At 45.6% G+C, this 57,671-nt stretch carries 54 protein-coding genes (2 of these 54 cut by a window edge); 10 read left to right on the forward strand and 44 right to left on the reverse strand.

Annotation, left to right across the window (positions count from 1 at the left end; all coding sequences use genetic code 11):
* The 9 genes from ONE56_RS08990 to fabB all read right to left on the reverse strand — a co-directional run.
* Nucleotides 1-338: the 5' portion of a CvpA family protein gene (locus ONE56_RS08990; protein WP_041154927.1), read on the reverse strand. It extends 154 nt beyond the left edge of the window; only the first 338 of its 492 coding nucleotides appear in the window; the start codon lies at nt 336-338; its stop codon lies off the left edge, out of view.
* A 61-nt stretch (nt 339-399) separates the two neighbouring features.
* Nucleotides 400-1,005, reverse strand: a complete 606-nt coding sequence (locus tag ONE56_RS08995; RefSeq protein WP_041154928.1) for an SPOR domain-containing protein — start codon at nt 1,003-1,005, stop codon at nt 400-402.
* Between the two features lie 14 nt (nt 1,006-1,019).
* The gene (folC, locus tag ONE56_RS09000) at nt 1,020-2,282 is read right to left on the reverse strand and encodes a bifunctional tetrahydrofolate synthase/dihydrofolate synthase (RefSeq protein ID WP_041154929.1); all 1,263 of its coding nucleotides are present in this window, start codon (nt 2,280-2,282) and stop codon (nt 1,020-1,022) included.
* A 44-nt stretch (nt 2,283-2,326) separates the two neighbouring features.
* A complete protein-coding gene (gene accD, locus ONE56_RS09005) occupies nt 2,327-3,253 on the reverse strand; it encodes an acetyl-CoA carboxylase, carboxyltransferase subunit beta (RefSeq protein ID WP_041154930.1) in 927 nt (308 codons plus the stop codon).
* A gap of 208 nt (nt 3,254-3,461) precedes the next feature.
* Nucleotides 3,462-4,256 carry a tRNA pseudouridine(38-40) synthase TruA gene (gene truA, locus ONE56_RS09010; protein WP_423839696.1) on the reverse strand — a complete coding sequence of 265 codons (795 nt, stop codon included), beginning with the start codon at nt 4,254-4,256 and terminating at the stop codon, nt 3,462-3,464.
* A 72-nt stretch (nt 4,257-4,328) separates the two neighbouring features.
* Nucleotides 4,329-8,735 carry a FimV/HubP family polar landmark protein gene (locus tag ONE56_RS09015; RefSeq protein WP_423839697.1) on the reverse strand — a complete coding sequence of 1,469 codons (4,407 nt, stop codon included), beginning with the start codon at nt 8,733-8,735 and terminating at the stop codon, nt 4,329-4,331.
* 219 nt (nt 8,736-8,954) lie between these two features.
* The gene (locus ONE56_RS09020) at nt 8,955-9,968 is read right to left on the reverse strand and encodes an aspartate-semialdehyde dehydrogenase (RefSeq protein WP_331437356.1); all 1,014 of its coding nucleotides are present in this window, start codon (nt 9,966-9,968) and stop codon (nt 8,955-8,957) included.
* Nucleotides 9,965-11,098: a 4-phosphoerythronate dehydrogenase gene (locus ONE56_RS09025; protein WP_423839698.1), complete on the reverse strand. Its 1,134-nt coding sequence runs from the start codon at nt 11,096-11,098 to the stop codon at nt 9,965-9,967. Before ONE56_RS09025 ends, ONE56_RS09020 begins: the two co-directional genes overlap by 4 nt.
* 257 nt (nt 11,099-11,355) lie before the next feature.
* Nucleotides 11,356-12,567, reverse strand: a complete 1,212-nt coding sequence (fabB, locus tag ONE56_RS09030) for a beta-ketoacyl-ACP synthase I (protein ID WP_041155693.1) — start codon at nt 12,565-12,567, stop codon at nt 11,356-11,358.
* 127 nt (nt 12,568-12,694) lie between these two features.
* Here fabB and mnmC point away from each other — a divergent pair, with 127 nt between their 5' ends.
* Nucleotides 12,695-14,713, forward strand: a complete 2,019-nt coding sequence (gene mnmC, locus ONE56_RS09035) for a bifunctional tRNA (5-methylaminomethyl-2-thiouridine)(34)-methyltransferase MnmD/FAD-dependent 5-carboxymethylaminomethyl-2-thiouridine(34) oxidoreductase MnmC (protein ID WP_423839699.1) — start codon at nt 12,695-12,697, stop codon at nt 14,711-14,713.
* A gap of 138 nt (nt 14,714-14,851) precedes the next feature.
* Here the strand turns inward: mnmC and ONE56_RS09040 are convergent, their stop codons facing one another.
* The 3 genes from ONE56_RS09040 to ONE56_RS09050 all read right to left on the reverse strand — a co-directional run bounded on the left by ONE56_RS09040 (nt 14,852) and on the right by ONE56_RS09050 (nt 16,295).
* Nucleotides 14,852-15,376, reverse strand: coding sequence for an NADPH-dependent FMN reductase (locus ONE56_RS09040; RefSeq protein WP_423839700.1), 525 nt, complete (start codon nt 15,374-15,376; stop codon nt 14,852-14,854).
* A 110-nt stretch (nt 15,377-15,486) separates the two neighbouring features.
* A complete protein-coding gene (locus tag ONE56_RS09045; protein WP_041155691.1) occupies nt 15,487-15,750 on the reverse strand; it encodes a YfcL family protein in 264 nt (87 codons plus the stop codon).
* 14 nt (nt 15,751-15,764) lie between these two features.
* Complete coding sequence (locus ONE56_RS09050; protein ID WP_423839701.1) at nt 15,765-16,295, reverse strand: elongation factor P hydroxylase; 531 nt, start codon at nt 16,293-16,295, stop codon at nt 15,765-15,767.
* A 255-nt stretch (nt 16,296-16,550) separates the two neighbouring features.
* Between ONE56_RS09050 and ONE56_RS09055 the strand changes: the two genes are divergently transcribed.
* On the forward strand, nt 16,551-17,174 hold the full coding sequence (locus tag ONE56_RS09055; RefSeq protein WP_423839702.1) for a trimeric intracellular cation channel family protein: 624 nt from the start codon (nt 16,551-16,553) through the stop codon (nt 17,172-17,174).
* Between the two features lie 84 nt (nt 17,175-17,258).
* Here ONE56_RS09055 and aroC read toward each other — a convergent pair whose 3' ends face one another.
* Nucleotides 17,259-18,344 carry a chorismate synthase gene (aroC, locus tag ONE56_RS09060; protein WP_041155689.1) on the reverse strand — a complete coding sequence of 362 codons (1,086 nt, stop codon included), beginning with the start codon at nt 18,342-18,344 and terminating at the stop codon, nt 17,259-17,261.
* A 189-nt stretch (nt 18,345-18,533) separates the two neighbouring features.
* Nucleotides 18,534-19,466, reverse strand: coding sequence for a 50S ribosomal protein L3 N(5)-glutamine methyltransferase (gene prmB / locus ONE56_RS09065; protein ID WP_423839703.1), 933 nt, complete (start codon nt 19,464-19,466; stop codon nt 18,534-18,536).
* 62 nt (nt 19,467-19,528) lie between these two features.
* Between prmB and smrB the strand changes: the two genes are divergently transcribed.
* Nucleotides 19,529-20,059: an endonuclease SmrB gene (gene smrB, locus ONE56_RS09070; RefSeq protein ID WP_041155687.1), complete on the forward strand. Its 531-nt coding sequence runs from the start codon at nt 19,529-19,531 to the stop codon at nt 20,057-20,059.
* 124 nt (nt 20,060-20,183) lie between these two features.
* On the opposite strand, the gene sixA is transcribed toward smrB, so the two are convergent.
* Nucleotides 20,184-20,648 carry a phosphohistidine phosphatase SixA gene (sixA, locus tag ONE56_RS09075; RefSeq protein WP_041155686.1) on the reverse strand — a complete coding sequence of 155 codons (465 nt, stop codon included), beginning with the start codon at nt 20,646-20,648 and terminating at the stop codon, nt 20,184-20,186.
* A 374-nt stretch (nt 20,649-21,022) separates the two neighbouring features.
* Here sixA and ONE56_RS09080 point away from each other — a divergent pair, with 374 nt between their 5' ends.
* Together ONE56_RS09080 and ONE56_RS09085 are read left to right on the forward strand one after the other, a co-directional pair.
* Entirely contained in the window at nt 21,023-23,806 is a 2,784-nt protein-coding gene (locus ONE56_RS09080) for an insulinase family protein (RefSeq protein ID WP_423839704.1), read from the forward strand.
* 114 nt (nt 23,807-23,920) lie between these two features.
* Nucleotides 23,921-24,172: a CG2 omega domain protein gene (locus tag ONE56_RS09085; RefSeq protein WP_423839705.1), complete on the forward strand. Its 252-nt coding sequence runs from the start codon at nt 23,921-23,923 to the stop codon at nt 24,170-24,172.
* A gap of 56 nt (nt 24,173-24,228) precedes the next feature.
* On the opposite strand, the gene fadJ is transcribed toward ONE56_RS09085, so the two are convergent.
* Both fadJ and fadI read right to left on the reverse strand, forming a co-directional pair.
* A complete protein-coding gene (gene fadJ, locus ONE56_RS09090; protein ID WP_423839706.1) occupies nt 24,229-26,337 on the reverse strand; it encodes a fatty acid oxidation complex subunit alpha FadJ in 2,109 nt (702 codons plus the stop codon).
* Entirely contained in the window at nt 26,337-27,644 is a 1,308-nt protein-coding gene (fadI, locus tag ONE56_RS09095) for an acetyl-CoA C-acyltransferase FadI (protein ID WP_331437348.1), read from the reverse strand. The genes fadJ and fadI overlap by 1 nt, the downstream gene beginning before the upstream one ends.
* A 543-nt stretch (nt 27,645-28,187) precedes the next feature.
* Here fadI and ONE56_RS09100 point away from each other — a divergent pair.
* The 4 genes from ONE56_RS09100 (at nt 28,188) to ONE56_RS09115 (ending at nt 32,627) form a co-directional block, all read left to right on the forward strand.
* The gene (locus ONE56_RS09100) at nt 28,188-28,763 is read left to right on the forward strand and encodes a sigma-70 family RNA polymerase sigma factor (protein ID WP_331437432.1); all 576 of its coding nucleotides are present in this window, start codon (nt 28,188-28,190) and stop codon (nt 28,761-28,763) included.
* The gene (locus tag ONE56_RS09105; RefSeq protein WP_423839707.1) at nt 28,756-29,487 is read left to right on the forward strand and encodes a DUF3379 domain-containing protein; all 732 of its coding nucleotides are present in this window, start codon (nt 28,756-28,758) and stop codon (nt 29,485-29,487) included. Before ONE56_RS09100 ends, ONE56_RS09105 begins: the two co-directional genes overlap by 8 nt.
* Before the next feature lie 275 nt (nt 29,488-29,762).
* Complete coding sequence (locus tag ONE56_RS09110) at nt 29,763-31,007, forward strand: outer membrane protein transport protein (RefSeq protein ID WP_423839708.1); 1,245 nt, start codon at nt 29,763-29,765, stop codon at nt 31,005-31,007.
* Nucleotides 31,008-31,316: 309 nt separating this feature from the next.
* A complete protein-coding gene (locus ONE56_RS09115) occupies nt 31,317-32,627 on the forward strand; it encodes an outer membrane protein transport protein (protein ID WP_423839709.1) in 1,311 nt (436 codons plus the stop codon).
* 123 nt (nt 32,628-32,750) lie between these two features.
* Here the strand turns inward: ONE56_RS09115 and ONE56_RS09120 are convergent, their stop codons facing one another.
* The 22 genes from ONE56_RS09120 to flhA all read right to left on the reverse strand — a co-directional run bounded on the left by ONE56_RS09120 (nt 32,751) and on the right by flhA (nt 54,177).
* Nucleotides 32,751-33,527, reverse strand: coding sequence for an MlaA family lipoprotein (locus tag ONE56_RS09120; protein ID WP_041155678.1), 777 nt, complete (start codon nt 33,525-33,527; stop codon nt 32,751-32,753).
* 265 nt (nt 33,528-33,792) lie between these two features.
* Entirely contained in the window at nt 33,793-35,010 is a 1,218-nt protein-coding gene (gene ccmI, locus ONE56_RS09125) for a c-type cytochrome biogenesis protein CcmI (protein WP_423839710.1), read from the reverse strand.
* Complete coding sequence (locus tag ONE56_RS09130; RefSeq protein ID WP_331437343.1) at nt 35,010-35,495, reverse strand: cytochrome c-type biogenesis protein; 486 nt, start codon at nt 35,493-35,495, stop codon at nt 35,010-35,012. Before ONE56_RS09130 ends, ccmI begins: the two co-directional genes overlap by 1 nt.
* On the reverse strand, nt 35,492-36,046 hold the full coding sequence (locus ONE56_RS09135) for a DsbE family thiol:disulfide interchange protein (RefSeq protein WP_331437342.1): 555 nt from the start codon (nt 36,044-36,046) through the stop codon (nt 35,492-35,494). Before ONE56_RS09135 ends, ONE56_RS09130 begins: the two co-directional genes overlap by 4 nt.
* A 1-nt stretch (nt 36,047) precedes the next feature.
* On the reverse strand, nt 36,048-38,024 hold the full coding sequence (locus ONE56_RS09140) for a heme lyase CcmF/NrfE family subunit (RefSeq protein ID WP_041155674.1): 1,977 nt from the start codon (nt 38,022-38,024) through the stop codon (nt 36,048-36,050).
* Nucleotides 38,021-38,506 carry a cytochrome c maturation protein CcmE gene (ccmE, locus tag ONE56_RS09145; protein WP_423839711.1) on the reverse strand — a complete coding sequence of 162 codons (486 nt, stop codon included), beginning with the start codon at nt 38,504-38,506 and terminating at the stop codon, nt 38,021-38,023. Before ccmE ends, ONE56_RS09140 begins: the two co-directional genes overlap by 4 nt.
* Complete coding sequence (ccmD, locus tag ONE56_RS09150; protein WP_041155672.1) at nt 38,503-38,709, reverse strand: heme exporter protein CcmD; 207 nt, start codon at nt 38,707-38,709, stop codon at nt 38,503-38,505. The genes ccmE and ccmD overlap by 4 nt, the downstream gene beginning before the upstream one ends.
* 11 nt (nt 38,710-38,720) lie before the next feature.
* Nucleotides 38,721-39,464: a heme ABC transporter permease gene (locus ONE56_RS09155; protein ID WP_423839712.1), complete on the reverse strand. Its 744-nt coding sequence runs from the start codon at nt 39,462-39,464 to the stop codon at nt 38,721-38,723.
* 107 nt (nt 39,465-39,571) lie between these two features.
* Nucleotides 39,572-40,240, reverse strand: a complete 669-nt coding sequence (gene ccmB, locus ONE56_RS09160; RefSeq protein WP_041155670.1) for a heme exporter protein CcmB — start codon at nt 40,238-40,240, stop codon at nt 39,572-39,574.
* Nucleotide 40,241: 1 nt separating this feature from the next.
* On the reverse strand, nt 40,242-40,859 hold the full coding sequence (gene ccmA, locus ONE56_RS09165; protein ID WP_423839713.1) for a cytochrome c biogenesis heme-transporting ATPase CcmA: 618 nt from the start codon (nt 40,857-40,859) through the stop codon (nt 40,242-40,244).
* Nucleotides 40,860-41,120: 261 nt separating this feature from the next.
* Nucleotides 41,121-41,612, reverse strand: a complete 492-nt coding sequence (locus ONE56_RS09170) for a DUF2802 domain-containing protein (protein WP_331437339.1) — start codon at nt 41,610-41,612, stop codon at nt 41,121-41,123.
* A 14-nt stretch (nt 41,613-41,626) separates the two neighbouring features.
* On the reverse strand, nt 41,627-42,121 hold the full coding sequence (locus ONE56_RS09175) for a chemotaxis protein CheW (protein WP_041155667.1): 495 nt from the start codon (nt 42,119-42,121) through the stop codon (nt 41,627-41,629).
* A 35-nt stretch (nt 42,122-42,156) separates the two neighbouring features.
* Nucleotides 42,157-43,206 carry a chemotaxis protein CheW gene (locus ONE56_RS09180; protein WP_423839714.1) on the reverse strand — a complete coding sequence of 350 codons (1,050 nt, stop codon included), beginning with the start codon at nt 43,204-43,206 and terminating at the stop codon, nt 42,157-42,159.
* Nucleotides 43,196-43,975: a ParA family protein gene (locus tag ONE56_RS09185; protein ID WP_041155665.1), complete on the reverse strand. Its 780-nt coding sequence runs from the start codon at nt 43,973-43,975 to the stop codon at nt 43,196-43,198. The genes ONE56_RS09180 and ONE56_RS09185 overlap by 11 nt, the downstream gene beginning before the upstream one ends.
* A gap of 8 nt (nt 43,976-43,983) precedes the next feature.
* Nucleotides 43,984-45,102, reverse strand: coding sequence for a protein-glutamate methylesterase/protein-glutamine glutaminase (locus tag ONE56_RS09190; protein ID WP_423839715.1), 1,119 nt, complete (start codon nt 45,100-45,102; stop codon nt 43,984-43,986).
* Between the two features lie 92 nt (nt 45,103-45,194).
* Complete coding sequence (locus tag ONE56_RS09195) at nt 45,195-47,438, reverse strand: chemotaxis protein CheW (RefSeq protein WP_423839716.1); 2,244 nt, start codon at nt 47,436-47,438, stop codon at nt 45,195-45,197.
* A 9-nt stretch (nt 47,439-47,447) separates the two neighbouring features.
* Nucleotides 47,448-48,191 (reverse strand): protein phosphatase CheZ, encoded by a 744-nt coding sequence (locus tag ONE56_RS09200; RefSeq protein WP_331437334.1) that lies wholly within the window; start codon nt 48,189-48,191, stop codon nt 47,448-47,450.
* Between the two features lie 255 nt (nt 48,192-48,446).
* A complete protein-coding gene (gene cheY, locus ONE56_RS09205) occupies nt 48,447-48,815 on the reverse strand; it encodes a chemotaxis response regulator CheY (RefSeq protein ID WP_017635949.1) in 369 nt (122 codons plus the stop codon).
* 45 nt (nt 48,816-48,860) lie between these two features.
* Complete coding sequence (locus ONE56_RS09210; protein WP_041155662.1) at nt 48,861-49,595, reverse strand: RNA polymerase sigma factor FliA; 735 nt, start codon at nt 49,593-49,595, stop codon at nt 48,861-48,863.
* Entirely contained in the window at nt 49,588-50,475 is an 888-nt protein-coding gene (locus tag ONE56_RS09215; RefSeq protein WP_423839717.1) for a MinD/ParA family protein, read from the reverse strand. The genes ONE56_RS09210 and ONE56_RS09215 overlap by 8 nt, the downstream gene beginning before the upstream one ends.
* Before the next feature lie 14 nt (nt 50,476-50,489).
* A complete protein-coding gene (gene flhF, locus ONE56_RS09220; protein WP_423839718.1) occupies nt 50,490-52,034 on the reverse strand; it encodes a flagellar biosynthesis protein FlhF in 1,545 nt (514 codons plus the stop codon).
* 73 nt (nt 52,035-52,107) lie between these two features.
* A complete protein-coding gene (flhA, locus tag ONE56_RS09225; protein ID WP_280806717.1) occupies nt 52,108-54,177 on the reverse strand; it encodes a flagellar biosynthesis protein FlhA in 2,070 nt (689 codons plus the stop codon).
* On the opposite strand from flhA, the gene ONE56_RS09230 reads away from it, so the two are divergent.
* Nucleotides 54,071-54,292 (forward strand): hypothetical protein, encoded by a 222-nt coding sequence (locus tag ONE56_RS09230; protein ID WP_245228398.1) that lies wholly within the window; start codon nt 54,071-54,073, stop codon nt 54,290-54,292. The two genes, flhA and ONE56_RS09230, sit on opposite strands and share 107 nt — an antisense overlap.
* A gap of 152 nt (nt 54,293-54,444) precedes the next feature.
* On the opposite strand, the gene flhB is transcribed toward ONE56_RS09230, so the two are convergent.
* The 5 genes in view from flhB to fliO are tightly spaced (at most 25 nt apart) and all read right to left on the reverse strand, a layout consistent with a single transcriptional unit that may run on beyond the window.
* Nucleotides 54,445-55,575, reverse strand: a complete 1,131-nt coding sequence (flhB, locus tag ONE56_RS09235; protein WP_041155659.1) for a flagellar biosynthesis protein FlhB — start codon at nt 55,573-55,575, stop codon at nt 54,445-54,447.
* A gap of 14 nt (nt 55,576-55,589) precedes the next feature.
* On the reverse strand, nt 55,590-56,372 hold the full coding sequence (gene fliR / locus ONE56_RS09240; RefSeq protein WP_423839719.1) for a flagellar biosynthetic protein FliR: 783 nt from the start codon (nt 56,370-56,372) through the stop codon (nt 55,590-55,592).
* 8 nt (nt 56,373-56,380) lie between these two features.
* Nucleotides 56,381-56,650 (reverse strand): flagellar biosynthesis protein FliQ, encoded by a 270-nt coding sequence (gene fliQ, locus ONE56_RS09245; RefSeq protein ID WP_331437329.1) that lies wholly within the window; start codon nt 56,648-56,650, stop codon nt 56,381-56,383.
* Nucleotides 56,651-56,675: 25 nt separating this feature from the next.
* Nucleotides 56,676-57,545 carry a flagellar type III secretion system pore protein FliP gene (gene fliP / locus ONE56_RS09250; protein ID WP_331437328.1) on the reverse strand — a complete coding sequence of 290 codons (870 nt, stop codon included), beginning with the start codon at nt 57,543-57,545 and terminating at the stop codon, nt 56,676-56,678.
* A protein-coding gene (fliO, locus tag ONE56_RS09255) for a flagellar biosynthetic protein FliO (protein WP_423839720.1) crosses the window boundary here: on the reverse strand, nt 57,532-57,671 show its end. It continues 292 nt past the right edge of the window; the window shows 140 of its 432 coding nt (coding positions 293-432); its start codon lies beyond the right edge, outside the window; it ends in the stop codon at nt 57,532-57,534. Before fliO ends, fliP begins: the two co-directional genes overlap by 14 nt.

Consider the following 57,671-nt stretch of genomic DNA (forward strand, 5'->3'; position numbering starts at 1 on the left):
ACAATTAACACTCCGCGTAAGCCACCAAATACAACCCCTAGAATACGGTCTGTACCTGACAACCCTGTTTTTTGTACCAATTGACCAATGACGTAATTCACCACTGCGCCAACAATTAAAGTCGCGACAAACAATGCCGCTATCGCCGCTCCGTTCCGAAACATGTCATCTTCGATGTTGGTGAAGTACGCCGCCAACTTCGCGTAGTAGTTGCTGGAGACAAAAAAGGCTCCAAACCAAATCACTAACGACAATGCTTCTTTTGCAAAGCCACGAACTAAACTGATCAAAGCTGAAAAGCCGATCACCCCTAAAATGACAAAATCTAACCAATTCATATTTTCTTCATCTTAAGTTGGCGCGCATTTTAACAGAAAAAATGCCGACGCAAACGTTTTCTTATGGATTTAATGGCTTAAATTTAAGCAATTGACCTTTGGAGCCTGTAATTTTTTGTAATTCTTGAACTTGTCTTTCAAGTTTACTTTTGGATACATCTGGCCCCACAATCACACGTGTAAAGTCATTCTCTCTTTTCGTATGGGCCTGGTAACCACGTTTTTGTAGGTCCGCGACGAGCGCTTCAGCATTTTCATGATTCTTCAACGCCATCAGTTGAATGATCCATCCCGAATCCTCGTACTGGTTTTTTTCTTCAACTTGACGAGTGACGACTTCAACAGGTTCAGGCTGAGTAACGTGTTTAGGTCGAGATGGGGACTCTGGCTCAGGAATACGCTCATTCATCGATGCAACCGCCGATGGCTCTTCGGACTCGTGCACCACCGCCTCTACGGGAGACTCTGGCAACGAGATATCATCTTCAACAGGATCAAGAATCTCAAAATTTTCCACTTCACTATCAAGTTCTGGTTTGATAGGAATACTGGCAAATTCTTCTTTATAGTGCAGTTTTTGACCATCTAAGACATCAGGCAAAACAATCACTCCGACTGCTACCAATATGATGGTACCGACTAAACGGCTTTGAAATTTACTTGCCATCCAATTACCTTTAATTACTTATTTTTTGACTGCCAATGCTCCAACACCTCACCCACAGTATGAAAGGAACCTACGACCAAAACGACATCATCTTGGCTGGCATCGGATAATGCGCTTTCAAACGCGTCTACAGGTGTCTCGAACTGAGTTTGCCCTACTGGTAAGTAGTGACACAGTTCAGCGGCAGTTGCCGCTCGTGGACCTTGCAGAGAGGCTGGGTACCAATGAGTCGCGATAGGTGTTAATGCCTTAATTGTTGCTTTAATGTCTTTGTCATGCAGCATGGCAACCACGACGTGAATATTTCGCCCCGCATACTGCTGCTTCACTTTTTCTGTCAAATATTCTGCGGAATGTGGGTTATGTGCGACATCGAGTACGATGGTTTGTTCGCTTTTCAGCACCTGCATTCGCCCTGCAAGCTGAGCATTATTCAAGCCATTGACAATATTTATGTCAGTGATTTGCAATTCCGATGCACCTAACGCCATTAAGGCTGTCGCGGCATTAGGTAACGGAAGTGATGGCAATGGTAGATCGTCTAAAGCAAATGCGCCAGAGGTCCATTGCCACCCATTACCTGTCCGCTGGTAGTCAAATTGAATACCGACCTGGAAAAACTCAGCACCGATGTCATCTGCATGGGCCGCCACGGTCGCTGGTGGTGTTGGCTGACCACAAATCGCTGGCTTACCCGCACGATAAATTCCCGCTTTTTCAAACCCAATGACATTAATATCGTCGCCTAACCAGTCAACGTGATCGACGGCCAAACTGGTGATAACAGAGACGTCATGGTCAACGACATTGGTCGCATCCAAACGGCCACCGAGCCCGACTTCGAGCAGCACTACATCAACATTTTCAGCTTGGAATATGCGTAATGCTGCCAGTGTGCCGAATTCAAATAAACTTAGGCTGATTTCACCGCGCTGTTTTTCAACATAATCAAACGCTGCACAATGTTTTTCGTCTTCAACGTCAACGCCATTAATGCGAACACGTTCGTTGTAACGTATTAAGTGAGGAGAACTGTAGACGCCTACTGAATAACCCGCGTCTAATAGAATCGCTTCCATTAGCGCACAGGTTGAACCTTTGCCGTTGGTTCCTGCGACGGTAATAACACAAGGGGCGGGTTTAGTAAGCTTGGCTTTTTTTGCTACCGCTTGGACACGGTCTAAGCCTAAATCGATTGCTGAAGAGTGAATATTCGCTAAATAATCAAGCCACACCTCTAATGATGATGTGGCTTGAGGAATTGAGTTCTGGTTCATCTAACTATAACCATTAATTTCTTGGTTTTATGTTAGACGCTACTTTACCCTTTTTCGTCCGCTTCTGGTACAGAATATGGTTCTTCATTTGGAGATTCGTTCACAGAAACTACCAATGGAGAAGAATGGTTGGTCATTTTTGCGATTAAACCACCCACACGTTGGCGCATTTCGCGTCGATCAACAATCATATCGATCGCACCATGATCCAAAAGGAACTCACTGCGCTGGAAGCCTTCAGGTAAGTCTTCACGTACTGTTTGTTCAATGACACGACGGCCTGCAAAGCCGATCAATGCTTTAGGCTCACCAATATTGATGTCACCCAACATAGCTAAACTCGCAGAAACACCACCCATTGTCGGGTCAGTCAAAACCGAGATGAACGGCAAGCCTTTTTCAGATAGACGCTCAAGAGCCGCACTGGTTTTCGCCATCTGCATTAGAGACATTAACGCCTCTTGCATACGTGCACCGCCACTTGCTGAGAAGCACACCAATGCACAATTATTTTCAATCGCTGACTCAACCGCTTTAACAAAACGAGCACCAACGACAGAACCCATTGAACCACCCATAAAGGAGAATTCAAACGCACATGCAGCGATTGGCATACCTAGAAGCTCACCTTGCATAACAACCAAAGCGTCTTTCTCTCCACTACTCTTCTGAGCAGCAGAAATACGCTCTTTGTAGCGCTTGGAGTCTTTGAACTTCAGCTTATCTTGTGGCTCAAGCTCGCTCCCCAATTCCACACGATTGCCTTCGTCTAAAAACGTTTCCAATCGACGACGCGCTTTCATACGCATGTGATGGTTACATTTCGGACAAACTTCTAGGTTACGTTCAAGCTCTGCATGGTATAGCACCTGCTCACAAGAACTACATTTAGTCCACACACCTTCTGGAATCGAAGCTTTGCGTGAAGTGACGATGTTGCTTTTCTCTAAAATCTTTTCAAGCCAACTCATGGAAGACCTTTTCTCTCAATTCTTCCGCCTCATTGCGAAAGAAATAAATTCGACATAATTACCGAAGGATTAAACCATATCTCGGCGCTACTGTAGATAAAAAACTGGTTGTACCTATTTCATTTGACCCAAAGAATCTTAAGATACTTGGTCTAGCGGCGCACCCTTTCAGTGTAAGCTACGGATATTTTGAAGCAAGTTTGTAAAGTTAGTTCAAATTATCTGGTAAAAATAACGGGCCGATTGGCTCACAAGGTAAATCAAATTCGTGTGGATAGTCCACATCGACCAGATATAGCCCCTCTGCTTTTGCCGTCGCCCCCGCAAGCTTGCGGTCTTTCGCCTCTAATAACCACTGAATCCACTCAGGCTGCTCTTCACCCCTGCCAACCTTAATTAAGCTTCCAGTGATGTTCCGCACCATATGGTGTACAAACGCGTTTGCTTTGATGTCTATTACAACATAATTACCATGCCGCGTAACATTCAGATGCATGATATTGCGAAATGGGCTACGCGACTGGCAATGCGCTGCACGAAACGACGTAAAATCATTTTCACCGAGCAAGAACTGCCCCGCTTGGTGCATTTTTTTCTCGTCCAAATCTCCATGATAATGACTTACACCTGTACTTAAGATTCCTGGCCGCAACGCGTGATTAAATATGATATAGCGGTACCGGCGGGCCGTTGCAGAAAATCGCGCATGAAAATCCTCTGAGACCTCTTTCGCCCAACGTACCGCAATGTCACCTGGCATGTTTGCGTTTGCTCCCATCGTCCAAGCCACCATTTTTCGATTTACATTGGTATCAAAATGAACCACTTGCCCTGTACCATGAACCCCCGCATCTGTCCTTCCCGCACATTGCACTTCTACAGGGTGATTTGCAACGATGGACAATGCTTTTTCTAACGATTCTTGAACACTTTGAACTTCTCTTTGCCGTTGCCAGCCGAAGTAATTTGTACCGTTATACTCGATACCTAATGCGATTCTCATTTCAACCTACGAACTCTAAAATGGGTCGAGAAGTATATACAAAAAAGGGTAGCTCCAGCTACCCTTCTTGATTTATCGACCGTTAATCGCGTCTATCAGCTGTTTTGCTTCACGGCGAATATCATCTTCACCATAAACAATCGCCTCTTCTAACAATTTTATCGCACCTTTATGGTCATTCATTTCTAAATAAATTTTAGCCAAATCGAGTTTTCCACTCGCTTCCGAATTGGTATCAACATCCACATCGCCGAACTCACCAATCACATCGGGGAATTCGTTGAGGCCAACATCAAGTTTGAGCTCTTCCTCTTCAAACTCCCCACCCTGTTTGTCTACTTGAGCCATCAACTCATCAATGGTCATAAACTGGCTTTTCTTAGCATCGAAGTCTTCTAGGTCATCTTGCTCCGCCCAGTTTTCTTCAGCAATTTCAGGATGAGGTAAAGTATCAGCGGAACGCCATACATCACGTTGGTCTTCCGGAACATCATCACTTGCGCTTACCGTCTCTTCGATGTGCGACGGCGTTTGAAACCCTTCCCAATCGTCTCCTACGTCCAGCATGGTCTCAAAGTCCATACCTGCACTAGCGATGGTTTCGCTGTCTAACTTACCGTTAAACGTTGGAGATGGATCATCTTCAGACAACAAGCTCGCCATTGTCTCATTCTGATAATCGTTTGAGGTTAAATCTTCATCTGCTTTCGTCGCTTCTGGTGTGTGTTGTGCTTGATCACTGTCAAGATCACGTTGCTGAGCAAAGACTTCAAACAAAGCGTCTTGGTCATTATCAGCTTTAAGGCTCGACCTAACACTTTGTGGTTCCGGAGGAGGCGTGTCTTGCATCGAAGCGAGCGCATCTTCTTCGTTGAACTCAGGCCAATCGTTTTCATCAAAGTTGAACTCCTCATCCGCGGCTTGAGGAACGTCGTCATTCTCTGAATCTACAAATTGAGGTTCATCCGCCATGGAAGCTAATGCATCTTCTTCATCGAACTCTGGAAGATCGATATCGTCGAAGCTAAGCTCATCTTCCGCTTCCTGTTCAGCCGTTGATTCTACTGTTGCACTTTCCTCATTGACTGCCCCAACCTGCTCCGGTTCAGGCTCGCCAACCATAGATGCTAATGCATCCTCTTCAGCAATCTCTGGTTCCTCACCTAACTCGGCAGACGCAGGCTCCGCAATATCGAGTTCGTCTTGAACGTCAACTTTAGACTCAACATCTGCACGACTTTCAACATCAGGTTCAACCGGATCCGGTACAGATTCATCTGCCATTGATGCTAGCGTATCTTCTTCAACAACTTCTGGTTCTTCGCCTAACTCGGCAGACGCAGGCTCCGCAATATCGAGTGCGTCTTGAACGTCAACTTTAGACTCAATCTGTTCTTCCGGCTTAGCCGCCTCGTCCAATACGGATGAAAACAGCTCATCTTCATCGAACGCAGAGAGATCGGTATCGTCTAGTTGGAAGTCTTGCGTATCTGCCATAGACGCTATCGCGTCCTGTTCGTCAAACTCAGGAAACTCTATGTCATCAAAACGTAGTTCTTCATCAGCCGCTTCGCGAGATTCCGTTTCACTGTCATCTTGAATTGGCTCATCAGCTGTATTACCCGCTATATCGTCGAGTAGCCAATCTTCTTCTTGCGGTATTCCAAACTCATTCTCTACCGTATTGGGAGTCGGGGTAAACGCAGGTTGCTCAGGCTCAGATGCATCGTCAAGCATGCGTTCATCATGAGCTAAGCTTTCATCCTCAACTTGTGTTTGATTGTCACCCGTCTCTTGGCTCTCTTGCGTCAACGCCGTATCGTCGTCAATCAGCCCTTCTTCATCGGTAGATTCAGGCTCTTCTGCTTGTCGTTCCGGCTCTACTCTAGCGTCTAAGTCACGATCTTCTGTTGACGCAGCCTCTAACTCCAGTTCATCAGCGGGCCTAGCTTGCTCAGATGGTTGTACCGCGTCATTACTCAGATCAAGCCAATCTTCTGAATCACTGAGCAATGGATCAGGTTCTGGGTACATATCCTCCAAGTCCCCCAAGAACGCTTCAGTGTCAAATCGTTCGTTGGTGCTTGATGCTGTTTCTTGCGGTTTATCCTCGGTATCGTTCTGACTGAGATCAGATTCTGCTGGGCTCGTTTTAGCTTCATTGAGGAGCGTATCAATATCGACTTCCGGCTCATCATTTAGGTTTTCTTGTGCCGAAAGCTCATCATTCATGCTTTCTTTTTCTGCATGCGCACCCAATGCCTCTTCTAGCTCATCAGCAAACTCGGATTGCGTATCAGCTTGAGGTTCTAGATCGCCAAAACCGAGCGAAGCCAGTAAATCATCTTCTTCACTAACAGACTCAGAATCGCTTGCTTTATCTTCACGAATTAAATCGTCAAATGGATCGAGTTCGGTATTCCCGTCGTCTTCCGATTCGAGGTTGATATCGTTATCGATAAGTTCATCAAGCAAATCGACACTATCTGCCTCTAACGTTTCCGACGGATCATCGTCATCAAAACCAGACAGGGATTCTAATTCATTGAGAGGATCAAACTCATCATCGGATTCCTCGTCTTCAAACTCCACCAACTCATCCAATAACTCAGTGCTATCTAAGTCAAACTCGTCTTCATCATCACTAAACCCAGACAACAGCTCGAGTTCATCCAACACGTCATCTTCGTTAGACGATTGAATATCAGTTGCCTGCTCGCTGTCAGGTTCGGCTAGTTGCCAATCCTCTTCGTCAAACAGGTCATCATCCGAATCGTTAGGCGTTGATGTTTCATAAGCAGCTAACAACTCATCAATATCATCATCCGTTGCTTCACCAGCGCTAAACCCTTGCTCTGGAGCTGGTGACGTCGATTGTGACTCTGCCGTTCCAAGCTCCAATTCGTCGTCACTCAATTCAGCAAACAGCTCGTCAAGATCATCTTGCTCAATAGTGTCTGTCGGCTCCGTTTGCGACGAATCGTCTTCTGCTAACAGCTCGGCAAGTTCGTCCTCTGATATCTCGCCAGTATTTTCTTCTGGTGTAAGATCAAAGCCACTCTCTTCATCCTGTTCTTCTAAATCCGATGTCGACAGGTCAAGTGCTCGCTCCATTTCTTCTAAACCTAGCGCGCGCTCGTCACTATTAACTTCTATACTGCTGCTCGAAGAGTCAAACTCTTCAAAATCAATCGCGAGCTCTCCATCATCACCAATGTCAGCAAATGGATCTTCCCCATCATCACCTTCAAGGTTGAAGTCCAACTCTTCTTCATCAAGATTAGCGAAAACGTCGTCATCAAGCTGAGGCTCATCCACTTGTTCTTCTGGCTTATCAGTCTCATCCTCTGCGAACAAATCCTCATCCAGACTCAGCTCTTCTTCGAGTTCGTCTTCCGTATCAAGCCCGATTGGCACCGCTAACGGATCGCTTTCTCTCGCTTCTTGTTGAGCGGGTTCATCTTCCTTGCTTGAACGGCGGCCAAGTAACATCACAATGCATAAAGCGAGTAATGCTCCCGGTATCAACGCGGATAAAGCAACTAACCAGCCATTCGATAGTATTTTATCTAAAGTTGATGGCTGCAAACGCTGTTGCTCAGCAAGACGCTCGCGCTCTTCAGCCAATAACTTTTCGACTTCAGTCCGAATTCTTTCTTGATCATTAAGTTCTGTTTTCAGCGAGTCCACTTCGTTTTGAACATCCGATAGCATCAGGCGTAAACGGTGATTTTTCTCTTCCAAAGATTGAATTTCGCTTTGAGCGTTTTGCTGAAGTTTATTCTTTAATGCGCTGACTTGTTGCTCGCCTACCGTTGATGTACTGACTGGTGGCGTGGCAATCACAGGGATACTCTGTGTGACTGACGGAGTGGTTTCGACTGGACTCGCGGTCTGCTCTGCGGATGTTGACACTGCGCTCTGAACGGCCGGCTTTGGATCGGGTTGTTCAACAGGTACTGAAGTTACTTCTGGCTGAACACTCTGCTTTGGCACAGGTTGTTGAGCCAAAGCTGATTGAGACTGAGCAGGTTTTGGCTGTGCGAGACGCGCCTCATGCGCTTTCATTATCGCAACAGCCTGCTGAGTAGATGCACTTTGTATTTGCTCGAGTGAAGGAATACGAAGTCGACTGCCAGGGATAAGCTCATGAATATTTTGTTGATCAAACGCCTGAGGATTGATTCGGTAAATAGCAAGAAGTGTCTGTTGCACGCTTACGCTTCGCGAAGGTCTAAGCTGAGAAGCAATAGACCAAAGCGTTTGGTTTTCTCCTGTTGGGCCATAAAAACGTGAAGGCTGGTTATTAACAGGAGGAGCAGGTAATGCTCGCTCAATCTCTTCGGAGTAACGAGGAGAAGACTGCACTTCACCTGACGGTCCAACAAGGCGAATTGCTTCGGCTTGAACCACTGGCGATGTCTGAGTCGCACTTATCAACACAAGAGTCGTCAGTAAGCGCTTATAAATTTGATGCATAGGAGGCTCAGTTTTGTGCTCAATACAATTGAAAACGGTGATCAGCTAAATATATCGGATATAGCGTACAAAACTATAGCCCTTAAGGAAAAAAATGTGTGGGGCCTGCCAGATTAGTACCAATCTCACACATTTACTTTCGATTAGCGTAAAAAAGCCTCGCATCATGCGAGGCTTAAAGTTCACTAAAAGACGTCCACTAAAAAGTTATCGCGAATATCAGTAGTAATCACGTACCAGTACTTCCGCTATTTGCACTGCATTTGTCGCAGCACCCTTGCGAACATTATCGGCAACAACCCACAAGTTGATACCACTATGGTGACTGATGTCGTTTCGAATACGGCCAACCATAACGTGATCTTTTCCGCCAGCATCACGAACTTGAGTTGGGAAATCTTCACCTTGAAAAACTTCAATGCCTTCAGTTTGACCTAGCAAATTGATAACTTCTTGTGCATCAATTGGTGAACGCGTTTCAATGTGAAGAGCTTCGGCATGACCATAGAATACAGGAACACGTACACAGGTCGGATTGACTGTGATCGACGGATCGTTGAAGATCTTTTGTGTTTCCCACACCATCTTCATTTCTTCTTTGGTGTAGCCATTTTCCATCATTTGATCGATTTGCGGAATACAGTTAAACGCAATTTGTTGCGAGAATTGCTTCTTATCTGCTGGCATACCGTTTAGAAGCTTAGCGGTTTGACCCGCTAGCTCGTCAATACCACCTTTACCGGCACCAGATACTGATTGGTAGGTAGATACATTAATACGCTCGATGCCAACTGCATCGTGAATAGGCTTCAATGCCACCAACATTTGGATGGTTGAACAGTTTGGGTTCGCGATAATGTTGCGGTTACGGAACTCGGCAATCGCCTCTGGGTTTACTTCTGGTACAACAAGAGGAATATCATACTCGTAACGGAATTGCGAAGTGTTGTCGATAACGATAACACCTTCATCTGCAGCGATTGGCGCCCATTTTTCAGAGAGTTCACTACCGGCAGAAAACAACGCAATGTGAGCTTGAGACCAGTCAAACTCTTCCACGTTTTGTACACGAACCGTTTTGCCATTAAAGCGATAAGTCTTGCCTTCGCTACGCTCACTTGCCAATAAGTGAATGTCACCCACTGGGAATTTGCGTTCTTGAAGCACTTCTAAAATTGTTTCACCGACCGCACCGGTCGCACCTAAAATGGCAACATTGTATTGCTGGCTCATTGACTTACCTCAATTTGAAAACCTAGTTCTGCTAATGGTTCAAGGTTACATTTATCATTGCCCACTAGCGTGACAGCGCTGTATTCACGGCGATCCCAGTAATTTTTACGCATGGCATCAAACGCACCTGGCTTACTGATTTCACGACGGAAAAGAGCGTCATCTTTACGCACATCATAGATTAACTGCGTAATGTTATGCAGTGTTGCTTCATCCCACTCTCTGTCCAACACGATTGTTGGCACTGGCGCGGTTGGCAACAAATCACTGGCATGCGCGCGTAATTCGTTATTTAAAAACTCGCAGTAACGATTAAAGATCATTGTCGTGCCACGAGCTTTCCCTTCCAGGCCATAGCCTGCAACGTGAGGGGTTGCGAATGCTAGCAGAGGCAGAAGCTCCATATCAACCTCTGGTTCAAACTCAAACACATCCAATGCTGCGGTAAAGCCATCGTTTTTCTGTAACCGACGCTTAAGTGCACTGTTGTCTACAATAGGACCACGTGCCGCATTGATAAGAATTTGATCAGAACGCAAACCGTTTAATACGCTTTCATCAAACATATGATGTGTTGGATGTTGGCCATCTTTAGTAATTGGTGTGTGCAACGAAATGATGTCTGACGATTTGATAAGCTCATCAAGTGGCGTAAAGCTACGAGGGTCGCCTTCTTGTTGCTTAAACGGATCGTTTATCAGTACGTTGATCCCCATACCTTTCAAGCATTTTTCCAAGTAGCTGCCAACTTGTCCTGCTCCGATAATGCCCACAGTCTTATCAAGGACAGAAAAACCTTTCTGCTGTGCAAGCACCATCATTACACTAAACACATACTCGGCGACGCCGACTTTGTTGCAACCTGGTGCCGCAGTAAAGAAAATATCTTTTTGTTGCAAAAGCGCTTGGTCAACATGGTCCATACCAGCCGTGGCAGTGCCAACAAACTTGAGTTTATTCGCCTTACTGATCAGATCCGCATTCACCTTAGTGACCGAGCGAATCATTAGTGCATCGATATCAACCAAATCGTCTGCAGTCAACGTACGACCAGGTTTTAGAATCACTTCACCAAGCTGGCTAAACAGCTCTTGAGCGTAAGGCATGTTTTCATCAACAACAATTTTCATAGTGGCAGCGTTTTTAAGTTCCATTTTTTTAAGTTGCAGTGATTGTGCCCTTTTCGTGAAAAATCTCAAGAAATAGCACCAAAGAGTAGAAAAGAAAAAACCCGGCTAATTAGCCGGGTGAAATTCCAGAACAAAAGGATCCTATCCCGCTCTCCATGGGATAGAGTCTGCGTCTGTTCGATCAGAGTGACTGATCAAGCTCTGGAAACTGGATTGTTGGCGCCGATATCACGCTCGTGGAGCCCCAACAAATTCAGTTAACCTTGGTACTTTTTAATAACCAAAGTTGCGTTTGTGCCGCCAAAGCCAAAGCTGTTTGACATGACTGTCGTTAGCTCTGCATCACGTGCTTCTGTCACGATGTCTAGGCCTTTCGCTGCTTCGTCCAAGTTTTCAATATTGATGCTTGGTGCAATAAAGTTTTTGTCTAGCATAAGCGTTGAGTAAATCGCTTCGTGCACACCAGCTGCGCCTAGTGCGTGACCCGTCATTGCTTTTGTTGCCGAGATTGCTGGACTATTCTCACCAAATAGTTGTTGAATTGCGCCAAGCTCTTTCACATCTCCAACTGGTGTCGATGTACCATGCGTGTTGATGTAATCCACACCGTCAACGTCTTGCATCGCCATCTTCATACAACGGATCGCACCTTCACCTGATGGTGCTACCATGTCGTAGCCATCAGAGGTCGCACCGTAGCCAACTATCTCACCGTAAATTTTTGCGCCACGAGCCAGTGCATGCTCAAGCTCTTCGACAACCAGCATGCCGCCGCCACCAGAGATAACGAAACCGTCGCGATCTGCATCATAGGTACGTGACGCTTGGTCTGGCGTGTCGTTGTATTTCGTTGATAGTGCGCCCATTGCGTCAAACATCATTGTTTGAGACCAGTCAAGCTCTTCACCACCACCAGCGAAAACAATGTCTTGCTTGCCAAGTTGGATCAACTCCATCGCATGGCCGATACAGTGTGCTGATGTTGCACAAGCCGAACTCATTGAGTAGTTCACACCGCGAATCTTAAATGGTGTGGCAAGACACGCTGAAACGGTTGACGACATCGTACGAGGTACCATGTATGGACCCACACGTTTTACGCCTTTCGCACGCATGGTATCTGTTGCGACTGTTTGGTTGTACGCAGAAGCACCACCAGAACCCGCAACAATACCAGTACGGTCGTTGGAGACTTGGTCTTCTGTAAGACCAGCGTCTTCGATGGCTTGCTGCATTGATAGGTATGCATACGCGGCCGCATCACCCATAAAGCGCATCTGCTTACGGTCAATATGTTCAGCAGGGTTAATTTTTAGATCACCCCAAACTTGAGAACGAAGACCATGTTCTTTGAACTGCTCAGATGCAGTGATGCCAGACTTGCCCGCTTTAAGAGACGCTAGAACTTCTTCGACGTTGTTACCGATACTTGAAACAATACCCATACCGGTGATTACGACTCGTTTCATTATGACATTCCTATAATTCAAAAATCTGCTAGATGATAACTAAGATAGTCAACAAAAGTGGTCAGCTTTCCCATAAATTCGTACAATCACCCCATTGTTAGCGCGCCAAATCACAAATTTTATCTCTATGACTTTAATAAAAAACGCAGAACTTGGATGGAACGAAGCGGGTACTCCAGTTTCAGACCAATTTGATGATGTTTACTTCTCTAACGTAAACGGTCTTGAAGAGACACGCTACGTTTTTCTCAAACAAAATTCTATTCCACAAAGATGGCAAGAATTTGACCAACGACGCTTCGTGATTGGTGAAACCGGATTTGGTACAGGCTTAAACTTTTTAGCCGTGTGGCAATGGTTTAACGAATTTCGTCTCAACCATCCGGATGCGCCACTACAAGAGCTCCACTTCGTCAGTTTTGAAAAATACCCTTTAAACATAGACGATCTTAAAAAGGCGCACCAAGCTTGGCCTGAATTGGCGGAGTTCGCTGAAAAACTCCAACAGCACTATCCGGCCGCAGTTCCGGAGTGCCATCGCATTGTTTTAGAAGACGGTGCCATCACTCTCGATATATGGTTTGGCGACATCAAAGACTGCATGCCACAAGTGCCTTACGGAGAAGTTGGGTTAATTGATGCTTGGTTCTTAGACGGTTTTGCTCCGAGTAAAAATCCAGAAATGTGGAACCAAAATCTGTTTAACGGCATGGCAAATTTGGCTAAACCAGGCTGTACCGTCGCTACTTTTACCGCTGCCGGGTTTGTTCGGCGAGGACTGAACGAAGCGGGATTCACCATGAAAAAGGTGAAAGGCTTTGGCACCAAACGGGAAATGATTGCCGGCGTTATGGAACAACGCAACCTCCATACTAATCATCTACCATGGTTTAATCGTACTTCTGCGACGAACCTAGATTCAATAGCGATCATCGGAGGTGGTATCGCAAGTGCAACACTCGCCAAAACGTTGTTGCGTCGAGGTCAAAATGTCACATTATATTGTAAAGACAAACAGCCTGCCGAGGGCGCATCAGGAAATCGTCAAGGGGCGATTTATCCATTATTGAATGGACCGCACACTGGCGTTTCTCGTGTATTTGCGCCAGCTTTTTTGTTCGCGCGCCAATTCGTCGAGCAAATGGCAAACGACCTCACCTTTGACCACGACTGGTGTGGCGTCACTCAATTGATGTGGGATGACAAGTCGACCGACAAACTCGAAAAGATGCTGGGGGGGAATTTCCCTTCTGAGTTAATTAAAAAACTGTCTGTACAAGAAACCGCAGAAAGGATTGGGTTACCGATTGATATGGCGTCTGTGCACTACCCCTTGGGGGGTTGGATGTGCCCAGCAGAGTTCACTTGTAATTTAATCGCTCACCTGGATCAGAAGACCTCTTTTTCGGCTAAGTTTGAGCACAATGTCGATGCATTGGAATGGGATACACAACGTCAAATTTGGATTTTGCAGGCGAATGGCAAAACATTCGAGCATTCTGTTGTTGTCGTCGCCAACGGACACGAATTCCAAACCTTGCGCCAAACCGCAGAGCTACCAATGGGGCAAGTAAAAGGGCAAGTCAGTCATGTGCCTGCGACAGAAAAGCTCAATCAATTAAAAACCGTGCTTTGCTACGACGGCTATATGACGCCAGTCAATCCGAACAACCAACACCTTTGTATTGGTGCAAGTTACGACCGTAAGCACTTAGATTTTGAGTTCGATGAAGGCGCACAATTAGATAATGTCGAAAAGCTACGAAAGTGCCTTCCCAACCAAGAGTGGGTAAGCGAGGTTGATGTAAGCACGAATGAGTCACGCCAAGGTATTCGCTGCGTCAGCCGTGATCATTTACCGTTTGTTGGTAATGTCGGGAATTTCGCTACCATTAAAACTCAATACGCTGATTTACAGGGTAAGCAAGTTGAAGACGCAGAGGCCATTCTACAATATCCTAATCTTTTCTGCTTATTAGGGCTGGGTTCACGTGGTCTAAGCTCTGCACCACTAATGGCAGAAGTATTGGCCTCGCAGATCTGTGGTGATCCGTTGCCACTGTCTGTCAATGTATTGGAAACGTTGCACCCTAGCCGAATGTGGGTACGCAAATTAAGAAAAGGAAAGGCGATTACGACGCTTTAACCGCCGATTTACTCTGCTCATTCCCGATAGTGAATAAATAACACCATCGGGAATATCACAGAAACATCACTGAAATCGACAAGTCGGCTATCTACGACTTAAACAGCAAACACTGTCAAGCGCATGCTGAGATTGATATTAAACCAGTTTTGCGACAGCTTGCTTCACTTGTTCGTTCACTTCTTCGTTTTTAGATTCACCCGTTTCTAGGTCAAAATTATCGTAGAAGTTTGGCACTGACAGAGAGGCTTTCACCTCAGCACCAAAGAAGTGAGCCGATCCCGTCGCGGCTGCCAGTACGCTCTGCGCACCGCCTGGGCCTGGAGATGTAGCCAAGTAGACCACAGGTTTGTTTTGGAAGACATTCTGTTCAATACGTGTCGCCCAGTCAAATAGGTTTTTGTAGGCAGCCGTGTAAGAACCATTATGTTCTGCAAAAGACACGATGATAGCATCGGCTTGCTCAAGTTCACGTAAGAAAGCAAGCGCACCTTCAGCTTGACCGATTTCTTTTTCGGTATCTTCACTAAACATAGGAACTTGGAAATCATTCAAATCCAACACGCTCACGTGCGCACCTTTTACTTGGTTTGCAGCGTAAGTAGCAAGAAATTTGTTGATTGAGGTTGAACTGGTCGATGCACCAAATGCGACTATTTTCATGGCTGTATTCCTCTATTCACGTTTCTTATTCTTGTTGCCAGATTAAGGTCTGATTAGATTTCATACAACCATAAAAATTTTATGGAGAAATTCAGTTTTTTCGAATGAGTTTAGGCTTGAGCCTGAAGTGCTTGCCAGAGATCGCTAACGATAATCTGGTCCGCAGGGCTTAATTCACTGCGTGCCGCGTCCAGGCTGTTTTTAATACGAACTTTCAATTCGTCGACATCATGGATGCCATCATCTTCACACGATGCTGCCGACAAAGAAATGTGACCACGTAAATAACCACCAGCAAACAGTTCATCATCTGATGCTGTTTCAATACGTGCATCAATCAGTTCTAGTAGTTTTTCTTCAAATTCAATAATCATGGTGTATCTCGAGGTTACTTGAGGATAAAATCAGAGGCTTCCAGTGGCTTGATGTTATAAAAATCACGCAGCGCTTCCGAAAGCATTTGGACTCGCGGAGGCAACCCTGACTGTAAGATGCTTAGCACTTCTTTATGCACTTTTTGCATAAAGCTAAGCCTATCAGGTTCAAAATCGCCGTGTAGATTGTCACAACTGACCGTAAAAGGGAAGCCAGCGCTTGTTGCAAGTATCCATTCGTAGGCTTGAGGTCGAATTTCGACTTTCTCAAACTTGGCTTGAACTTCTTCAGTACGACCATCGGGCTCATACCAATAACCAAAATCTTCCAACAATCGACGTTCTGGCCCTGCGACGCACCAGTGCGCAATTTCATGAAGTGCTGAGGCATAAAAGCCGCGGGCAAAAATAATCCGGTGGTGTTGGTTGTCTTCATCCGCAGGAAGGTAAACTGGCTCGTCACCACCAAGCTCTAACTTGGTATTAAAAGACTCAAGAAACGTGTTGTTAAATAGGGTGATTAAGTCTTGGTATTCGTGGTTCATTATCGATTCTATGTGTCAAACGGTTCTACGGGGCGTATTGTCTCTGTTTTTACCCAGATCGTAAAGCAACACAACACCCGTGATCATTAGAAAATATAATTGAACAATCCCGATAGCCCTACTATTTCTCATTCGTCACCACTCCTATTTCCGACTACACTCACGCCCTTATTTTTCTCTTTTAACTGGCTGATATTAAGCCAGTTATCAGTATGAAAAAATGATAACAGTAACTTTCGATGGTGAGTATTCCTTATGCTGCTGAGTGTATTGTATGTCATTGGTATCACGGCCGAAGCCATGACGGGTGCGTTAAGCGCCGGACGACGGAAAATGGACTGGTTTGGTGTCATGTTAGTCGCAAGTGCCACCGCGATTGGTGGAGGTACCGTCCGAGATATTCTATTAGGACATTATCCGCTCGGCTGGGTGAAAAATCCTGAATTCCTGGCGATCACTTGTCTCGCTGGAGTCCTAACGACAGGGCTCGCGAAGTGGGTGATAAAACTCAAAGGCTTGTTTATTCGCCTCGATGCCCTTGGCTTGATCGTTTTTAGTATCATCGGCACCAAAATCGCACTTGATATGGGACTGCATCCAGGAATCTGTATGGTATCTGCGTTAGTGACCGGGGTATTCGGAGGCTTGCTTCGCGATTTAATTTGTCGCCAGCCTCCGTTGGTACTGCATGAGGAGTTGTACGCGTCGATTGCCTTGATTGCTTCAGGGCTGTATTTAACGTTACTATCGTTCAACATTCCTGACGTAACCGCAACCATTGTCACACTCGTTTTAGGATATGTGTTACGCATGGCAGCGGTTCGATTTAAATGGCGATTGCCTTCATTCCATTTAGAGACAGAAAACTCGCTACACTAGTGAAATAAGAAAAAACACAAAAAGAAAAGGTTGCTCATTGAGCAACCTTTTTAGTATTCACAATTCTTACTATCCAAAAACGATTTAAATCTTCGGCGTTTCTGTGGTAACACCAAAGTTCTGCCCACGATGGCGAAGCAGGTGATCCATCACAACAATCGCTAACATAGCTTCAGCAATAGGCACCGCGCGGATACCGACGCATGGGTCATGGCGACCTTTTGTAATCAATTGCGTTGGCTCACCTTGTTTGGTGATCGTCTCACCCGGAACCGTTATGCTTGATGTTGGCTTAAGTGCGATGTTGGCGACAATGTCTTGTCCAGTAGAGATCCCACCAAGAATACCGCCAGCGTGATTACTACCGAAACCTTGTGGAGAAAGTGTATCACGGTGTTCACTACCACGCTGATTAACAACGTCAAAACCGTCACCAATCTCCACACCTTTGACTGCATTGATACTCATAAGAGCATGAGCTACGTCCGCATCCAAACGATCAAACACGGGCTCACCTAGCCCGACAGGAACATTAGTCGCGACAACCTGTATTTTGGCGCCAATTGAGTCACCTTCTTTTTTCAGGTCACGGATCAATTGGTCAAAGGCATCCACTTTGTCCACATCAGGACAAAAGAACGCATTATTTTCAATCTCATCCCAATCGACTTTCTCGATAGACACATCACCCATTTGGGATAGATAAGCGCGAATTTCAACACCAAATTCATCTTTTAGATACTTTTTCGCAATCGCACCTGCCGCCACACGCATGGCCGTTTCACGTGCTGAAGAGCGGCCACCACCTCGGTAATCACGAACACCGTATTTTTGATGGTAAGTGTAGTCAGCGTGGCCTGGACGGAACTTATCTTTAATCTCAGAATAATCTTTTGAGCGCTGATCGGTGTTTTCAATCAGCAAACCGATGGAAGTGCCTGTGGTTTTACCTTCAAACACACCAGAAAGAATTTTAACTTCGTCCGGTTCACGACGTTGGGTGGTGTAACGTGACGTGCCAGGACGGCGACGGTCGAGATCGATCTGCAGATCCGCTTCTGAAATTTCCAATCCCGGAGGACACCCGTCTACGATACATCCCAGTGCGATACCGTGACTTTCCCCGAATGTCGTCACTCGGAAATGTTGTCCGATACTGTTTCCTGCCATTACTTCCTCAAGTTTTTGACGCCACGCCTTTTCAAATCAAGGCGCAACTGCTTTCCAATTCTTCGTAGATTCATAGTCGCTTTATTACGTTTTGATGTAAAGAGTAAATATGCACTTAATCTTGAAGAAATACGCATAAAAAAACACCGAGCATGGTGCTCGGTGTTTAATATAAGATACTCGACCCTGCTAGTCTTTGTACAACTTGAACTCTTCTTCACATTCAAGCAGTTGATCGCGAGTAAGCATAAATACGCCGTGACCACCATTCTCAAACTCAATCCAAGTAAAAGGAATCTGTGGGTACTGGTCCATCATGTGCACCATTGAGTTACCCACTTCACAGATCAAAATACCATCGTCCATCAAATAATCAGGTGCATTAGCAAGAATACGGCGCACAAGTTTCAAGCCATCGGTCCCCGCAGCAAGACCCAGCGATGGCTCATGGGTAAATTCATCAGGCAAACTGTTCATGTCTTCTTCGTCTACATAAGGTGGGTTCGACACGATCAGGTTGTATTTCTCTTTTGGCAACTCACGGAACAAATCCGAGCGCATTGGGATAACTTGTTGCTCCATTCCATGATCTTGAATGTTTTGCTCTGCAACTTGAAGTGCGTCAGCCGAGATATCGATTGCATCTACTTCTGCTTCAGGGAACGCATGTGCACATGCAATCGCTATACAACCACTGCCAGTACACATATCCATAATACGTGTTGGCTCTTGGGTTAACCAAGGTTGGAACTCAGCTTGAATCAATTCACCAATTGGCGAACGAGGCACAAGTACGCGTTCATCGACAAAGAACTCTAGTCCACAAAACCACGCTTTATTGGTCAAGTAAGCGGTGGGCGTACGCTCATTAATACGCTTAACCACACGTTCGACAATTCTGTAACGTTCACTGGTCGTCAAACGAGAATTCAATACATGCGGAGGCACATCAATTGGCAGGTATAATGTTGGCAGGATGAGCTGAACGGCTTCATCCCAAGCATTATCAGTGCCATGACCGTAAAACAGACCAGCGGCATTAAAGCGGCTTACCGTCCAACGAATCATATCTTGAAGGGTATGAAGTTCTGATACCGCTTCTTCTACAAAAATCTTATCCAAAATTGCCTCCGAAAAGCGCTACAATACTGCCAATATCATTATTGAATGAAACCATTATCCTAATGAGCAAAAAAGACACCGAACATGATGACGATTTCGCCTTGTTTAAGGAAGCAGTACAGGGCGTAAAAAAGTTGCGTCAGGATACCATAATCCAGCAACCAAAAAAAAATACCAAGCAAAAAGAAATCAAGCGCTCAATTCGCGAGGCAAGTGATTCTGAATTCTACTTTTCCGACGAGTTTGTCCCGCTATTAAACGAAGAAGGACCGACTCGTTATTCTCGCGATGACGTCTCTACATATGAGGTAAAACGTCTGCGTCGCGGAGTGTATGTCCCCGATGTTTTCTTAGACATGCATGGCATGACTCAACAAGAAGCAAAACGTGAACTAGGGGCAATGATAACGTACTGCGTTAAAAACGAAATTCACTGTGCCTGTGTGCAACACGGAATTGGCAAACACATTCTGAAGCAAAAAACGCCACTTTGGCTCGCGCAGCATCCAGACGTTATGGCTTTCCACCAAGCCCCTTTAGAGTTTGGCGGTGCTGGCGCTTTGCTTGTGTTGCTTTCGATTCCTGATAAATAGAAAACGCCCAAGACCGAATCGGAAATTAATCACTCTACAATGCCAGCAACCCGAAACCGTCAAGAGCACGGAAAAGCGATAAACACTAGGCAGGTTATTCGATACCTGCCTTATCCGACATTCGCTATGGTGTAATATGCCAGAGCAATTCACCGCTTTGAGTACTAGGCTCGTACTCCACACAAATTAAGCCAGAGGTTGGGAACATCGGCGGTGTCATATCTTTAACAAACTCAGCGGTAAGGTAACCGACGAGTGGCAGGTGTGACACGAACAATAGTGACTCAAGCTTTTCAACTTCAATCAGCGCACTTGCATAGTCAAACACACTATCGGATTGACCATAAGGTGTGATCTCTTCATTCACTTCAATACTTTTGGCTGAAAAGTATTGACTGATTTCTTGCCAAGTTTGTTGAGCTCGAATGTAAGGACTCACCAATACTTTATCGAATTGAGCGATGCCTTGCTCAGTACACGCCCGGGCAACCGCTTCTGATTCTTTTCTGCCTCTTTGGGTCAGTTGTCTTGCTGCGTCAGAGTCCGCAAAATGTTCCGCTTCTCCGTGACGCATGATGAATATTTTCATGCTATTTCCTATGGATAGCTAACGCTACCAAAAGGTTAACTGCTATCTTTATTATAAATCTGGGGCTAGTTTTAATAATGACGAAACAAAAATACTGATATAATTGTCGGTTCATTATACCAACTCGCTGACGAAAGATAGCGACACTCTTAACAATCTATTAAAAAGAATACATTCAGTTCATCACAGTATTTCACCATGGCCATGAGCTCAGTGTATTCCTTCAAACAGCCCTACCCTTGCATCAGAGCAATGGGTCATGCAGTACTCGTACATACAACAAAAATGCGGCAAGCAGTATTTGTCGAAACACAACGTATGCGTATCCCTCAGGGAGGCGTATACGACTGTCATGCTAAATCTGGAGACGCATCGTGCACCAAAGTCCTAACGATTCCAATCAATACCGCTACCTTACCTTGAGTAATAACTTGCGCGTATTGCTGATCCATTCCGACACTGCTCAACAGTCGGCGGCAGCGCTAGCAGTGAATGTCGGACACTTTGACGACCCGAATGATCGACAAGGTTTAGCTCACTACTTAGAGCACATGCTTTTTTTGGGTACGGAAAAATACCCTAAAGTGGGTGAGTTTCAAAGCTATATTAACCAACATGGTGGGACGAATAACGCTTGGACAGGTACAGAGCACACGTGCTTTTTCTTTGATATCGCTCCCAACGCGTTCAACAATGCCTTAGATCGCTTCAGTCAGTTTTTTACCGCACCACTGTTTAACGAGGAAGCGCTAGATAAAGAGCGTCAAGCGGTAGATTCAGAGTACAAGTTAAAACTTAATGATGATGCTCGTCGTCTGTATCAAGTAAACAAAGAAATCGTCAATCCAGCGCACCCTTTCGCCAAATTTTCTGTCGGTAATCTTGATACCCTGGGCGACAAAGACGGTCAGTCTATCCGCGAGGAAATTGTCGAATTCCACCATAAACACTACTCAGCTGATCTGATGACATTGACCCTTTTTGGACCACAATCGCTAGATGAACAACAAACATGGGTAGAACAGATGTTTGCTGACATTCCCGATCACCGGTTACAGGGTAAAACCGTTGATCTGCCGATTACGACAAAAGGCAGTACCGGTATCCTGATCAAGGTCGAACCGATGAAAGAGTTTAGACGTTTGATTCTGACGTTCCCGATGCCAGGTGTGGATGAATATTATGGCATCAAACCTCTCTCCTATTTTGCCCACTTATTAGGCTATGAGGGTGAAGGTAGCTTAATGCTAAACCTCAAAGAGAAAGGCTGGATAACTTCACTCTCAGCAGGTGGAGGCGCAAGTGGCAGCAACTACCGCGACTTCACCATCAGTTGCACGCTAACAGCTGAAGGCCTCGATCACGTAGACGCGCTCTGTCAGGCCATATTCCAATACTTATCTTTAATTAAACGAGAAGGACTGGATGAATGGCGATACCTCGAAAAGCAAGCTGTGCTGGAATCGGCGTTTCGATTTCAAGAGCCTTCCCGCCCTCTCGATCTAGTCAGTCACCTCGTTGTGAATATGCAACATTATCAACCCGAGGATACCATTTATGGTGATTATAAGATGTCTGGCTATGATGAAGAGCTCCAGCGCTCTTTCTTACAATACCTCACCGTTGATAACGTCCGCATCACCGTCGTCGCGAAAGAGCAAGAATATGACCGTACGGCCCAATGGTATTTTACACCTTACTCGGTAAGCCCACTGTCAGACGAGCAGAAACAAACCTTTGAGCAGTCTGATCCAAACTGGCAGTTCGAACTACCGACTAAAAACCCATTCATCTGCTACGATCTTGATCCAATGCCACTGGAAAATAAACAAGGCAACTCGCTGCCTGAAATGATCGAAAACATTGACGGCTTCCGTCTATGGCATTTGCAAGATGACGAGTTTCGAGTTCCTAAGGGGGTCGTTTATGTTGCGATCGATAGCTCGCATGCTGTTGCTTCACCCAAAAACATCGTTAAGACGCGTCTGTGTGTTGAGATGTTCCTTGATTCACTGGCGAAAAGAACCTACCAAGCCGAAATCGCTGGTATGGGCTACAACATGTATGCGCACCAGGGAGGCGTAACCCTAACCCTTTCTGGTTTCAGCCAAAAATTACCTCAGTTATTGGAGATGATTTTACATCGGTTCACCGCGCGGGAATTTAGCGTAGAGCGATTCGAAACCATTAAGCAACAGTTATTAAGAAATTGGCGTAACGCAGCGCAAGACCGACCTATTTCCCAGTTATTCAATGGTCTTACCGGTTTGTTGCAACCCAATAACCCACCATTTTCAGTCTTACTAGACGCACTGGAAAATATCCAGGTAGAGGATTTAGCAATATTCGTTGAATCTATTTTGGCAGAATTACACGTGGAAATGTTTGTCTATGGAGATTGGCAACGCCAGCAAGCCCATGAGATGGCCACCACGTTAAAAGATGCCCTAAGAGTCAAAGAACAGCGTTACGAGGAAGCACTTCGTCCCCTTGTGATGCTAGGCAAAAATGGCAGCTTCCAACGTGAGGTTCAGTGTAACCAACAAGACTCTGCGGTTTTGATTTATCACCAATGTGAAGACATTGAACCGCGCAATATTGCTTTGTATACATTAGCAAACCACTTGATGTCCGCGACCTTTTTCCATGAAATTCGAACCAAACAACAACTCGGATACATGGTAGGTACAGGCAACATGCCTCTAAATCGTCACCCCGGTATTGTTCTCTATGTTCAATCACCGAATGCCGCGCCAGCTGAGTTGGTCACTTCTATTGATGAGTTCCTCAATGCGTTTTACATGGTGTTATTAGAACTCAACGAATATCAGTGGCAAAGCAGTAAACGCGGACTGTGGAATCAAATCTCGACGCCAGACACCACCTTGCGGGGACGAGCACAGCGTTTATGGGTCGCAATTGGCAACAAAGATATCGAATTTAACCAAAGAGAAAAAGTATTGGATGAGCTCAAAAAATTAACTCGAACCGACATGATTCGCTTCGTTGTTAATGAGCTCAAACCTCGCACTGCCAATCGCTTAGTCATGCATTCTCAGGGGTTGGCGCATATGGATGAGCCTCGTATTCACCTAGGACAAGAGATAGGCTCGATTGAAGAGTTTCAGTTAAGGCCCAAAGATTGTGCATTAGGTTAGAATACATTCCAACCTGTTGTTATAAGTAAAAATTATAAAAAGTTGAAAATACTCAAATCCGTTTTAAGCTCTAATGATGTATAACAATAAAAGTACATGAGACATGAGGATGCCATGAAAAAACTACTATTACTCACCGCAATATTACTGCCAATGACTTCCGCTTATGCAGAAATCACGGTCAAAGGTGACGGTTTTGAGCTCAGTAATGATTGTGTTCGCTTGAGTGGCGATAACGTATCGATTAAGTCGGATGATTGCTCGTCAAAAAACTGGAACGATAAAGACAAGAAAGGCAACGCCAGTGTCCACGGTGATGACAACCCTGGTCAAGGACACAAAAATAAAAAGGATAAGAAGAAATAACGTTGATCTTCTTATGTAAATAGGCTTGCATGCGCAAGCCTTTTCACATTGCCAGATTAGTAAAACTTCGTTCCCTCACCAGCGCGAGTCAGCAAGCCATCACATGGCGCGTAGCGATCGCCGTATTTCGACGCAAACTCATTCATTTTTTCTACCAGCTCTTTGATTCCGAATTGATCCATATAACGGAATGGGCCTCCTAAAAATGGCGGGAAACCAATACCGAAGATGGCACCAATATCTCCGTCACGCGCTGAACGAATGATACCGTCATCCAAGCATCGGACCGCTTCATTAAGCAGCGGCAGCACACAACGAAGTGCTATATCGTTATCACTCAATTTCGACTCTGGATCGAGCTTTAACAGTTTATATACCGACTTATCGACGTCTTTCTTTTTCCCTTTGTAGGTATAAAAACCTTTACCACTTTTCCGACCTTTTCGACCATCGTTGAGCAAGGTATCGAATACATCAGGACCTTTGAATCTCTCACCCAGTTCATTGACAAGTATCGGCATGATCTTCGCGCCGATATCAATACCGACTTCATCAAGCAGCGTTATCGGTCCAACCGGAAACCCAAAATCAAGTAATGCCCCATCAATTTTCTCAATAGGCTCGTTAGCCAATAAGATATGCGCCGCTTCATTCATATAGGGAGCGAGAATTCGGTTGACGTAAAAGCCCGCCTTATCTTTTACAACAATCGGCGTTTTGCCTTGTTTCTTAGCCAAAGCTACCACTGTAGAGATCGTCTCATCCGATGTTGTTTCGTGTGGGATCACTTCAACTAAAGGCATTTTCTCGACCGGACTAAAATAATGTAGACCGACGATATTTTCTGGCCGCTGCGCTTTTTCAGCAATCTGGCCAATAGGCAGGGACGAGGTATTCGTAGCGAAAATGGTTTCTGGTTTTGCGTTAGCTTCAATGTCAGCAACCATCTGCTGCTTCAAGTCGAGATCTTCAAACACCGCTTCGATAACCACATCAATATGGTTATAGCTGGTAAAGTCAACACCACCCGACAGTTGCAACATGTTCGCCTGTAACTCAGCTTTCGATAGGATGCGACGTTTGCGCTGCTTTTCAAACAACTGATAGTTATGATGTAACGCATTCAATACACCATCATTACTCACGTCTTTAATACGCACTGGGACCTTTGCTTTTGCCACTGAAACATGGCTAATCCCAGCCCCCATTAAACCGCCACCTAATACGCCCACTCTTTTAACACTCGCAGGTTTCGCGTCTGACCCATGCTCTTTTTTCATCTCTGTGGTCGCAAAAAAGATCGAACGCAACGCTTTCGATTCCGAGCTCATCACCAACTCGCCAAAACGCTTCGCTTCTAGCTCTTGCCCTTTGACAAAGCCTTTTTCTAGACCATGTTGGATAACTTCAAGAATCGCTTCTGCTGCTGGATAGTTGCCTCGAGTTTTCTGGTGAGTCTTTTTCGCAGCCTGTTCAAAAATGAACTTGCGCCCTAAACCGCTCCCAGACATCAATTTTTCTTTGGCTGAGTGTTTTTTACCTTTGTTTTTACCTTTGTCCAAAAACTGCTGAGCAACGTCGAGCAGTATGGTTTCTGGTACGCAATCATCCACAACACCTAACTTCTTCGCTTTATTCGCGCGAAGCTGTTTGCCAGTAAGGATGATATCCAGCGAAGGCAATAGACCGATGAGCCTTGGCAGACGTTGTGTGCCACCCGATCCTGGCAATAGGCCCAATTGAACTTCTGGCAGTCCCAGACGTGTTTTATCCGAATTCGTACAAACGCGATAATCACAAGCGAGCGCAAGCTCCAATCCCCCCCCTAAACAAGGACCATGAATCGCAGCGACGACTGGATACGGCAATTCAGATAACTGCTGGAATAGCTCCTGTCCTTGCTTGGCTAACGCTTCTGCTTCACTAGCGGTGGTACACGCTTCCAACATACGAACGTCGGCACCAGCAACGAAATTATCAGGTTTAAGAGAGTGAATGATCATCCCTTTTATGCCACTGACTTCGTTTAACTGAGTGAAAATATCATTCATCTCTTGCGCAAAAGCCGCCTGCAGCGTGTTCATTTTTTCGTTCGGAACATCAATCGCTAGCCACGCGATATTTTTTTCGTCGATGTTAAGATTAAATGCTTTCTGTTCGCTCATTATTCGACCTCCAAAATCATCGCTGCACCAAGACCACCCGCTGCACAAGCAGTGTTAAGCGCAATTCCGCCACCACGACGCTTTAACTCACGTAATGTTTGCGTCATCATTCTTGCACCTGTCGCCGCAAACGGATGGCCATAAGCAATCGAGCCACCTAATACATTAAACTTGTCCATGTCAATCTCACCAATTGCTTGCGCGCGGCCAAGATGTTGTTGAGCAAATTTGTCCGAGGCAAACATTTTAACGTTCGCCAGCGTTTGGGCAGCAAATGCTTCATGCATGTCGATCAACGTTAAGTCGGATAGCTCGAGTCCGGTATTTTCCAGTACTTTCGCCGTTGCATACGAAGGCCCCATCAACATATCGGTTTGTACGCCGATCGCGGAAAATGCATACCCTCTGATATAACCCAAAATCTCCATACCTAGCTCTTTTGCCTTACCTTCACGCATCAACATGACAGCGGCACCACCATCGGTTAATGGCGTGCTGTTTGCCGCAGTCACGCTGCCGTACTGTCGATCAAACGCAGGACGAAGTTTTGCGTACCCTTCTAACGTCGAATCATGACGAACGTTGTTATCTTCGGAGAGCCATTTCTTGTAGGGTTCAGGGAAAGCGGTCATCACTTCGCCCTGAATTTTTCCTTCTTTCCATGCCTGAGACGCTAAGGTATGCGAGCGATGAGCTAGCGCATCTTGTTCAGCGCGTGAGATACCATGTGTTTTGGCCATCTGCTCTGCTGTTTGCCCCATTGAAAGCCCCGTAGAGTACTCAGCAACCGCAGGCGGAACCGGCATCAGATCTTTAAAACTTAAGCGCTTAAGAATATTAAGTTTTTGTCCAAGCGTTTTGGTTTTACTCAAGGCTAATAAGTTTGATGCTAACTTTTTTGAAACACCAATAGGCAAAACAGATGAAGAGTCAGCACCACCAGCAATGCCAATATCAATTGACCCTGCCATGATGCTTTCAGTAACATTGACCGCTGCTTGAAAACTGGTTGCACACGCACGTGTCACACTGTAGGCATCAGTATGGACATTCATTCCTGTCCCCAAGACGATTTCACGCGCAATATTAGGAGCCTCTGGCATTTGTACTACTTGTCCAAACACCACTTGTTCTATTAACGTCGGGTCGATATCGGTACGAGCAAGCATCTCGCTTACTACCATTTTGCCCAAATCCACTGCTGGTACTTGGCTAAATTCTGTGCTTTGACGAGCAAAGGGAGTTCGAAGCCCCGCGACGATAGCTACACGCTCACCTTGGCGTGTTTTTACTTCTTGCTTGCCCATTGTTTCTCCTTAATCACAAGAGGTCTGACCTCGCCATTGTAATCAGGTTGTTAAAATTTTCAAACACGTGTTTGCATAAAACGTGACGCTTGTTGATCAATGACTATAATTCAATAAACTGATGTCATTAACCTCATCAGGGTAGCACGACGCAGGGCAGTAGATTTAATTGCGCGTAGCGCCTCGCAACAACCTACAGGTAAGTGAGATATGTGATCAAAAGAAAAAGAGACTTAGTACGGATTGAAATGATTCAGATGAAAAATTTGAGCAAAAAAAAACCACACAAAACTGTGTGGTCGGAATATCTATAAAGCAATTAACTTACGCCAATTGAAAATAATCAGTTTCCTGATTAGGAGAAAGTAAAGTCAGCCTTCAAAAGGAAGTGTCATCTTGCTCAACATGTTAGCCACAAGGACTAACGAGATGACAGGGTCTACTATAACCGCTCGCGAACTTTAAATTTTGAAATAGATCAATTTTATAGTGATTATCTTCAAATCACTCCAGTCGCTCAAGTATTGGCGGCGCAGAGTAAGAATAGAGGCTTGTGTGCCAATTATAAAAATATTTGGAAAGAAAAAAACCAATCGTCCGGTCGATTCTGATATGGACAAACAAAGAAAATACGAAGCGCTCGTTCGCGGCTATCATCGCGATCTGTATCGTTACGCTTACTGGCTGTGTAAAGACAAGGCCATCGCGGAAGATTTGGTGCAAGAAACCTGCATGCGTGCGTGGAAATCACTCGACAGCCTTCTCGATGAAAAGGCGGCTAAATCTTGGCTGATTACCATTCTAAGAAGAGAAAACGCGCGTCGATTTGAACGTAAACAATTTGATCTAGTCGATATTGAAGAGTACAGCAATGAGGCCAAATTTAGTGATGATACTCATCACCAACAACAATGGCTTCACGAACAAATCATGAAGTTAGATATTGAGTATAGAGAGCCGTTATTATTACAGGTAGTCGCAGGTTTCAGTGGAGAAGAGATTGGCGACATCCTCGGTCTCAACAAAAATACCGTGATGACGCGTTTGTTCCGCGCCCGCAATCAACTAAAAGAGATGTTGGATTCTCAAGATACAAAGAGAGGACAAAAAAATGGATGATTTAGAATTTCGTCGTCGTATTTTGTCGGATCCTAAACATTTGGACAAAGAAACCCTGCAATCGTTAAGAGATAACGAGACAAACCGTAAATTTGTCGATGACGTTTTAGATCTCGATGCAAAAATAAACCAAGCAATGAGTATTGATGTACCAGAAGATCTTGCCGATAAGATTTTGTTTACTCAATCTTCAGCCAGCCATCACGAGCAAGTCCATAAGCCGATGTTCGCTCGTAAAGCTCTAGCGCTGGCGGCATCTATTGCCTTCACTGCTGGTCTTTTAGTCGGTCAGGTAAACTGGGGGAATGTTTTACTACCACCAGCTCATGCATCATTAGCGGAGACGGCAATCAAGCATGTCGTAAATGAAGAGGCATTTGTTCGCCATATAGACGAGAATGTACCAAATTCGCAAATAAACGCGAAAATGCTTCCTTTCCAATATCACTTTATCGACCAATTCCCTTACCATGTGTATTACTTAAACCATTGCGGCTTTGGTAAATCCAATGCAGTGCATATGGTTTTTCAGGGAAATAAAGGTAAAGTCACTTTGTTTATGACCGCAATTACGAGTGATCAGCAAGTCACCTTTAAAGAAGATGGTATGAATGGTTCGATAGTGCCGATGGGGAATGTCAGCATGATCTTAATCGGTGAACACGATGAAGATACCGAATCATTAGCGAATACTCTGGTTCCTTTGATTAAGCCCATGTCATAAAAAGTCGATAAATGCTGCTAAATAGCTTTATTTAGCAGCATTTCCTTATCAATTAATACCCAACCATTCACCACAGCAATGCTCAGTTAGAGCTAAAACTCTAATTTATGCATTTTAACCGCATTTTCCCTACATTTAGGCATCATTTCTCCAATTTTTATCCATTTTAGACCAATGGTCGGATATGTTTGAAGCCATCTAATGACTACTATCTGCGCCACTGAGCAAAAGCTCAAATTATCGTCCAAAGAGACGAATCTAATAAGGAAAAACAAATGACACAGAACACGCGTCTGTTTAAAAAGACTCTCTTAGCAGTGACCGTCGCTTTTGCCTCAGGCCAAACCATGGCAGCGGGCTTCCAAATCAATGCCCAATCAGCAACAGGCCTTGGCCGTGCGTTTGCGGGTGATGCCGTAATCGCAGACAATGCCTCAGTAATGGCTCGTAACCCAGCCGCGATGGCTCTATTCGATAAAATGGAACTGTCTGTCGGTTTCGAAACCATTACATCTTTGATTGAAGTAAAAGATGCAAACTACACTCTAACTTCTCCGATGGGGAGCAATTCTACTCCTGTTGGAGATACTGATGATGTTGGTAGCACTGCTCTTGCGCCAAATATTCACCTTATCGTGCCTGTGAATGACAAATTCGCTTGGGGCGTCAACGCCTACTCAAACTTTGGCACAAAAACAGAGTTCTCTGACAACTATGTAGCACGAGAGTACGGTGGTCTTACGGACGTGAAAAGCGCAAACTTTGGTTTAGCAGGCTCATACCGCCTCAATGATCAATGGAGCTTCGGTGCCGGTGTCGATGTCATTTACGGTAAAGGAACCATGAAGCGTGAGAACGCATTAGTGGGTACTCTTATTGATGTTGATGCTGCTGACGGCTGGGCCGTTGGTTTTAACGCAGGTACGGTATTCGAGCTTGATGCGAACAATCGATTTGGCTTTGCCTACCACTACAGCCCAGAGATGGAAGCAAAAGACGATAAAGGGCAAAAAATCACCCTGCCTCTACCTGATATTGCTGAATTTTCAGGCTTTCACAAAATCGAAGATACGCAATTTGCGGTACATTACAGCATTCAATACATTGGCTGGAAAGACTTCGATAAAATTGAATTCTCTAACCTAAAAGGCTCACCGCTAATAGGTTCATCGTACGATAAACAATATCAATGGCAAGATGGCTGGCACTACTCGATTGGTGGTACTTATTACCTAAACAACAACTGGACACTTCGTGCTGGCTACATGTACGACACCAGCGCACAAGACAAATTAACGTCCATTTCAGTGCCTGATTCCGACCGTCAGTGGTTCTCAACAGGCTTCACTTACAATATTGATAATGAGTCTAACGTCGACTTTGGCTTCACTTACCTACTTGGTAAAGATGTTAAAGTGAACGAGCAAACGCCAATCGCTCCGGGCGTATCTACTGGTGTATCCGCAACGACTCATGCAGATGCGATCTTGGTCGGCTTACAATACAGCCGCAGCTTCTAAGCCAGTTGCGCTAGACGCATAAACGAACACGTTATATAAAAGGCTGGATTTCCAGCCTTTTTTGATCCCAGTAAAGAAAATGTTCGCTGAATTTGAGTGAACACTTGTAGCATAAAAGCAAGGTTAGGACTCACACTTGTTCGCTAAACACTCATGCCCTTTCCTTAACAAGCCAGTATATATAACCAATTTCGTTAAAATATTAATATAAAATTCCAAATGCGTACGCTTTAAGGGTTTTGATTTTTAAAGTAATCACTCTATCTTTAGAATTTCGCCTTACTTTTCAATAATTCAGCGAACGTAAGAATGAAAACCAACAAGACCCTTCTATCTACAGCCGTCGCATTTAGCCTACTCGGCACTTCTACCATCACCCATGCTGCGGGTTTCCAATTGGCAGAATACTCGGTAACAGGCTTAGGTCGAGCCTATGCTGGCGAGGCTGCAATGGCCGACAATGCAAGTGCTCAATGGCGAAACCCTGCCATGCTGACCTATTTACCAGGCACTCAGGTGTCTCTTGGTGGTATTTACGTTAACCCCAATGTCGACGTTGAAGGTGATGTTCATTTTTATGGACAAAGTTCATCCGCCTCTTCTGACGACTTCGCTAATGACGCTATAGTCCCGAGCTTTTATCTGTCCCACCAATATAATAACCAGTTTTCTGTCGGTCTCGCTTTTGGCACTAACTACGGTATGGAAACCGATCTAGGTAAAAGTTTTGGTGCATCCCATTTCGGTAACGAGGCCAGCGTCACCACCATGGAAGCAAACTTAAATGCGGCTTATAAACTTAATCAAGCCATCAGTATTGGTGGTGGTTTGCGTTACGTTCTTGGTGAAGGAAGCTTTGGTGCCACAGCACCACAAAATAACGTCATTGGCCAACATCCTGGAACAGGTCAACCGATCCCAGCCCCTCAAGGCACGACTCTCAAATACATGGAAGGTGATGATACTGCTTGGGGATGGCAAGTGGGAGCTGCATGGCAGATCAACGCTAACCATCGTATTGGCTTCACGTACAAATCCGAAGTTGATTTAAAATTAGAAGGTCATGCTGAAGGGCTTGGTTTTGGTATTGCGGGTAAAGAAAACGGCTATATGAACCTATCGCTTCCCGCAACTGCAGAACTGGCAAGCTTCCATCAACTCACCGAGCTACTTGCTTTGCACGCAAGTTTCAACTGGACGGATTGGAGCGCATTTGAAAAGTTACAGGCCCAACTTAACAATACCGGTTCACATATGGTAAAAGTTGAAAACTGGCAAGACAACTACCGATTCGCAGTGGGTGCGACGTATCAGTTACAACCTAAATTAGCGCTAAGAACGGGAGTTGCCTACGATACCTCTGCGGTAAGCGACAAAAACCGTACTATTACGATTCCTGAAACGGATCGTACTTGGTTAAGCGTTGGTGCAACGTATGATTGGACAAATGACTTTAGTTTGGACGCAGGTTTTACTTATATTTTTGCAAAAGACGCCCCTATCACTGAATCACGTGGATACGCATCTGACGATACTGCTGAAGCGGTGGGTGGTCAGTTCGTCGGAGAAACAACCGGTAATGTTTGGTTGATTGGCATTCAAGCGAACTATCACTTCTAACCTATCGCCTTTAACATTCCAAGTTTCTCGAAAATCGATTCTGTACAATAAAAAGCAAAAAGGCTTAGCCATATGAACGCTAAGCCTTTTTCTTAGATTAGTAATTAAATAAGAGCTTGAGAATTAGAAATCTTCTAGATATTCATCTAGGTACGCTTCTTCTTCTTCGTTCACCTCGTTAACCTTCTCAACTTCCGCTTTGAAATCGAGACGTTGAATGTAAACATCTCGACTCAGTACATAAGGATCTGGCGAGTTTTCTAACTGTACTTCTTGAGAAACGAGCATGGCACGTTTTTCCATCCCTTCAAATGCCCATTTACCCAAGCTTGCCCAGAAGTTTAAGTAAGATAAAGGAAGATACATATCATCAACGGTGTCCGCCGCTTCACGTAATGTTACCGGACCATATCCAGGCACCATAAAATAAGGTCCATGGCCAACGCCATAATGCCCAATCGCATCACCAAAGGCTTTATCATCATATTTGGTAATACCCGCTTCGGTGGCTAGGTCTACCAGCCCGAAGATACCAAACGTTGAGTTAATTAAAAACCGATTGAAGTGATCCAGCGCTTTGCTACCATTGCCCATAATCAGGTTGTTTATCATACTTGAAGGCTCATCTAAGTTAGCCAAAAAGTTGGCAATACCAGTACGAACCAGCTTAGGGGTGTAATCAACGTACGCAAGTGATACTGGACGAACCAAATACGGATCTAAATAATCGTAGTTGATATCCCACATTGCACGGTTAAAGCCTTCTAACGGATCATACACATCAGAAGTCGTTTGATTTGTTTCCGCTTTTTCATCTACTGCTTCATCTGGCGCACTTGAACAGCCAACCAGTCCAACCGCCAACAATAATAGGAAAAGGGACTTACCCTTGTTATACATTTTTTTGTTCCATAACGACTATTAATATACCCAAATACCCTTTATCTCAAGGTATAGAGCGTTTGCCGCCCAAAAGCTACTTGGGTATGTAAATACTCGATCTATAATTATTAGACATATAAATAAAGGCCAGCGAATGCTGGCCTCAGGTATTCTACTCGATCGTTTTAAGTCATACCACTATCAGGAAATGACAATCGGCCTGCTTCAAGATTCGAGACAACATGTCTCTCGTATGATCCACAGGCCTAAGAGGCAAACCGAACTATTGATACTGTTTATCAATCGTCACTTCGACGGGCTGTCCAAAATCAACCACACCACTTTCTCCATGCCAATCGTGATCACGGGTTGCAACGTTGCCATCTGTATCAACCCTTACACGTACAATCAGCTGTTCGAGCGAAGAAAGCTTTTGTCCCTGCATCATTGCATTGCCATCATCCAGAATCACCGTACGAGGAAATGTACCTAGTGGATAACGAGCGGCAGCAACTGGCATTGGCGCGCCATTCGCGTGATGGACTGAAACAATCAATACCGCATTTGGATCGAGATCGATATCCGGCGCTACATTGATGGTGACAGCAACACTTTTCTCTGGCGACACTGCCTCACCCATTTGCTTACGAGCACTTTCAATACTTCGCGACAACATTTCATAGCGGCTGTCTTCTGGCCCAATCATTTGCTGCATGATTCCCCAGTATTTAATGGCCGCCGGAAAATCATTTCGTTCGAAAGCATCAAACGCAAGCAATGAGAAAACACGGATGTCCACTCGGTCTTGCTGCATTAATTCACCTAGGAGCGAACGTGCTGTCGATTGTTCCATTTCGTCTTGGGAAAGCATTAATGCTTGGGCATAACCTAACTTCACGTCATCATCATTAGGCTCCAACTGGTATGACTTTTCCATCGCATCAATTGCAGTCGCTACATCACGATTCGCTAAAGCAATACGCCCTAGTAGCAGCCAACCTGTTGAATCTTCAGGCTGATAATGCAAGCGCGTGCGCAAGGCAAGCGTCAAATCTGCCATTTCGTCATCGCTGAGTGGCTCCGCGGATCCCGACATCAGTTTTTTTGACAGTGCGGGTAAGTTGGCTGAAACTTGTTGCCAATTTTCGACCTCTGAAGACGCACCAAATTTAAAGTACAAGCCATAGCTCAATACAACAGTCAGAATCACGGACGGAATGAGTACGACCATCGGAGAAATTTGGGTCTGCTTAGACTCGTTTGAACCAGGTATATCATCAAGTAGCGACTGTTTTAAATCCGAAATTAAGTCTTCTTCACTTTCGACAAGGCCTTCATCGGTTTCTTCATGCAATTCTGATAAACGGTCTTTATAAAATGCTTTATTTAGCTCATCACGAAGAACATCATCATTATTCGCTTTCTGTTTAAGCAGTGGCAAAGCCACCAAAACACATGCAATCAGCGTAAGAGCAACAGTGGAAATCCAAAATAGCATCATTACTTCTTATCTCCGTTATTCTCATCATCAAGCAGTGCTTTTAAGCGAGCCTCTTTCTGCTCGTCCCATTGTTCCTCACTGTCTGTCTCTGATTTAGCTTTAGACTTTCTGCTTCGCAGTACAATCAAGCCAAACCCCATCAATACCACGGCCAACGGACCAAGCCACAAAATTGAAGTTGCCACGGTGAAAGGCGGATTGTAAGTTACAAAATTGCCATACCTCGCCACCATATAGTCAACGATTTCTTGCTTCGACTTACCCTCTTTGGTCATTTCATACACTTTATGACGTAAGTCCTGTGCCAACGCGGCGTTAGAGTCTGAAATCGTGTTGTTCTGACACTTAGGACAACGAAGCGTATGACTCAACTCTTTGAACTGTTGTTCTTGCTCAAGGTTATCAAACTCATACACTTCAATCGCTGCATGAGCAGCAAGAGATAATGTCATGGCAGCCAATACGGCGAGAATCAGCTTTCTCATTGCTTCGCCTCCTCAACCAATTGGTTGTATAGCGGCTCTAGTTTTTCTGACCAATTACGCGGGTTAACGTCTCCCACATGACGGTATCGAATCACTCCATTGGCATCTATAACGAATGTTTCGGGTGCGCCATATACGCCAAGGTCGAGCCCAAGCATACCGCTACCATCAAACAAGCTAATCAAGTAAGGGTTGCCTAAATCGTTCAACCAACCAATCGCTTTATTACGATCATCTTTGTAATTCATACCGATGATCTTAACGCCCTTACCAGCCAACTCATTTAGGTACTTATGCTCGGCATAACAGGTCGGGCACCAAGTTGCCCATACATTGAGTAGCAACGGTTCACCAGTAAAGATCGATTGATCGTATTGCTTTCCTGGTTCAGCTAAGTCTTCGAGATGAAACTTAGGTACAGGCTTACCAACTAGGACCGACTCTAATTTGGTTGGGTCGTCGCCGTCTTGGTTACGAATTAACTGGGTTGCAAATATCCCCGCTAGTAGCAAAAAAGCGACTAACGGAATAAATAAGACTTTCTTATTCATATTAGGCCACTTGCTCCTTTGTCTTATCACTTAACTTCGACGACTTACGGAATCGATAACGTTTGTCAGAGATAGCAAGCCCACCACCAATCGCCATGATCAGCGCGCCTGCCCAGATCCAACGTACGAACGGCTTGTAGTAAATACGGACAGCCCAAGAACGGTTATCATCTAGACGTTCACCCATCGCAATGTAGAGATCACGCGTCACGCCGCGATCGATTGCTGCTTCTGTCATCATGGATTTTGCGGTTCGGTAGAAGCGCTTCTCCGCGTGCAGGGTATTGATGTATTGCCCATCATGAGTCACTTCAAAGTCTGCAATGTAACCATCGTAGTTCGGACCGTCTTTATCACGTAAGCCTGAGAAATAAAAATCATAACCTTGGATTTGGAAGTGCTCCCCCGGTGCCAAACGTACGTCGCGTTCGATACTGTAGTTTTGCACCATTGCAATACCAATAATGGTAACAGCCAGACCAATATGTCCACACATCATCGCCCAGTGACTGCGTTGCAGCTTGCGAACGCCATCAATGAAGGTATGACGGTGTGTCGCGCGCTCATGCAGTTCAAACCCATGCATTGCGATAATCCAAATGGCCATCACCCACCCGATGTAAGCCATGGTTGAGAAGTAATCAGCAAACAGGTAGACACAAATAGCGCCCAGAACAAAAGAAGTGACACCGGAAACAATCATTGGCTTAACAATGGATGATAACTGATCTCGCTTCCAGCGAATCAAAGGGCCAATGCCAAGTAAGAAAGCAAATGGCATCATCAACCATGCAAACAACATATCAAAAAACGGTGCGCCGATTGACACAGAGCCGAGACCTATCTGTTTGTGAACCAGTGGCAACAGTGTGCCCACCAGCACCACAACAAGTGCCGCAATCAATAAAACGTTATTGCCCAGCAACACGTTTTCACGAGAGACTAACTCGAAGTTGCCTCTGACTCTGACCGACGCGCCTTTTAGAGCAAAGAGCAGTAACGAGCCACCGATAACAAACACAAGGAAGCCGAGGATAAACATACCGCGTGACGGATCAGAAGCAAACGCGTGTACCGACACTAAAATACCGGAACGAACCAAGAAGGTGCCAAGCAAACTGAGAGAAAAAGCAGAGATTGCCAGCAATACCGTCCAAGCTTTAAATGTCCCGCGCTTTTCAGTTACCGCAAGCGAGTGCATTAGCGCGGTACCGGCCAACCAAGGCATAAATGATGCGTTTTCTACTGGATCCCAGAACCACCAGCCACCCCAACCAAGCTCGTAGTATGCCCACCAAGAGCCGAGTGCGATGCCTAACGTTAGAAATACCCAAGCTGCCGTCGTCCAAGGACGAGACCAACGAGCCCATGCGGTATCAAGACGCCCTGTCATTAATGACGCGATAGCGAAAGAAAAAGCAACAGAAAACCCAACGTATCCCATATATAGCATAGGGGGATGTACGATTAGCCCTGGATCTTGAAGCAGTGGGTTCAAATCACGGCCATCAACGGGGAAGAAAGGCAACGTACGCAAAAATGGGCTAGAGGTGAAAATGATAAACATCAGAAAGCCGACGGAAATCATCCCCATCACTGCTAATACACGTGCTACCGATTCCTGTGGCATACCACGACTGAATGTTGCAACCGCGACCGTCCACGCGGCTTGAATCAGCACCCAAAGCAACAACGAGCCTTCGTGGGCACCCCAAACCGCAGTTATACGATAGTACCAAGGAAGCTGGCTATTGGAGTTGCTCGCAACGTACTGAAGCGTAAAGTCGTTGGTATAAAATGCCCAACATAAAATGGCAAACGAGAACAATAGCATAAGGAACATGGACCAAGATAACGGTCTTGCAGTGTTCATCAGCATGGTGTTGTTATTCGATGCTCCCCACAACGGCAATATACTCAGCAATGCGGCCATCGCGAGTGATAAAATGAGGGCAAAGTGACCGATTTCAGCAATCATTGACCGCTTCCTTGTGTCTGTTCAGTTGTGTATTGCAAAGGATCATGCGTTTTTTTCATCGCTTCTGCAATTTCTGGAGGCATGTATTCTTCGTCATGCTTGGCTAACACCTCGAACGCTTCGATGGTGGTAGCATCTTTGAGTACACCTTGTGCAACAATCCCCTGACCTTCACGGAACAAATCCGGCAGAATACCATCGTAGGTCACCGTGACTTTAGGGCCAATATCATGTAGGTCAAAGCTGACTTTAAGAGAGTTAGGGTCGCGACGCACCGAACCTTTTACCACCATGCCACCAATGCGCAAACGCTGACCAACTTCCGGTTTCGTACCATCAGGCTTACCATTGACCAGTTCTGTTGGCGTGTAGAACAAGTCCATATTCTGGTTGAGTGCGTAGATAATTAAACCGATGGTCGCACTGATACCGATAAAGATTGCCAAGACAATTCCCAGCCTCTTTTTACGTCTCGGATTCATAGGGTGTTCTCCATATTCTTTGCTGCGTCAATACGTGCTTGGCGCTCAATTTTTGCTTTCACTTCTTTCAATAATGCATCACCGCGACGAAGGCTGGTGATCAGAAGAATCAGCATGGATAAGAAAGTAATACTGAACGCGCTCCATACGTATGATGCATAGCCGCCCATGGCAAAAAAGTCGCTCAGAGATTCAAAATGCATAATCAATTACCTCACTGAGTGTGTTCTGTTGCAAGTTTACGCACCCAAGGACGGTGACTCTCTTTACTGATGATTTCGTTGCGAAAACGCACCATAGTCACTGCGCCAAAGAAGAATGCAAAACCAAAAATGTTCAGCAATAACGGCCAAAGCATGTCGGATGAGATAGAAGGTTGTTCAAATTTCGTAATCGTCGCACCTTGGTGCAAGGTATTCCACCACTCAACGGAAAAGTGAATGATAGGTAAATTCACAACGCCAACAATCGCCAGAATACCCGCGGCTTTGGCTGCTGTTTTTTGATCGTCAAATGCGTGATACAACGCAATAACACCAAGGTAAAGAAATAGAAGAATCAATTCTGAGGTAAGACGGGCATCCCAGACCCACCAAGTCCCCCACATCGGTTTGCCCCAAACAGCACCAGTGAGCAGAGCGATAAAGGTAAACACCGCACCAACCGGCGCCATCGCAAGTGCCGCCATGTCAGACAGACGTACCTGCCATACTAAGCCAATGAATGCGGCAATTGCCATCGACATATATATGCCCATTGACCAAATCGCAGCAGGGACATGGATGTAGATGATTCGGAAGCTGTCACCTTGTTGGTAGTCGGAAGGCGCAAATGCCAGTCCCCAAACCGTACCAACCGATAAGCATACGAGGGCCAATACAGAAAACCAAGGCAGAAACTTACCGCTCAAATGGTAAGCTGCTTCTGGCTTGGCGTAAGGATGTAGCCATTTCCACATGTTTTGTTCTCACTCTTACTTCAGGGACACTGTCTAAAGGTTGGACCGTAGCAGTGCTTTAATAATAATTCTTTGATCGAACACCGATTCGCTGGTGCTTAAATGAGTTAATTAACACTAACTCGTAGTGCGGCACTGATAGCAAAAGGCGTTAATGTCATCGCGCCCATAAGCATCGCACCTAATATTGCTAATTGACCGTTATACGCCATACCGAGTGCAGCAGCATCAATTGCCGATGTTGCAAAAATCAAAATTGGGATATAGAGCGGAAGAATAAGCAAACTTAACAGTACGCCGCCCTTTTGTAACCCAACTGTTAGGGCAACACCAATCGCCCCAATAAAACTTAGCGTCGGAGTACCGATCATCAAAGTCAACACAACCGATAGCCAAGTATTGAAATCGAGCGAAAGTAACACCGCCAATAATGGGCTAATCAGGATAAGAGGCAATCCCGTTAATAACCAATGTGCTATGACCTTTGAAACCACTACTAGTTGCAATGGCATTGGCATTAACATCATCTGTTCCAATGCACCATCTTGAAAATCATCACGAAACAGGCGCTCCAATGATAATAAGGCAGATAGTAATGCGGCAACCCAAACAATGCCCGCTGCAATACGTGCTAACAAATTTGGTTCAGGCCCAATACTGAGAGGAAACAAGGTAATGACAATAATAAAAAACCACAGTGGGTTTAAAATATCGGCCTGACGACGAAACGCGATTAACAATTCGCGGCGAATGATGGTGGTCATCGATGCAATCATATCAATCACCCAATTTGATTTTTCTAAGCTTTGGACTGACCGCAAACATGTCTTGGTGCGTGGTTAATATCACGATGCCCCCATTATCAACATGACGCATGAATAAGGTTTCAAGAACCTTAACACCTTGCTTATCAATTGCCGTGAGTGGTTCATCTAAAATCCATAAAATTTGTTTACTCAACCACAATCTTGCTAAGGCGACTCGTCTTTGTTGACCAGCGGATAGTTTTGCAACAGGCACTTCTTCTCGCCCAGCCAGCCCGACTTGCGTTAACGCCGAAAAAATCTCTTCATCAGAGGCGCTGTTATTTTGAATCGATTGATAGAAACGGAGGTTTTCTAACGCGGTGAGTTCTCGTTTAATGCCTGTTTGATGCCCAAGAAAAAGCAAATCTTGATGGAAAATATCACGTGATTTTTCAATCTTTTCGCCTTTCCATTTGATGAAGCCTTCTTCTCTGTCTCCTATTCCGGTTATGATGCGAAGCAAAGTGGTTTTACCTGTACCATTACGCCCTTCGATCTGGACTAATTCACCCGGCTTAATGTTAAATTCTAGGTTTTCAAACAATACCCTTTCATCACGAATCGCGGTCAGGTGAGAGACTTCTAACATAGGGGATCAACTAAAAAACAAACGGGCTGCAATAGTATCACAGCTTACTTGCTACGAAACAGGATTATGGGCAAGACAGAATCGTAAGTTCCTGTATTTTTGTTAACTTATCATCACATTTTTATAAAAATAACCACAATTGGCTACCTCTAGACATAATGACTTGTTCAGGACAGTAGTAGGATCAGAACGCTTCTCGTTAGGGATAGCATCTAGAAAATGCAAGGCACAAAAAAAGAAGCCTAAGCTTCTTTTTAATTTTTAACGTCGTCGACCACGACCTGGCTGGCTGGCGCTCTCCGTAGGCTGACCACTCAATGGCGGAACTTTTTCTTGCCCCGCTAATTTCTTTTGCAGTGAGAGCATTAACTCAGCTTCGGCCTTGGGTAACTCACACTCTTCAATCAGTTCATTGATATCTGCACCTAGTTGAACCATCTTGGACGCTCGGCTATACAAACGGCCGTCCGTATCAGCATGCTCCAACTCGCGGATTCGTTCATTGAGGTGTTTCAGAATGTCTTGCTGCTCTGTGACCTTTTGGCCTAAGCCAACCACCACTGAGCGAACTTCAAGCAACTGCTTAGTTAGCTTTTCGACTTCTTTGTCTGCATTTCGTGCATGCTTTCGCTGTTGATCAAGTTGCCTTTGCAAAACTGAGCGAGAGCGCATCTGCACAACAACCAAAACCAACAATATAAAAGCAATACCACCCGCAATGAATGGTAGTGACTGCAAGATTTGTTCAGCCATGTTTATTCAGCCAATTAAAGGTGAGCCATTTCATCCCACTCATCGTCACTTAGAAGCTTATTCAAGTCAACTAAGATCAGCAACTTACCGTCACGGTTGCTCACACCCTGGATAAATTTAGCACTTTCATCGGTACCGACAGAAGGTGTCGTATCTATTTCAGAAGAGCGTAGGTAAACAACCTCAGCAACACTATCAACTAAGATGCCAATAACTTGACGCTCCGACTCAATAACGATAATGCGCGTATTGTCCGTTACTTCACCTTCCATTAAGCCAAATCGTGACCGGGTATCAATAACCGTAACCACATTACCACGTAGGTTAATAATTCCCAGTACATAATCAGGAGCACCTGGAACGGGCGCAATTTCTGTGTAGCGAAGCACCTCACGCACTTGCATCACATTGATGCCGTAAGTTTCTTCCTCTAACTGGAACGTCACCCACTGAAGCACTTCGTCAGTCGATGCATCTTTCTTTACTTCTACTTCAAAAGCTTGAGACATAGTTAATCCTCGTTAATGTCGTTCCCGACCAAAATCTAATTCATTGATTTGACGTCTAAACCTGCGTTTAGCATGTCAATCAGTGCTTGAACATGAATCAAAGCACACATCTTTTCTTTCACCATACCCGCAAGCCAAGGGCGTTTGCCAGGCAGTTCCCGCCAACGAACTTTGTCGACGTTTAGGGTTTCCGTTCCCATCAACTGATGGCTAGCTAATCCCCACATGCTTTCTCCGAGCATGACAACGTACTGGTAGCTCTCTTTATAATGTTCATCTAGCAATTTGTCTGCCATCACCCACTTTGCAGTATCGACAACATCAAATTTCTGTTCGCGACTGGCTTGCAGCCCAAGATACCAAGCGGGTTTTCCGATCAAGTGATTCAATTCACTGATACGATGAATGCCCCCTAGCTCATCTAGTGGTACAGCAAACGTTACATTATTCACATCGAAATAAAGGACTTGAAAGTCTGTATTTCTTGCAGTGCTTTCCCAACCAATTGGAATCTCACTGCCCGCTTGTGTCTCGAGTTCAACTTGTGCCTCGAGTTCAACTTCCGTATGTTGTTCGGTGTCGATTTCTTGTTCTTTGACTGGCTCAAGGTCTGCAACCTGAGTCGATATCGTTGCAACTGCAGGCTCTTCGATGACCCAATCTTGGATTTCATCGTTACACTCTTCGACGTCAACCAAGCTAACAACGTCTGGCTCAGCAGGTTTAGTCTCTGGGGCGATGTCGATGGTGTTTTGATGAAAGATGTCATCAATACCCAACTCAGCAACCACATTGGTCGACTCCAACTGGCTCAGTAACCTCTGCACATCTTCCAGGTTAGGGGCTTCCAACTCTGGTGGTGGCACTTGCAGCGGGTATCGCGCAGGTTCAGCATATTGCAACTGCACCTCTGGCTCTGGCTCTGGCTCTGGCTCTGGCTCTGGCTCTGGCTCTACAGATGATGACACACTCTCTACAACGTTAAGTGATTGGTCATCTTCCGTCAGCGTCATTTCTTCGCCAAGCAGCGCGTTAAAGTAATCATCCAGCGCTTGCTCACCGGAAAGTACGTTGTTACTGCTCATCTAACGCTAACCTCTCCAAGTAAATCAACAGTTGTTTGTAAGCAAACACACCTCGACTACCTGAAGCAAAATGAGAGGCAGGTAAACGTTTTAAGCTTGCGTCTCGAAACTTAGTGTCGATCGGTACCGCAGACGCCCAGACTTGATTCGGATAATCTCGCTTCAACTGAGTTAACGTCTGCAATGACGCACGAGTTCGCTTATCGTACATGGTCGGAACAATCGTCACTTTAAATCCACCCGGACGTGACTTCTGCATGATGGTTAACGTACGCATCATGCGCTCTAAGCCTTTCATGGCTAGGAATTCTGTTTGAACAGGAATCAAAATACGATCGCTAGCCGCCAAAGCATTAACCATCATTACTCCCAGAATAGGGGGGCAATCAATCAATACATAGTCATAATCTTGCGAGACCGCTTTGAGCGCGCGCTTTAATATCAACCCCATACCATTACGGTTACCCATAACACGATCTAGGGTCGCGAGCGACATATGAGCTGGAATCATGTCAATCCGCTCGATGTCAGTCTCTAATATCAGTGGCTTCACTACCTCTCGGGAAAATGCTTTTAGCTGAAACAGATCAAATAAGCTCGACGTCACTCCGTCAGGGTCGTAACCAAGGTAGGTCGTTAGCGAAGCGTGAGGATCGGTGTCGACCAAGAGTACACGATGACCTTGTTGGCTCAGTAGCCCTGCAAGGGTCACTGTAGATGTGGTTTTGCCCACCCCGCCTTTTTGGTTAGCTACACTCCAAACAATCATGATTATTCCTACGCCAAACCTACTTCGATCAAGATACGCTCAGAAATACGCTCAAGTGGCAAATCTTCGCTAGAGATCCCTGCCTTTGCAACCGCCTGCGGCATACCATAGACAACACAGCTTTCTTCGTCTTGCGCCCAAATCGTTGAGCCAGCAGATTTCAACATGCGTGCACCTTCTCGACCATCTGCTCCCATACCAGTAAGCACCATCGAAAGGACTTTATCGCCGTATACTTTGGCGGCCGAGCCAAACGTCACATCAACGCATGGCTTGTAGTTCATACGCTCACCACCGTCAATGATACGTAATCGAGCCGCACCGGCACGGCCATCGACCATCATCTGCTTACCACCGGGGGCCAAATAAGCCACACCAGGCTTGAGCACATCGCCATCTTGCGCTTCTTTCACTTGTATTTTACACAAAGAATTCAAACGACTAGCAAACGCGGCAGTAAAGGTTGCAGGCATGTGTTGAATCAGCACGATGGGATGAGGGTAATTCATCGGCAAGCGAGTCAAAATCTTTTGCAAAGCCACTGGACCGCCCGTGGAGGTACCGATCGCCGTCAACTGATACTTTTTACCCGAGGCACGAAACTTAGTCGCAACCGCACGAGCCGCGGAGGTGACAGGTGCTGAGGCAGCGACACGACTTGAGCTCAGTTTCGTCGACGATGCTAAAGGTGATGTTGCTGTCCTTGCCATTGGTCGGCGCAAAAATGCACGTTTAGAGGCAATTTGAATAACGCGTTGTTGAAGTAACGAAACGGCTTCGTCACGGTTACGTGCGATGTCTTCAAACTTTTTAGGCAAGAAATCCAATGCGCCAGCATCTAGCGCATCTAACGTTGCTTTCGCTCCATCATGCGTCAAAGAAGAAAACATTAGGATCGGTGTTGGACAAGCTGCCATGATCTCACGTACAGCCGTGATGCCATCCATCACTGGCATTTCGATGTCCATCGTAATGACGTCTGGCTTAAGAGACTTGGCTTTCTCTACAGCCTCTCGACCGTTGACCGCAACATCGATCACTTCCAAGCGCGTTTCAGAGTTAATGATTTCACTAACACGGCGTCGGAAAAAGCTCGAATCATCAACTACCAGTACTTTAATCGCCATTTTATTCCTTTTATAACTATACGCTTATATAACTATTCGCTTATATAAGTACAGGCTTGTATAAATAACTACACGCTTGTATAAACAACCACTTATATGCGTGAAGCGGACGCGTATCGAGTCAATAAATCTGGCACATCTAAAATCAATGCGATGTGTCCATCACTGGTAATCGTTGCACCAGCCATGCCAGGAGTGCCTTGCAGCAACTTGTCCAATGGTTTTATCACCACCTCTTCCTGACCGATCAGTGTATCGACAACAAAACCAACACGTTGACTGCCAAGTTGCACAATCACGACGTGACCATGACCTGTACGTTGCTCAACATTTTTCGGTTTATTTGATAACCAGTTTTGTAAATAGAACAGTGGAATCGACTTATCACGGACAATAATCGTCAATTGACCATCCACCACGTTCGTGCGGCTTAAATCCAAATGGAAAATCTCGTTTACGGATGCTAGAGGCAGCGCAAACGGATGACCACCAACGCCCACCATTAAGGTCGGTAAGATGGCCAAGGTAAGCGGAACTTTGATGGTAATCTTGGTGCCTTTACCTAACTCAGAGTCAATATCTATCGAGCCATTTAGAGTATTGATTGCCGTTTTCACCACATCCATACCGACACCACGGCCCGAGATATCTGAAATTTTATCTTTGCTCGAGAAGCCCGGTGCAAAAATCAGATTGAAACACTCTTTATCCGTCAGACGAGCAGCGGCATCTTCGTCCATCATTCCACGTTTTACCGCAATACCACGAAGTTTGTTTGGATCCATACCACCGCCATCATCGACGATAGAAAGTTCAATATGATCGCCCTCTTGAGACGCAGCAAGAATAACCTTACCAGTGCGTGACTTTCCGGCTTCTAACCGCGCTTCTGGCATTTCAATGCCATGATCGACTGAGTTACGCACCAAGTGAATCAAAGGATCGGCCAATGCTTCCACAAGGTTTTTATCTAAGTCGGTTTCTTCACCGCGCATTTCGAGCACAATGTCTTTATTTAAGTTACGAGCGAGGTCACGTACGACACGCGGGAAGCGGCCGAACACTTTTTTGATTGGCTGCATGCGTGTTTTCATCACCGCACCCTGAAGATCCGCGGTAACGACATCTAGGTTCGAGACCGCTTTCGACATTTCTTCGTCGTTACTATTTAAGCCAAGGCTTAACAGTCGGTTACGCACCAGCACCAACTCGCCAACCATATTCATGATAGTATCAAGCGTTGATGTATCGACACGAACTGTCGCTTCTGCTTGCGGTTTTTTCACCACAGGCGCAGCAGCTTTCGCTTCTTCTTTTACCGCAACAGGTTGAGATTGTGCTTTTTCTTGCTTAGGCGCTTCTGCTTTCGGCGTCGTTATCGGTTGTTTTGGCTCGCTTGTCGGCGTTCTCGGAGGTGCACTATTTGCAGCGGCAGGCTTGGTTGCAGCTTCTAGCTCTTCAAGCGTAGGGCCTTTGCCGGTGCCATGCAGCTCATCAAGTAGCTTTTCGAACTCTTCGTCAGTCATCAAGTCGCTGTCACTGTTATTTGCTGACGACGGTACCGAAGTCGACGCTGAAGGCGTTTCTGGCTTTGCGGGCTCAACAGGCTGAGAAGTAGACGCTGTCGGGCTTTTTCCTACTCCATGTAACTCATCTAATAGTTTTTCGAATTCGTCATCGGTGATATCACCGCTTTCCGTTGGAGAAGCGCTGCTTTGCTGCGATGTTACTGGCGTAGAAACTGGAGCACCAGGCGCCGAACCTTTCCCGTGCAGTTCATCAAGCAGTTTTTCGAATTCGTCCTGTGTAATTTCATCCACAGAACCCACGTTGGAGGTGGCTGCGGAAGCTTGTTCAGCAGGCTCGGCCGCTACAGGTTCTTCGACGACAGGCTCTTGAGCTGCAACAGGCGTGTCATTCACGGCCTCCGCTGCTTCTTGAGCCGACTCTGGCTTACATAAGCGATGAAGTTCTTCGAGCAAAGCGGGATCCGCAGCTTGCAGAGTTTCACGCTCTTGAACGGCTTGGAATTGAGTATTCACCGTATCAAGTGCTCTGAGCATGGTGTCCATCAGGCTTTGAGTCACCGTGCGTTGTCCGTTTCTCAATACGTCAAACACGTTTTCGGCGCCATGACAGGTATCCACTAGTTCAGCTAAAGACAGGAAGCCCGCACCACCTTTAACCGTGTGGAAGCCGCGGAAAATCGCATTAAGTAAATCTTTGTCTTCTGGGTTATTTTCCAATTCAACCAACTGCTCAGAGAGCAGTTCGAGAATTTCTCCAGCTTCAATAAGAAAATCCTGAAGAATATCTTCGTCTAAATCGTAGCTCATACGTTACCTTTAAAATCCAAGACTGGACAGCAAGTCGTCGACTTCGTCCTGCGATGAAACCGCATCTTCTCTTTGTTCCGGATGAAGAATAGGGCCTTCAGCTTCGCTTGATGATGGTTTAGTCTTTTTATCTGCTGATTCTGGTAAAACTTGAGACTGGTCATCACTTTTGTTACCAGAAAATACGGTAAGAATTTCCACTAAACGGCCTTCAACTTCTTCCACGAGTGTAATAACTCGGCGAATAATTTGTCCCGTTAAGTCTTGAAAGTCTTGCGCCATAAGAATTTCTGTCAGTTGGCCGCGTAGTTCTGTGCTATCCCCTTCCACCTGAACCAATAATTCATCGATACGGTGGCAAAGTGCTTTGAATTCACTTAATTCGATACGGCCATGCATCAACTCGTTCCATTGGGGACGAACTTGTTGTAAGCAGTCATTCAAGTTATCAGCAATGGGAAAGCAGCAGTCCACCGCATCCATTGTCTTGTTTGCCGCGAGCTCAGTTTTTTCGATGACGTAGTTAAGACGATCCCTGGCATCTGGGATTTCATCTTTTGCGATTTCCGTCATACGTTGATCGAGATTGAAATGCTTTAACGAATCGTGAAGGTCACGAGTTAATAGTCCAATCTCTTGCAGCATTGGACTTCCCGCACCTTCATATATAGAGGCAACGAGCATATTTGCTTGCTCTTGTTGCCCCTTTTCTAGCATCTGCACGAGCGATTTGGCTTGCTCTAGTGAGATCATTCTGAATAGATCCTTTTACGTTTATACCAATTCCGGTCATTCCATTGCAGAAAAGTGCACAGAACAATTACCGAGAGCGGAAAAGCGTTTTGAGTGGCTTTCACTTCTAAGACACGCGCATTTTCCCAACAAGATTGATGTGGTAATCACTGGGGTTGGTATGAGTTCTTCCTATCATTGTAAAACGCCAGACGAGCCATTGTTTAAGTGGGTAATAATTAGTATGAACGACTCGAATAACTAAGATGGCTAGGGTTATAAACGCTCAAAAATTTTGTCTAATTTTTCTTTTAATGTTGCAGCCGTAAATGGTTTAACAATGTAACCATTAACCCCGGCTTGAGCTGCCTCGATGATCTGCTCACGTTTTGCTTCCGCAGTGATCATAAGAACCGGCAGGTGCTTTAGTTCTGCGTCTGCTCGAATGTGTTTTAGCAAATCGATGCCTTGCATACCTGGCATATTCCAGTCAGTTACTACAAAATCGAAGTCACCTTTTTTCAACATTGGTAATGCCGTTAAACCATCATCCGCCTCTTGAGTGTTATTGAAACCCAAATCACGAAGCAGGTTTTTAACAATACGGCGCATCGTTGAGAAATCATCAACAATAAGGATCTTCATGTTTTTATTCAAAATTGCCTCCACTGAATCGTAAAGTCAGTGTTTTTAGTCATTTTGTGTCCACGCACTGAGCTTGGTACGTAAACGTTGCATCGATTGACTCAGTATTTGACTTACGCGAGATTCGCTTACGCCCAACACATCGCCAATCTCTTTTAAATTCAGTTCTTCGTCATAGTAAAGCGAAAGTACCAAAGCTTCCCGCTCTGGCAGTTGTTTTATTGAATCAACCAGTGCTTTTCGGAATGACTCATCAGCAACCCCTTTAAATGGGTTATTGTTGTCACTCTCATCCACAGGCGATATCACATCATCAGAGACACCTAAATCCTCAATACCAACAATTTTGGAGCTGTTAATATCGGTTAATGCGCTGTGATATTGATTCAATGTCATTTCTAGGTGCGCGGCAATTTCCGCATCGGTAGGGTCGCGGTTTAGCTTTCCTTCCAACTCGGCAATGGCTTGATTGATCTCGCGGTTATTCTTATGAACGGATCGCGGCACCCAGTCGCCTTTACGCATGTCATCTAGCATGGCACCACGAATCCGGATACCTGCGTAGGTTTCAAAGCTTGCGCCTTTAGAACCATCATAATTCTGCTGAGCTTCGATAAGGCCAATCATACCGGCCTGTATTAAGTCATCGACTTGAACGCTCGGTGGTAAGCGTCCTAATAGGTGATGAGCAATACGCTTAACCAACACGGAGTAGCGCTCAATGAACGCTTGCTGGCTGTTAAATTTGCCATGTTGGTCATAGGTTATCGCTTTACTCACCAAAAGTGCCCTCTGCGTATTCTGTGCGGTTTAGTAGCCTTTCGACAAAAAACTCCAAGTGCCCACTTGGGGTTTTTGGCAATGGCCACGTCAATGCTTTGTTTGCCAGCGAGCTAATCGCCAAGGCTGCCGGTGAACGTGGAAACGCATCAACGACAATTTTCTGTCTTTTTACTGCCTGACGTACATTATCATCAAGTGGAATACATGCTACGAGTTCTAGGCCTACGTTCAAGAAGCGCTCTGTGACCAACGTCAACTTTGCAAATAATTCTCGACCTTCTCGGTAGCTTCTGACCATATTTGCAACGACTTTGAAGCGCTGAACTTGGTGTTCCTTACTGAGTAGCTTCATTAATGCATATGCATCAGTGATCGACGTTGGCTCGTCACAGACGACGACAACGACATCTTGAGCGGCACGTGAAAAGCTGATGACCATGTCAGAAATGCCTGCGGCGGTATCAATGAGCAACACGTCCATCTCTTCTTCTAAGCTTCCAAATGCCCGAATGAGACCCGCATGTTGCGCGTGAGACAACTCCGTCATACTTTGCGTACCTGATGTCGCAGGGATGATTTTTATCCCGTATGGCCCCTCGACAACCGCATCTTTCAATTCACACTCGCCAGAGAGGACATGCCCTAAGTTGCGCTTAGCGCGAATACCGAGCATGACATCCACATTTGCTAAGCCTAGGTCAGCATCAAGAACCATTACCTTCTTGCCTTGACGAGCCATACAAATCGCCAAACCCAATGTTACGTTTGATTTACCCACACCGCCTTTGCCGCCTGTAACCGCAATTACTTTCGTCAACGATGGTTGTGTTAAGCGACGGAGGCCGCTTGCTTGATCGTTTATCATATTATCAGTCATAGTAGTCCGCCGCCCTAGAGTCCTTCGTTGTCACTGTTCCAAAAGTGAGGTTCGTTCTCTGTCGACTTCTCTAACAGTTCATTCGCTTTCGCAAGCATATATTTGGGTTGAGCCATTACAATGTCTTCTGGTACCCGCTGACCATTAGCGATGTAGGCCACAGGCAATGCATTTTGAATCACCACACTGATGAACTCACCTAAACTCAGTGATTCATCAAGTTTGGTCATAATACAACCTGATAAAGGAATACGCCTAAAATGATCTAAGGTTTCTTGTAAAACACGACGTTGCGCTGTAGCGGGTAATACAAGGTAGCTGTGAATCACTTCACCGCTGTCTTGCATTAAGGTATCAAGCTGTTCCGTTAACCGAACATCTCGTTGGCCCATTCCAGCGGTATCGACCAAAATTAACTTTCTGTTTCGTAGCTGATATATAACATCGGCTAACTCATTAGAATCTTTAGCAACTTTTACGGGACAACCCATAATTCGGCCATAAATTGACAATTGCTCATGCGCACCGATACGATACGTATCCGTTGTTACAAGCGCTACGTTGTCTGCACCATATTCCATGGCAGCTCGAGCGGCGAGTTTCGCGACCGTTGTCGTTTTACCAACGCCTGTCGGCCCAAGCAATGCTACAACACCACCACGTTTTAAAATATCCTTCTTTGGCACCGTTATTTGGTCTGCCACAAGGGAAAGTAGCGCTCTCCATGCTCGCGCTGGTTGCGTTTCTTCAGGAATATAGCACGCCATTTGATCGGCGAGTTCTGGAGAGATTCCCATCCGCTCTAAACGTTTGATCAACATTGCTCTTAGCGGTTCACGACGTTCAACTTCTTGCCACATTAACCCGGAAACTTGGTGCTCTAGCAAGCGACGAATCGAAACCATTTCTTCACGCATGTTTTCTAGTTCATCAACCGATTCAGTTCGCTCATCTGAAGGCCGGCGGCGATCATAACGTGTTGGATCTAATTTTGGTGTCGGGCGATCAAAACGTTCATCTTGAGCGATAAGTTTCGCCAGAGGAGAGTCCGGTTGATAAGGTGCTGGTTTATCTTGCTGATAGCCATCGCGATGCTTGTCTTGGCGTTGAAGTAACGCTGACAATGAATCTTCATTTTCAGCGGTATAGTCGTCTTCAGTACTCGCGCCAACACTGTATTGCTTGAGCATATTCGCGAACCGCTTTGTCATCGACCCCGATTTTTCGCTGCTGCTCGCTCCCTGTTGGCCGTAACGCTGCGAACGTTCACTATTTAGACTAATTTTGTCTTCGTCTAAATTGCGATGCTGGTAGCGCTCTGCCGAAGAAGAGGACATCTGACGATTTTCATTGTAACCATTTGCCTGAGATGCATTGCGACCCTTTTGTGCAGACGCACTTGCGGCTGACGGATTGGATTCATTATCGATCGCAGCGACGATGGCTACACCACCCGCTACTTTTTTATTCGACATGATCACCGCTTCCGCGCCGAGCTCCTCTTTTACTTGGAGCAGCGCCGTTCGCATGTCTTTGGCAAAAAATCGCTTTATTTTCAAACTATGAATCCACTAAAAATGCGTGAAGTTAGGGTCTACTGACCTTTGTTACTTGTTGTTCTTTGGGGCGGGCTTAGTTACCCACCGCTTGTACAATTCTTATCTGTTTTTCATCCGGAATTTCTTGATAAGACAGAACCCGGAGATTCGGTATCGTATTCTTGACAAATTTCGCCAGCGTTGAGCGCAATACGCCAGACGTTAGAAGCACCGCTGGTTCACCTTTAAGCTCTTGCTCTTGCGTTGCCTGACTCAATGAAGACTGCAATCGTTCCGCTAGTCCCGGCTCAATGCCCGCCGATTCACCACCTGAAGCTTGCATTGTTTGATGCAATATCTGTTCCAACTCAGGAATTAGGGTGATAACAGGCAACTCAGGCTCTATACCATTGATTTCTTGAACAATAAGTCGTTTTAAACTGATCCGCGCGGCGGCAGTCAAAATGTCAGGTTCTTGACTCTTACTCGAGTACTCGGACAGAGTTTGCACTATTGTTCGTATATCGCGAATGGGTATCGCTTCGTTAAGCAAGTTTTGTAGCACTTTCACCACCACGCCAAGTGCAAGCTGGTCAGGAACAAAATCTTCCACGAGTTTAGGCGCGCTACGGCTCAACATTTCCAGCAGGTTCTGTACTTCTTCGTGGCCAAGTAGCTGTGACGCATTATTAGTCAGCAACTGGCTCAAATGTGTCGCCAGTACAGTTGATGAATCCACCACGGTATAACCTAAGGCTTGAGCATGTTCACGCTGCTCTTCTCTAATCCAGACCGCTTCTAAGCCAAACGCTGGATCCATCGTCGGCTCGCCATCAATCATGCCGTAAACTTGACCAGGATTGATGGCCAACTCTAAATCGGGACGAATCTCGGCTTCGCCCACCGCCACACCCATTAAAGTAATGCGGTAACTGTTTGGGGTTAATTCAAGATTGTCACGGATGTGTACCGCAGGGATTAAGAAACCGAAGTCTTGAGATAACTTTTTTCGTACACCTTTTACCCGCTCAAGCAGTTCTCCACCTTGGTCGCGATCCACTAGTGGGATCAAACGGTAGCCCACTTCCAAACCGATAATATCTACTGGCTGGACATCATCCCAAGATAGTTCTCGCTGAGACCCTGACTCCTCACCACCTTCCGCTTTGACGGGAAGTGCTGGCTCACTCGCTTTCTGTTTTTGACGCTTACTAATGAAGTACGCGGTCACACCCGCGATCAGCGCCAAACTGAGAAAGGCAAAATGTGGCATACCAGGGACAATCCCCATAACGCCAAGTATCGCTGCTGTGATCATCAACGCTTTGGGGTTATCGAACAACTGGAACACCAGTTGTTCACCCATGTCCTCATCGGTATTTTGACGAGTCACCATCATCGCAGCGGCAATCGATAACAGTAGTGACGGAATTTGGGCAACAAGACCATCACCAATCGTTAGCAAAGTGTAGATCTCAATCGCTTCACCAAAGCCAAGATCGTACTGGGCCATACCGATAGAAAGGCCACCAATAATGTTAATAAACAGGATGAGAATCCCCGCAATCGCATCCCCTTTAACAAACTTCGACGCACCATCCATAGAGCCATAAAAGTCGGCTTCTTTGGTAACTTCAAAACGTCGAATACGCGCTTGTTCTTGGTCAATCAACCCTGCGTTTAAGTCAGCATCAATCGCCATTTGCTTACCAGGCAATGCATCAAGTGTAAAGCGAGCACTCACCTCTGAGATACGACCAGCACCTTTAGTAACGACCATGAAATTAATGATCATCAAAATCAAAAATACCACCAAGCCGACAGCGTAGTTACCACCGATGACCACGTTACCAAATGCTTCGATGACATTACCCGCAGCGTTACCCCCTTCATGACCGTTAAGCAGCACGACACGCGTCGAAGCAACGTTAAGTGCTAGACGTAATAACGTTGCGATAAGCAATACTGTCGGAAAAGCGGCAAAGTCTAGTGGCCGGCGTGTGTAAACCGTCACTAACAGGACCACCATCGCTAAGGCAATATTAAACGTGAAAAACATGTCCAGCAGGAACGCCGGAATCGGTAATACCACCATCGCCAACGTGGCCAAAACCATGACTGGCGCACCAATGGCTGGTATTTCTCGCTGGGGAATTCGTGGCAATTTGTCGGCAAAGGGCAGGCTTAACTTCATACTGCTGGATATCTCGATCGAATGTGAGCGGCACGTAAGTATCGATTTGGTGCGTATCGTTGGGGCTATCTACGTGTTCGCTTGACCTAACAACTTAGGTACTGTTGATAATTAGAGCAATTTAAGCAATCTACGTACCAGAATTTACGCCAAAATAATGACTAGCCGATAAACTAGGCACAGAGTGATGATTTATATGAAGAAAAATGACAACACACCGCAATCAGTCGGTACGTTTTAGTGGCGATGTTCAGTTGGAATAGGCAAGTCGTAATCTTGAAGTTTTGGTCGCTGCCCACCTCTTTTTCGATACTGCTTGAGCTGGAAAACAAACGCCAATACCTGGGCAACTGCGGTAAATAGACCATCAGGGATTTCCTGCTCAAGTTCAGTAGAATGATACAGTGCCCTTGCTAAAGGTGGCGCGGGCACAATGGCGATATCATGTTCACGAGCCACCTCTCTGATTTTCATCGCCATATGGTCGGTCCCTTTAGCAATAACAACTGGCGCGCGGTCGGTTTTCTGCTTATAGCGTAAAGCGACAGAGAAGTGCTCTGGGTTAGTGACGATAACATCCGCTTGTGGCACATCGGCCATCATGCGTCGCTGAGCCGCCTCTCTTTGCAACATCCGGATACGGCCTTTGACCTCAGGTTTACCTTCTGTCTCTTTGTATTCGTCCTTGATCTCTTGCTTAGTCATTTTGAGCTTGTCAGCGTGTTGCCAAATTTGGAATGGGATATCGATGGCGACAACAATCAGTAAAGAACAACTGATCAGCAGAACAAAATTGAGCAAGGTGTCCAGCGCATGGAAGATGTTTTGTGGATAAACATCCATGCTGAGTTGAATCAAGTCAGCTTGAGAAGCCTGAATCAGATATATTGCGACTCCGGTGACGAGCAAAATCTTAAGAATTGACTTTAGCAGTTCAACTAAACTTTGCATGCCAACCATGCGCTTCAAGCCGCTCAGTGGGTTCATTTTGGAAAGTTTGGGCGCAGCGGCTTGGGCGGAAAAACTGATACCGCCTACCCCGGCAGCGCCGATCATAGCGGCAACAAACAAGGTGGCGAGAACAAGAAACAGCGGGAACAGCAAATCTGTCATGGCACCCAGAGCAATATCAAACAATTTCGCGGAATCGAAAATCTCGTCGCGTTGCAGATCAAACAAGCGGCTCATGATAGAGAACAAAGAACGTGCCAAAGACTCACCAAACCACATCAGTGAAATCGCACCAACGATCAACACTGAAGCGGAAGCAAGCTCTTTAGACCGAGCGACCTGCCCCTTTTCTTTGGCCTGTTGCAGCCTTCGGGGCGTGGCGTCTTCGGTGCGTTCCTGACCGTCCGACTCTGCCAATGCTGTCTCCTAGCCTAACAATCCAAGCGGATGAGGCGACAAATCTGCTGTTCGCCCACCGCCCAGTACAGTTCATAGTGACTGTAAAGCCCAGCCAATATGTACCAACAAATTAATAACCCCACCATCAGCGCAAAGGCAAAACCAAGTGAAAAAATGTTTAACTGCGGTGCAGCGCGGGTCATGACACCAAACGACAAGTTAATGGTCAACAGGGCAATGATGCCCGACAGCGACATACTCAGTGCAGTTTTAAACATAATGCCTAACCAACCGGCCATCTCCCGAAAGTCGACAGTAGCGATCGTGCCAGAGCCTATCGGCAAAGTTTTGAAACTGAATACCACCAGTTGCAGCATTTTTAAATGTCCATCGGTCGCAAGAAAAAACATCGTGGTAAGGAACATAAAAAGTTGACCCAGCAAGGGCGTACTTTGACCATTAGCGGGGTCGACCATGGATGCGAAACCCAAACTCGATTGCATGCCGAGGATTTGCCCGAGCAAAACAAAGGTTTGAATCATAAATTGCGTCACCATGCCCATCGCCACCCCAATGATCATCTGCTCTGCGATAGCAATAAAACCACGAAATGAGACTAACTCAATATCTTGTGGGACGGCGGGAATCGCAGGCATCACGGCAAAAGTAATCGCCAGGCCAAGATAAAGACGAATGCGAGGCGAAACAAAACGTGCCCCTGTGACCGTCATAACCATTAACATGGAAGAGATTCGTACATAGGGCCAAAAGTAATTGGCTATCCAGTCTAAAATAATTTGGGTCGGATACTCCATACCAAACCCTAATAAAGCACTTGTGGCAGACGTTCAATCAAGCCGAAAAAATACTCCATCAACATTTGCGTCATCCAATGGCCAAACAACATTAACGCAAGCAAGGTAACAATTAAACGGGGTAAGAAACTTAACGTCTGTTCGTTGATTGAAGTGGCAGCTTGGAAAATAGCGACGACAAGACCAATCAACAAACTCGGAATAATGATGGCACAAACCATGATCAACACCATCCACAGTGCATCACGGAAAAGCTCGACAAACAATTCTGGAGTCATGTTTCTCCTCTTCTCTCTGCGCTATCTAAAGGGCAAAACTGCCCGCGAGTGTCGACAAGATCAAGTTCCAGCCATCGACTAGGACAAACAGCATCAACTTAAATGGCAGTGATACGATCATCGGCGACAGCATCATCATACCCATCGCCATCAGTACGGAGGCAACAACAAGGTCAATAATCAGAAACGGCAAAAACAACATAAAGCCAATTTGGAAAGCTGTTTTGAGCTCAGAGGTAATGAAGGCCGGAATCAATACGGCCATCGAAACATCTTCGGGGTTGTCAACTTGCTCCCCCGACATTTCAACAAAGGTCTCCAAATCCTTGATTCGAGTCTGCTTTAGCATGAAGGCTTTCATTGGTACTTGCGCATTATCAAACGCCTCACGTGCCGTCACTTGTTCATTCAAATAAGGCTGAATCGCGGTATCGTTGATCTCATTAAGCACAGGTGACATGATGAAAAAAGTCAAAAACAACGCAATACCAATGATCACTTGGTTCGACGGTGTTTGTTGTAACCCCATCGCCTGACGCAAAATCGACATCACGACGACAATTCGCGTAAATGATGTCATCAAAATAACCATTGCCGGCAAAAAGCCAAGCATAGTCATCAAGGCAAGAATCTGTAACGTAACCGAATAATCTTCACTGCCGTCCGGATTGGTTGTCATGGTAAACGCGGGAATTCCACCACCATTACCGACAGACATAGCACGACTTGCACCCGTATCACTTTCCATCGCCTGTACGGTTACACTGCTCCCCTCAGCCAAGTTATCAGGCAAAGTAGACTCTTCTGCCTGAGCAAAAGAGAGAGATGAAAACAGCAAGCCCACCAGCAACACAACGGTGCTAAAAAGCAGCCGGATTGAACTATCCTTTGTCATTTTTCTTTATCAGTTGGCTAAATTGACTCGCAAAAGCACTTGTCGCCAACGCTTCCTCTTTCAATGGCTGTTCTAATTTCGCTAAGGTTTGAATCGAGTGTGGGGTAATACCGACTAAAAACTGTT

Origin of the sequence: Vibrio mytili (assembly GCF_049563345.1) — a bacterium.
GTDB lineage: Bacteria > Pseudomonadota > Gammaproteobacteria > Enterobacterales > Vibrionaceae > Vibrio > Vibrio mytili.

Bases quoted from the DNA above. Each gene is read 5' to 3' on its own strand.
- ONE56_RS08995 (WP_041154928.1), bottom strand. From the start codon at position 1,005: ATGGCAAGTAAATTTCAAAGCCGTTTAGTCGGTACCATCATATTGGTA.
- folC (WP_041154929.1), bottom strand. From the start codon at position 2,282: ATGAACCAGAACTCAATTCCTCAAGCCACATCATCATTAGAGGTGTGG.
- accD (WP_041154930.1), bottom strand. From the start codon at position 3,253: ATGAGTTGGCTTGAAAAGATTTTAGAGAAAAGCAACATCGTCACTTCA.
- truA (WP_423839696.1), bottom strand. From the start codon at position 4,256: ATGAGAATCGCATTAGGTATCGAGTATAACGGTACAAATTACTTCGGC.
- ONE56_RS09015 (WP_423839697.1), bottom strand. From the start codon at position 8,735: ATGCATCAAATTTATAAGCGCTTACTGACGACTCTTGTGTTGATAAGT.
- ONE56_RS09020 (WP_331437356.1), bottom strand. From the start codon at position 9,968: ATGAGCCAGCAATACAATGTTGCCATTTTAGGTGCGACCGGTGCGGTC.
- ONE56_RS09025 (WP_423839698.1), bottom strand. From the start codon at position 11,098: ATGAAAATTGTTGTTGATGAAAACATGCCTTACGCTCAAGAGCTGTTT.
- fabB (WP_041155693.1), bottom strand. From the start codon at position 12,567: ATGAAACGAGTCGTAATCACCGGTATGGGTATTGTTTCAAGTATCGGT.
- mnmC (WP_423839699.1), top strand. From the start codon at position 12,695: ATGACTTTAATAAAAAACGCAGAACTTGGATGGAACGAAGCGGGTACT.
- ONE56_RS09040 (WP_423839700.1), bottom strand. From the start codon at position 15,376: ATGAAAATAGTCGCATTTGGTGCATCGACCAGTTCAACCTCAATCAAC.
- ONE56_RS09045 (WP_041155691.1), bottom strand. From the start codon at position 15,750: ATGATTATTGAATTTGAAGAAAAACTACTAGAACTGATTGATGCACGT.
- ONE56_RS09050 (WP_423839701.1), bottom strand. From the start codon at position 16,295: ATGAACCACGAATACCAAGACTTAATCACCCTATTTAACAACACGTTT.
- ONE56_RS09055 (WP_423839702.1), top strand. From the start codon at position 16,551: ATGCTGCTGAGTGTATTGTATGTCATTGGTATCACGGCCGAAGCCATG.
- aroC (WP_041155689.1), bottom strand. From the start codon at position 18,344: ATGGCAGGAAACAGTATCGGACAACATTTCCGAGTGACGACATTCGGG.
- smrB (WP_041155687.1), top strand. From the start codon at position 19,529: ATGAGCAAAAAAGACACCGAACATGATGACGATTTCGCCTTGTTTAAG.
- sixA (WP_041155686.1), bottom strand. From the start codon at position 20,648: ATGAAAATATTCATCATGCGTCACGGAGAAGCGGAACATTTTGCGGAC.
- ONE56_RS09085 (WP_423839705.1), top strand. From the start codon at position 23,921: ATGAAAAAACTACTATTACTCACCGCAATATTACTGCCAATGACTTCC.
- fadJ (WP_423839706.1), bottom strand. From the start codon at position 26,337: ATGAGCGAACAGAAAGCATTTAATCTTAACATCGACGAAAAAAATATC.
- fadI (WP_331437348.1), bottom strand. From the start codon at position 27,644: ATGGGCAAGCAAGAAGTAAAAACACGCCAAGGTGAGCGTGTAGCTATC.
- ONE56_RS09105 (WP_423839707.1), top strand. From the start codon at position 28,756: ATGGATGATTTAGAATTTCGTCGTCGTATTTTGTCGGATCCTAAACAT.
- ONE56_RS09110 (WP_423839708.1), top strand. From the start codon at position 29,763: ATGACACAGAACACGCGTCTGTTTAAAAAGACTCTCTTAGCAGTGACC.
- ONE56_RS09115 (WP_423839709.1), top strand. From the start codon at position 31,317: ATGAAAACCAACAAGACCCTTCTATCTACAGCCGTCGCATTTAGCCTA.
- ONE56_RS09120 (WP_041155678.1), bottom strand. From the start codon at position 33,527: ATGTATAACAAGGGTAAGTCCCTTTTCCTATTATTGTTGGCGGTTGGA.
- ccmI (WP_423839710.1), bottom strand. From the start codon at position 35,010: ATGATGCTATTTTGGATTTCCACTGTTGCTCTTACGCTGATTGCATGT.
- ONE56_RS09130 (WP_331437343.1), bottom strand. From the start codon at position 35,495: ATGAGAAAGCTGATTCTCGCCGTATTGGCTGCCATGACATTATCTCTT.
- ONE56_RS09135 (WP_331437342.1), bottom strand. From the start codon at position 36,046: ATGAATAAGAAAGTCTTATTTATTCCGTTAGTCGCTTTTTTGCTACTA.
- ONE56_RS09140 (WP_041155674.1), bottom strand. From the start codon at position 38,024: ATGATTGCTGAAATCGGTCACTTTGCCCTCATTTTATCACTCGCGATG.
- ccmE (WP_423839711.1), bottom strand. From the start codon at position 38,506: ATGAATCCGAGACGTAAAAAGAGGCTGGGAATTGTCTTGGCAATCTTT.
- ccmD (WP_041155672.1), bottom strand. From the start codon at position 38,709: ATGCATTTTGAATCTCTGAGCGACTTTTTTGCCATGGGCGGCTATGCA.
- ONE56_RS09155 (WP_423839712.1), bottom strand. From the start codon at position 39,464: ATGTGGAAATGGCTACATCCTTACGCCAAGCCAGAAGCAGCTTACCAT.
- ccmB (WP_041155670.1), bottom strand. From the start codon at position 40,240: ATGATTGCATCGATGACCACCATCATTCGCCGCGAATTGTTAATCGCG.
- ccmA (WP_423839713.1), bottom strand. From the start codon at position 40,859: ATGTTAGAAGTCTCTCACCTGACCGCGATTCGTGATGAAAGGGTATTG.
- ONE56_RS09170 (WP_331437339.1), bottom strand. From the start codon at position 41,612: ATGGCTGAACAAATCTTGCAGTCACTACCATTCATTGCGGGTGGTATT.
- ONE56_RS09175 (WP_041155667.1), bottom strand. From the start codon at position 42,121: ATGTCTCAAGCTTTTGAAGTAGAAGTAAAGAAAGATGCATCGACTGAC.
- ONE56_RS09180 (WP_423839714.1), bottom strand. From the start codon at position 43,206: ATGAGCAGTAACAACGTACTTTCCGGTGAGCAAGCGCTGGATGATTAC.
- ONE56_RS09185 (WP_041155665.1), bottom strand. From the start codon at position 43,975: ATGATTGTTTGGAGTGTAGCTAACCAAAAAGGCGGGGTGGGCAAAACC.
- ONE56_RS09190 (WP_423839715.1), bottom strand. From the start codon at position 45,102: ATGGCGATTAAAGTACTGGTAGTTGATGATTCGAGCTTTTTCCGACGC.
- ONE56_RS09195 (WP_423839716.1), bottom strand. From the start codon at position 47,438: ATGAGCTACGATTTAGACGAAGATATTCTTCAGGATTTTCTTATTGAA.
- ONE56_RS09200 (WP_331437334.1), bottom strand. From the start codon at position 48,191: ATGATCTCACTAGAGCAAGCCAAATCGCTCGTGCAGATGCTAGAAAAG.
- cheY (WP_017635949.1), bottom strand. From the start codon at position 48,815: ATGAAGATCCTTATTGTTGATGATTTCTCAACGATGCGCCGTATTGTT.
- ONE56_RS09215 (WP_423839717.1), bottom strand. From the start codon at position 50,475: ATGACTGATAATATGATAAACGATCAAGCAAGCGGCCTCCGTCGCTTA.
- ONE56_RS09230 (WP_245228398.1), top strand. From the start codon at position 54,071: ATGTCCAGCAGGAACGCCGGAATCGGTAATACCACCATCGCCAACGTG.
- fliR (WP_423839719.1), bottom strand. From the start codon at position 56,372: ATGGAGTATCCGACCCAAATTATTTTAGACTGGATAGCCAATTACTTT.
- fliQ (WP_331437329.1), bottom strand. From the start codon at position 56,650: ATGACTCCAGAATTGTTTGTCGAGCTTTTCCGTGATGCACTGTGGATG.
- fliP (WP_331437328.1), bottom strand. From the start codon at position 57,545: ATGACAAAGGATAGTTCAATCCGGCTGCTTTTTAGCACCGTTGTGTTG.